We start from the raw sequence: 57,065 nt of genomic DNA, 5'->3' as shown, positions 1-57,065 counted from the left end.
ATCAGCAGCGTCGCCAACATTACCGTTAAAGACTCGCGCACCCTGCAGGTCGTAGCGTTTGAGCGCAACATGCTGGGTGCTGTCGACAAGGCCATCCAGAGCGCCGGCCTGAACCTCAACCCGACCAACCTGGGCGAGTTGCTGTTGATCTCCATGCCGGCCCTGACTGAAGAAACCCGTAAGGGCTTCACCAAGCAGGCTCGCAGCGCCGCTGAAGATGCACGTGTAGCGGTGCGTAACATCCGTCGCGATGCCCTGGGTGAGCTGAAGAAGCTGGTCAAGGACAAGGAAATCAGCGAAGACGAAGAGCGTCGTGCCGTCGCTGACATCGACAAGCTGACCAAAGATGCCGAGGCCCAGATCACCAAGGCCACGGAAGAAAAAGAAAAGGACCTGATGGCCGTATAAGGGGTCAGGACGCCTTCATGGAAAAGACCAAGCAGACTGTACCTTCTGTGGTGCCGCGTCACGTCGCGATCATCATGGATGGGAATAATCGCTGGGCGAAAAAACGCTTTATGCCGGGTGTTGCCGGGCATAAAGCGGGTGTCGATGCGGTGCGGGCTGTGATTGAGGTGTGTGCCGAGGCCAAGGTCGAGGTATTGACCCTCTTTGCCTTCTCCAGTGAAAACTGGCAGCGCCCGGCCGATGAAGTCAGTGCCCTGATGGACCTGTTCTTCAAGGCCCTGCGTCGCGAAGCCAAGCGCCTCAACGACAACAACATCAGCCTGCGAATCATTGGTGACCGCTCACGCTTCCATCCGGAGTTGCAGGCGGCCATGCGTGAGGCTGAAGCCATTACTGCCGGCTCTGGCCGGTTTGTGCTGCAGATCGCTGCCAATTACGGCGGCCAGTGGGACATCGCCCAGGCCGCGCAACGCTTGGCCCGTGAAGTACAGGCCGGTCACCTGCGCCCGGACGACATCACGCCCGAGCTGTTGCAAACCTGCCTGGTGACCGGCGACCTGCCGTTGCCGGACTTGTGCATCCGTACCGGTGGCGAGCACCGCATCAGCAATTTCCTTCTGTGGCAATTGGCCTACACCGAGCTGTACTTCTCCGACCTGTTCTGGCCGGACTTCAAACACGATGCCATGCGCAATGCGCTGGCCGATTTCGCTTCCCGTCAGCGTCGCTTTGGTAAAACGAGCGAGCAGATCGAAGCTGGAGCCCGGGTTTAAATGCTTAAACAACGAATCATCACAGCACTGATCCTGCTGCCGATTGCCTTGTGTGGGTTTTTCCTGCTCGACGGTTCCGGCTTTGCGCTGTTTATCGGCCTGGTCGTGACCCTGGGAGCCTGGGAATGGGCGCGCCTGGCGGGTTTCAATGCTCAACTGCCGCGCGTGGTGTACGCCGCTGTCGTGGCGCTGCTGCTGTTCCTGATGTACATCCTGCCGGACATCGCACCCTGGGTGCTGGGGGCGGCGGTGTTGTGGTGGGCACTGGCGACGTTCCTGGTGCTGACCTATCCGCGTACCAGCAGCCAGTGGTCCAGCGTTGCCTGCAAGCTGGTGATCGGTTTGCTGATCCTGCTGCCGGCCTGGCAGGGGTTGGTAGAGATCAAGCGTTATCCCATCGGTAACTGGCTGATTCTGGCGGTAATGGTATTGGTGTGGGGCGCCGATATTGGTGCCTACTTCTCCGGTCGGGCCTTCGGCAAGCGCAAGCTGGCGCCAGCGGTCAGTCCCGGCAAAAGCTGGGAGGGCGTGTATGGTGGCCTGGCATTGACGCTGGTCATCACGCTGGTAGTCGGCCTCGTGCGTGACTGGTCGGTGCAGGAGATTTTCCTGGGCCTGCTGGGTACGGCCATCGTCGTCTTTATCTCGGTGGTGGGTGATCTCACCGAAAGCATGTTCAAGCGTCAGGCCGGGATCAAGGACAGCAGCAACCTGCTGCCGGGTCACGGCGGTGTGCTGGATCGTATTGACAGCCTGACCGCCGCCATTCCGATCTTTGCTGTGCTGTTGTGGATGATCGCTTCGTGAGCCGCCTGCAACAGGTGACCGTGCTGGGCGCCACCGGCTCGGTCGGGCTGAGCACCCTGGATGTAATCGCTCGTCATCCTGATCGTTACCAGGTGTTTGCCCTGACCGGCTTCTCGCGTTTGGCAGAACTGCTGGCCCTGTGTGTGCGCCATGCGCCTCGCTATGCCGTGGTGCCTGCGGCCGTCGCCGCGCGAGGCTTGCAGGATGATCTGCGGGCCGCGGGCCTGGCGACCGAGGTGTTGGTCGGAGAGGAAGGGCTGTGCCAGGTCTCGGCGGATGCCGAGGTAGACACCGTTGTGGCTGCCATCGTGGGGGCCGCGGGCCTGCGCCCAACCTTGGCGGCTGTCGACGCCGGCAAGAAGATCTTGTTGGCCAATAAAGAGGCGCTGGTGATGTCCGGCACACTCTTTATGCAGGCGGTGCGCAAGAGCGGTGCTGTGTTGCTGCCACTCGACAGCGAGCACAATGCAATCTTCCAGTGCATGCCGGGTGATTTTGCCCGTGGCTTGAGCCAGGTCGGTGTGCGCCGGATTCTGCTGACTGCGTCCGGTGGTCCGTTCCGACAGACTCCGCTGGCCGAGTTGGAGCACGTCTCGCCTGACCAGGCGTGTGCCCATCCGAATTGGTCGATGGGGCGCAAGATCTCCGTTGACTCGGCGAGCATGATGAACAAGGGCCTTGAGTTGATCGAGGCGTGCTGGTTGTTCGATGCCAGGCCTGATCAGGTCGAGGTGGTGATTCACCCACAAAGTGTGATTCATTCCCTGGTCGATTATGTGGACGGTTCGGTATTGGCGCAGCTGGGTAACCCCGATATGCGCACGCCGATCGCCAACGCCCTGGCCTGGCCTGAGCGGATCGATTCCGGCGTGGCGCCGTTGGACCTGTTTGCCATTGCCCGCCTGGACTTCGAAGCACCGGACGAGCAGCGTTTCCCTTGCCTGCGCCTGGCGCGGCAAGCGGCCGAGGCAGGTAACAGCGCGCCGGCGATGCTCAATGCGGCGAATGAAGTGGCTGTGGCGGCGTTTCTTGATGGGCGCATCCGCTTTCCGCAGATCGCGAGTATCATCGAGGACGTACTGGGTCTTGAGCCTGTGGTCGCTGTAAATGATTTGGCGGCAGTGTTCGAGGCTGATGCAAAGGCGCGGGCCCTGGCCGAGCAATGGTTGAACCGCAACGCGCGTTAGTCTGCGGGCGCGTTTGAGCCTTCAGGCACTGGATTGGAATGCGGAGAAATTAGATGAGTGCGCTCTACATGATTGTCGGCACCCTGGTTGCTCTGGGCGTGCTGGTTACCTTCCACGAATTCGGCCACTTCTGGGTTGCGCGTCGTTGCGGCGTCAAGGTATTGCGCTTTTCCGTCGGTTTCGGCATGCCGTTGCTGCGCTGGCACGACCGCCAGGGCACCGAGTTCGTGATCGCGGCGATTCCGCTGGGCGGCTACGTCAAGATGCTTGATGAGCGTGAAGGCGAAGTGCCGGCCGATCAGTTGGACCAATCCTTCAATCGCAAGACCGTTCGTCAGCGTATTGCCATCGTTGCTGCCGGCCCGATCGCCAACTTCCTGCTGGCGATGTTTTTTTTCTGGGTCTTGGCCATGCTGGGCAGCGAGCAACTGCGTCCGATCATCGGTGCGGTCGAGGCGGACAGCATTGCGGCCAGGGCTGGCTTGACCAGCGGCCAGGAAATTGTTGCGATTGATGGCGAGCCAACCACGGGTTGGGGCGCGGTCAACCTGCAGTTGGTGCGTCGCCTGGGGGAGAGTGGCACCATCAATGTGGTGGTGCGTGAGCAGGACTCCACGGCCGAATCGCCACGTGAGCTCAAGCTGGACCGTTGGCTCCAGGGCGCGGATGAACCTGATCCGATCAAGTCCCTGGGGATTCGTCCGTGGCGTCCGAGCCTGCCGCCGGTCCTCGCCGAGCTGGACCCGAAAGGTCCGGCCCAGGCGGCCGGCCTGAAAACCGGCGACCGTTTGTTGGCGCTTGATGGTCAGGCGCTGGCCGATTGGCAGCAAGTGGTCGACCTGGTGCGTGTACGCCCTGATACCAAAATTGTGCTGAAAGTTGAGCGCGAGGGTGCTCAAATCGATGTCCCCGTGACCCTGTCGGTGCGTGGGGAAGCCAAGGCGGCCGGTGGTTATCTGGGCGCCGGGGTGAAGAGTCCGGAGTGGCCGCCGTCGATGCTGCGCGAGGTCAGTTACGGGCCGGTGGCGGCGATTGGCGAGGGTGCGAAACGCACCTGGACCATGAGTGTGCTGACCCTCGAATCCCTGAAGAAAATGTTGTTCGGCGAGCTCTCGGTAAAAAACTTGAGTGGACCGATAACCATTGCTAAAGTGGCGGGCGCTTCTGCCCAGTCGGGTGTCGCGGATTTCCTGAATTTCCTGGCTTATCTGAGTATTAGCCTGGGGGTTCTGAATTTGCTGCCCATCCCGGTATTGGATGGGGGGCATCTGTTGTTTTATCTGGTCGAGTGGGTGCGTGGTCGCCCCTTGTCGGATCGGGTGCAAGGTTGGGGGATACAGATCGGTATCAGTTTGGTGGTCGGGGTGATGTTGTTAGCCTTGGTCAACGATCTGGGACGTCTGTAACGCTTCGCTGAATTGCGAATCTGCCGCATTTTGCGGCAGTTTGTTTATTGCCAGTTGGAATAAGAAAGGACTTCATGAAACGTCTGCTGCTAACTGCGGTTCTCACCGTATTGATGATCGCCGAAGTTCACGCCGAGTCCTTCACCATCTCCGATATTCGCGTCAACGGCCTCCAGCGGGTATCCGCAGGTAGCGTCTTTGGTGCGTTGCCGTTGAACGTCGGGGAACAGGCTGATGACCGTCGCCTGGTGGAATCCACTCGTGCGCTGTTCAAAACCGGCTTCTTTCAAGATATCCAACTGGGTCGCGAAGGCAACGTCCTCGTTATCACCGTGGTCGAGCGACCTTCCGTCGCCAGTATCGAGATCGAGGGCAACAAGGCGATCTCCACTGAAGACCTGATGAAAGGCCTCAAGCAATCCGGCCTGGCCGAGGGCGAGATCTTCCAGCGTGCCACCCTTGAAGGTGTGCGTAACGAACTGCAACGCCAGTACGTTGCCCAGGGCCGCTACTCCGCGTCCGTGGAAACCGAAGTGATCCCGCAGCCTCGTAACCGTGTCGGCCTCAAGGTCAACATCAACGAAGGCACCGTGGCGGCCATTCAGCACATCAACGTGGTGGGCAACACCAAGTTCGCCGATGAAGACCTGATCGACCTGTTCGAACTGAAGACCACCAACTGGCTGTCGTTCTTCAAGAACGATGACAAGTACGCCCGCGAAAAACTCTCCGGTGACCTGGAGCGCCTGCGTTCCTACTACCTGGACCGTGGCTATATCAACATGGATATTGCCTCCACCCAGGTGTCCATCACCCCGGACAAGAAACACGTCTACATCACCGTCAACGTCAACGAAGGCGAGAAGTACAAGGTTCGTGACGTCAAGCTGAGCGGTGATCTGAAAGTTCCCGAAGATCAGGTCAAGGCCTTGCTGCTGGTGCAGAAGGACCAGGTGTTCTCGCGCAAGCTGATGACCACGACCTCCGAGCTGATCACCCGTCGCCTGGGCAACGAAGGCTATACCTTCGCCAACGTCAACGGCGTGCCGACCCCACATGATGATGACCACACCGTGGACATCACCTTTGTCGTCGACCCGGGCAAGCGTGCCTACGTGAACCGCATCAACTTCCGTGGCAACACCAAGTCTGCGGACGAAGTGCTGCGTCGTGAAATGCGTCAGATGGAAGGTGGCTGGGCGTCGACATACCTGATCGACCAGTCCAAGACCCGTCTTGAGCGCCTGGGCTTCTTTAAAGAGGTCAACGTCGAAACCCCGGCCGTGCCAGGTGTGGATGACCAGGTTGACGTGAACTACGCCGTAGAAGAACAAGCCTCGGGTTCGATCACCGCGAGTGTCGGCTTTGCACAGAGTGCCGGTCTGATCCTTGGTGGTTCGATTACCCAGAACAACTTCCTCGGTACCGGTAACAAGGTCTCCATCGGCCTGACCCGCAGCGAATACCAGAGCCGCTATAACTTCGGTTATGTCGACCCCTACTGGACTGCTGACGGTGTGAGCCTGGGCTACAACGCCTTCTACCGTACCACCGACTACAAAGACCTCGACGTCGACGTTGCAAGCTATGCGATCGACAGCCTGGGTGCTGGCGTGAACATCGGTTACCCGATCAGTGAGACCTCGCGTCTGACCTTCGGCCTGACCGCGCAACAGGATGAGATCAAGACCGGTGTCTACACCGTGGACGAAATCTTCGACTTCACCCGTCGTGAAGGCGACAAGTTCCTGAACTTCAAGGCGTCTGCCGGCTGGTCCGAGTCGACCCTGAACAAAGGTGTACTGGCAACCCGTGGCCACTCCCAGAGCCTGACCCTGGAAACCACCACGCCGGGCAGCGACCTGTCGTTCTTCAAACTCGACTACCGCGGCCAGTTGTTCCAGCCGTTGAGCGACAACTACACCATGCGCCTGCACACTGAGCTGGGCTACGGTGACGGTTATGGTTCCACCAATGGCCTGCCGTTCTACGAGAACTACTATGCGGGTGGCTTCAACTCCGTACGTGGTTTCAAGGACAGCACCCTGGGTCCGCGTGGTACGCCGAGTCGTGGTGCAGCGTTCACCGGTAACCAGGGCACTGTGGTCGACTCCGACAACAAGCCTCTGCCGTTCGGTGGTAACGTGTTGATTCAGGGTGGTGCGGAGATTCTGTTCCCGCTGCCGTTCGTCAAGGACCAGCGTTCGTTGCGTACTTCGGTATTCTGGGACGTGGGTAACGTATTCGATTCCAAGTGTGAGCAGATCACCAACCCAAGCGGCGTGAAATCTCAGACCCAGTGCAACGACGTGAGCCTGAGCAACCTGGCGAGCTCCGTTGGTGTGGGTGTGACTTGGGTGACTGCGCTTGGCCCATTGAGCTTTGCTCTGGCCATGCCGATCAAGAAACCGGATAACGCTGAAACCCAGATTTTCCAATTCTCCCTCGGCCAGACGTTCTAAGCGTCTGACCCAAGATAACGACAACGGATTCTGTAGGAGTACATCGTGCGTAAGTTGACTCAATTGGTTCTGCTGGCCACCGTGCTGGTAACCACCCCGGCCTTCGCCGAAATGAAAATCGCCGTCCTGAACTATCAGATGGCTCTGCTGGAATCCGATGCGGCCAAGAAGTACGCCGTGGATGCCGAGAAGAAATTCGGTCCGCAACTGACCAAGCTCAAGACCCTGGAAAGCAGTGCCAAGGGCATCCAGGATCGTCTGGTGGCTGGTGGCGACAAGATGCAGCAAGGCGAGCGCGAGCGTCTGGAGCTTGAATTCAAGCAAAAGGCCCGTGACTACCAGTTCCAATCCAAGGAGCTGAACGAAGCCAAGGCCGTTGCCGACCGTGAAATGCTCAAGCAGCTGAAGCCGAAACTCGACAGCGCCGTGGAAGAAGTCATCAAGAAAGGTGCCTTTGACCTGGTGTTCGAACGCGGCGCCGTGATCGACGTCAAGCCTCAATACGACATCACCCGCCAGGTGATCGAGCGCATGAACCAGCTGAAGTAAGCCATGACCGCGACTATCAAGCTCGGCGAGTTGGCCGAGTTCCTGGGAGCCGCCTTGCGCGGCTCCCCGGAGAAAGAAATCACTGGGCTAGCCACCTTGCAGGAGGCTGGCCCAGCTCAGTTGAGCTTCCTCGCAAATCCCCAATACCGTAAATACCTGGTCGACAGCAGAGCCGCCGCCGTGTTGCTCAAAGCCGCTGACGCCGAAGGGTTTGCCGGGGATGCGCTGGTGGTGGCTGATCCGTACCTGGCCTACGCCAAGGCTTCGCACCTGTTCGATCCAAAACCCAAGGCGGCGGGCGGTGTTCATCCGTCGGCGGTAATTGCGGATGATGCCCAGGTTGATCCTGCGGCCAGCATTGGCGCCTTTGCGGTGGTCGAGAGTGGTGCGCGCATTGCTGCCGGTGTCACGATCGGAGCCCATTGCTTTATCGGCGCGCGCTGCGTAATCGGCGCCGGTGGCTGGCTGGCCCCGCGCGTGACCCTGTACCACGATGTGCGTATTGGTGAGCGTGTAGTCATTCAGTCGGGTGCCGTGATCGGTGGCGAAGGCTTCGGTTTTGCCAACTCCAAAGGTGTCTGGCACAAGATTGCCCAGGTCGGTGGTGTATTGATCGGCGACGATGTGGAAATCGGTGTGAACACTGCTGTCGATCGCGGGGCCTTGGCCGATACCGTGATCGGCAATGGCGTGAAGCTCGACAACCAGATCCAGATCGCCCACAACGTGCAGATCGGTGATCACACCGCCATGGCGGCGTGTGTCGGCATCTCCGGCAGCACCAAGATCGGCAAGCATTGCATGCTCGCCGGTGGCGTTGGGCTGGTGGGCCATATCGATATTTGCGACAACGTCTTCATTACCGGGATGACCATGGTGACCCACTCGATTACCGAGCCAGGCGCCTATTCCTCCGGTACGGCCATGCAGCCCGCAGCTGAATGGCGCAAGAGTGCAGCACGCTTGAGGCATCTGGACGACATGGCGCGACGCCTCAAACAGCTGGAAAAGCGTGTTGGTGACGTGACCCCTGGCGGTAATGTTTCATCAGAAGGCTGATACCATTTCCATATCAAGTGTGCACAGCCGCTAGACTTGCCTCCTTGATTTGCTAGCGGGGCGTGCTTTTAGTCCGCCCGCCCCCAATCTTTATTACAGGCTTCCCCCCGAAATGATGGACATCAACGAGATTCGCGAATACCTGCCTCACCGTTACCCGTTCCTGCTGGTGGACCGCGTAGTGGACCTCAATGTTGAGGAAAAGCGCATTCGTGCCTACAAGAATGTCAGCATCAACGAACCGTTCTTCAACGGTCACTTTCCTGCGCATCCAATCATGCCGGGCGTATTGATCATTGAAGCGATGGCCCAGGCTGCCGGTATCCTTGGTTTCAAAATGCTCGACCTCAAGCCTGCCGACGGCACGCTTTACTATTTTGTCGGTTCCGACAAATTGCGTTTCCGCAATCCGGTCACTCCGGGTGACCAGTTGATCCTGGAAGCCAAGTTCATCAGCTGCAAGCGCCAGATCTGGAAGTTTGAATGCCAGGCGTCGGTAGATGGCAAGCCGGTGTGCTCCGCCGAGATCATCTGCGCGGAACGCAAACTATGAGTTTGATTGACCCTCGCGCAATCATCGATCCGTCGGCCGTTCTGGCCGCCGACGTTGAGGTCGGCCCTTGGTCGATCATCGGCGCAGGTGTTGAAATCGGCGAGGGGACTGTCATCGGGCCGCACGTGATCCTCAAGGGACCGACCCGCATTGGCAAACACAATCGCATCTACCAGTTTTCCTCGGTAGGCGAAGACACCCCGGACATGAAGTACAAGGGTGAAGAAACGCGCCTGGTAATCGGTGACCACAACATCATTCGTGAAGGTGTGACCATTCACCGTGGCACCGTTCAGGATCGTGCCGAGACCACGCTGGGTGATCACAACCTGATCATGGCCTATGCCCATATCGGCCATGACAGCGTGATCGGCAACCACTGCATCCTGGTCAACAACACCGCGTTGGCAGGCCACGTGCACGTTGATGATTGGGCGATCCTGTCCGGTTTCACTCTGGTGCATCAGTATTGCCATATCGGCGCCCACAGCTTTTCCGGCATGGGGACCGCCATCGGCAAGGACGTTCCGGCGTTCGTCACCGTGTTCGGCAACCCGGCCGAAGCCCGCAGCATGAACTTCGAGGGCATGCGCCGTCGTGGTTTCAGCGAAGAGGCGATCCACGCCCTGCGTCGCGCCTACAAGGTGGTCTACCGCCAGGGGCTCACCGTTGACCAAGCCTTGACCGAACTGGCCGAGCCGTCAGCGTTGTTCCCGGAAGTCGCGGTATTCCGTGACTCGATCCAGGCGTCGACCCGCGGCATCACCCGCTGATCATGGCCAATCTGCGTATTGCGTTGGTGGCCGGAGAAGCTTCCGGCGACATCTTGGGCGCAGGCCTGATGCGAGCCCTCAAGGCCCAGCATCCTGCGGTTGAGTTTATCGGTGTGGGTGGTCCGCTGATGCAGGCCGAAGGCCTCACTTCCTATTTCCCCATGGAGCGCTTGTCGGTCATGGGGTTGGTGGAAGTGCTGGGGCGTCTGCGTGAGCTTTTGGCTCGGCGCAAACTGCTGATTCAGACCCTCATCGAAGAAAAACCCGACGTCTTTATCGGAATCGATGCGCCGGACTTCACCCTCAACATCGAACTCAAGTTGCGTCAGGCCGGGATCAAGACGGTGCACTACGTCAGCCCGTCCGTGTGGGCGTGGCGGCAGAAGCGCGTGTTGAAGATCCGTGAAGGCTGCGACCTGATGCTGACCCTCCTGCCATTCGAGGCCCGTTTCTACGAGGAGAAGGGCGTGCCGGTGCGGTTTGTCGGGCATACCCTGGCCGACACCATTCCGCTGCACGCCGACCGCGCAGCAGCCCGTGCCGAACTGGGTTTGGCTGACGGGCCGTTGGTCGCGCTGATGCCGGGCAGCCGTGGCGGCGAAGTCGGGCGCCTGGGGGCATTGTTTTTTGATGCGGCCGAACGCCTGCTGGCCTTGAAGCCAGGCCTACGCTTCGTGCTGCCGTGCGCCAGCCCGCAACGACGGGCCCAGATCGAAACCTTGCTTGAAGGGCGCAACCTGCCGCTGACCCTGCTCGACGGCCAATCGCACCTGGCCCTGGCGGCCTGTGATGCGGTACTGATCGCCTCGGGCACCGCGACCCTGGAAGCGCTGCTGTACAAGCGCCCAATGGTCGTGGCCTATCGCTTGGCGCCGCTGACGTTCTGGATTCTCAAGCGCATGGTCAAGAGCCCCTACATCTCCTTGCCGAACCTGCTGGCTCAACGCCTGTTGGTGCCGGAGTTGTTGCAGGATGACGCAACGCCCGAAGCCCTGGCGCAAACCGTACTCCCCTTGATCGATGGCGGCGAAGAGCAGACCCGCGGTTTTGACGAGATTCACCGCACCCTGCGCCGTGATGCGTCCAACCAGGCGGCGGACGCCGTGCTGACCTTGATCGGTAAAAAACAGGAAACCCTATGACCACGCAAATGGGCCTGGACTTCAGCCTGGTTGCCGAAGCCCACGAACTGGTGGCTGGTGTCGACGAAGTCGGTCGCGGCCCGCTGTGCGGCGCGGTAGTCACGGCGGCGGTGATCCTTGATCCGAGCCGTCCGATCCTCGGTCTCAACGACTCGAAAAAACTCACCGAAGCCCGCCGCGAAAAGCTCTTCGACGAGATCTGTGAAAAAGCCTTGAGTTGGCACATTGCCCGTGCCGAAGTCGAGGAAATCGACGAGCTGAACATTCTCCACGCCACCATGCTTGCCATGCAGCGCGCGGTCGAAGGCCTGCACATCACGCCAAAAATGGCGATGATCGACGGCAACCGCTGCCCCAAACTGGCGATGCCCTCTGAAGCCGTGGTCAAGGGGGATAGCAAAGTGCCTGCGATTGCCGCAGCGTCGATCCTGGCCAAGGTCAGCCGTGACCGTGAAATGGCTGCTTTCGAATTGACCTACCCCGGCTACGGCATCGGTGGTCACAAAGGCTACCCGACGCCCGTTCATCTGGAAGCCTTGGCCCGCCTGGGTCCAACGCCGATCCATCGTCGCTCGTTCGCCCCGGTGCGCCTGGCTTACGAGGCGCGGGAGCGTCTCGCAGAGGTGTAGTCGCGAGGCTGATGTTTTTGCCAAGGCCCGGTACAATCCGGGCCTTGTTGTTTCCACGTATAAGAGATCACTATGCCGGCTTCATTCGTTCACCTGCGCCTGCACACTGAATACTCCCTGGTCGACGGCCTGGTACGGATCAAACCGCTGGTCAAAACCCTGGTCGGCATGAACATGCCTGCGGTGGCGGTGACCGATCAGAACAACATGTGTTCCCTGGTCAAGTTCTACAAAAATGCCATGGGCGCCGGCATCAAGCCGATCTGTGGTGCCGACCTGTGGTTGTCCAACAAAGATCCGGACAACGCCCTGAGCCGCATCAGCCTGCTGGCGATGAACGGCGTCGGTTATCGCAACCTCACTGAACTGATTTCCCGCGGTTTCATCGACGGCCAGCGCAATGGCTCGATCATCATCGAGCGCGAATGGGTCGCCGAGGCCAGTGAAGGCCTGATCATGCTGTCGGCCGCCAAAGAGGGTGAGATCGGTCTCGCGCTGCTCGGCGGCAACCCCCAGGAAGCCGAAGTACTGGCCCGCGAGTGGATGCAGGTCTTCCCCGACCGTTTCTACCTGGAAGTACAACGCACCAACCGCCCCAACGACGAAGAGCATCTGCACGCCGCCGTCGCCCTGGCCGACAAGCTGGGCGCGCCGTTGGTGGCGACCAACGATGTGCGCTTTATCAAGAAGGAAGATTTCGAGGCCCACGAAACCCGCGTGTGCATCGGTGAAGGCCGGGCCCTGGATGACCCGCGTCGCTCGAAGAACTACAGCGAGGAGCAATACCTCAAAAGCGCCGACGAGATGGCCGAGCTGTTCAGCGACCTGCCGGAAGCGCTGGAAAACTCGGTGGAGATCGCCAAGCGCTGCAATATCGAAGTGAAGCTGGGCAAGCACTTTTTGCCCAACTTCCCGATTCCCGATGGCATGACCATCGACGAATATTTCCGCAAAGTCTCGTTCGACGGTCTGGAAGAGCGGTTGAGCGTTCTGCTGCCCAAGGACACCACCGAGGACTACGAGGCCAAGCGCCAGGTCTACGTGGATCGGTTGAATTTCGAGCTGGATATCATCATCCAGATGGGGTTCCCCGGTTACTTCCTGATCGTGATGGACTTTATCCAGTGGGCCAAAAGCAATGGCGTACCCGTTGGGCCCGGCCGGGGGTCGGGTGCCGGTTCGTTGGTGGCCTATGTACAGAAGATCACCGACCTCGACCCGCTGGAATATGACCTGCTGTTCGAGCGATTCCTCAACCCGGAACGGGTTTCCATGCCCGACTTTGACGTCGACTTCTGCATGGACGGCCGCGACCGCGTAATCGAATACGTGGCCGAGAAATATGGCCGCAATGCGGTAAGCCAGATCATCACGTTCGGCTCCATGGCTGCCAAGGCTGTAATCCGCGACGTGGCGCGGGTGCAGGGCAAGTCCTACGGCCTGGCGGATCGTCTGTCGAAGATGATTCCGTTCGAAGTCGGCATGACCCTGGAAAAGGCTTACGAGCAGGAAGAAATCCTGCGCGACTTCATCAAGGTCGATGAAGAGGCCGCCGAAATCTGGGACATGGCGCGCAAGCTCGAAGGTGTGGTGCGTAACGTCGGTAAACACGCCGGTGGTGTGGTAATTGCACCTACCAAGCTCACCGACTTTTCGCCGATCTATTGCGACGAGGCCGGTGACGGCCTGGTAACCCAGTTCGACAAGGACGACGTGGAGGCGGCCGGCCTGGTGAAGTTCGACTTCCTCGGCCTGCGGACCCTGACGATCATCGACTGGGCGCTCAAGACCATCAACCGTGACCGCGCCAAGGTCAACGAAGCGCCACTGGATATTGCCTTTATCCCGCTGGACGACAAACCAACGTACCAGTTGCTGCAAAAAGCCGAGACCACGGCGGTGTTCCAGCTTGAGTCGCGCGGTATGAAAGAGCTGATCAAAAAGCTCAAGCCCGACTGCCTGGAAGACTTGATCGCACTGGTGGCCTTGTTCCGTCCGGGCCCGTTGCAATCGGGCATGGTGGATGACTTCATCAACCGTAAGCACGGGCGTGCCGAGCTGGCTTACCCGCACTCCGACTACCAGTACGAAGGCCTCAAGCCGGTACTGGCACCGACCTACGGCATCATCCTGTATCAGGAACAGGTGATGCAGATCGCCCAGGTCATGGCCGGTTACACCCTTGGCGGTGCGGACATGCTGCGTCGGGCCATGGGTAAGAAAAAACCCGAGGAGATGGCCAAGCAGCGCGGCGGCTTCATTGAAGGTTGCGCGACCAACAATATCGACGCCGACCTGGCGGGTAACATCTTCGACCTGGTGGAAAAGTTCGCCGGCTACGGTTTCAACAAATCCCACTCCGCCGCCTACGGCCTGGTGTCGTACCAGACCGCTTGGCTGAAGGCCCACTACCCGGCGCCATTCATGGCGGCGGTACTCTCGGCGGATATGCACAACACCGACAAGGTCGTGACCTTGATCGAGGAAGTGCGCACCATGAAGCTGCGCCTCGACGCGCCGGATGTGAACGCCTCGGAGTTCAAGTTCACGGTGAACGACGAAGGCCGCATCATTTACGGCCTGGGCGCGATCAAAGGTGTGGGCGAAGGCCCGGTGGAAGCGATTGTCGAAGCGCGTCAGGATGGGCCGTTCAAGGACCTGTTCGACTTCTGCGCGCGGGTCGACCTCAAGCGCATCAACAAACGTACCCTTGATGGCCTGATCCGCAGCGGTGCACTCGACCGTCTCGGCCCGTATTTCCACGATGAACCGAAAGCCTACCAAGCCAATATCGACCGTAACCGCGCGGTGTTGCTCGCCGCCATGGAAGAGGCGATCAAGGCCGCCGAACAGACCGCCCGCACCCACGACAGCGGCCACGCCGACTTGTTTGGCGGTTTGTTCGTCGAAGAAGATGCGGATGTGTACGCTAACCACCGCAAGGCCAAGGAGTTGACCCTCAAGGAACGTCTCAAGGGTGAAAAAGACACCCTGGGCCTTTACCTCACTGGTCATCCGATTGACGAATACGAGGGCGAAATCCGTCGTTTCGCCCGTCAACGCATCATCGACCTGAAGCCGGCGCGAGACACCCAGACCGTCGCCGGCATGATCATCGCCCTGCGGGTGATGAAAAATAAGAAAGGCGACAAGATGGGCTTTATCACCCTCGATGACCGCTCGGGGCGGATCGAAGCGTCGCTGTTTGCCGATGCCTTCCACTCGGCCCAGTCGTTGTTGCAGACCGATGCCATGGTCGTCGTGGAGGGGGAGGTCAGCAATGACGACTTTTCCGGCGGCCTGCGCCTGCGGATCAAGCGGGTGATGAGCATGGAAGATGCGCGCACCAATCTTGCCGAAAGCCTGCGCCTGAGGGTCAAGACCGAGGCGCTCAAGGGCGATCAGCTACGCCTGTTGGGCGAATTGCTCAAACGCCATCGTGGCGCGTGCCCGGTGACCATGGAGTACACCGGCAGCGATGCCAAGGCGATGTTGCAGTTCGGCGAGACCTGGCGAATTGATCCTGCGGATGGCTTGATTCAAGCTTTGCGTGACCAGTTCGGCCGTGACAACGTCTTCCTCCAATACCGTTGACGGTCAGATATGTCTGATCTCGACTAAATATTTAATCTCGACCTAAACGCGCCTCTCCCTTAAGGTAGGGCGCGAATAGACAACCGGCTGGCCAGGCACTCCCTGGCCGTCGACCCAAGACGGACGCTTATGAACCCGAATTTTCTTGATTTCGAACAGCCGATCGCTGACCTGCAAGCCAAGATCGAAGAGCTGCGCCTGGTCGGCAATGACAATTCGCTGAATATCGGCGATGAAATCTCGCGCCTGCAAGACAAGAGCAAGACGCTGACCGAAGACATCTTCGGCAAGCTGACCAGCTGGCAGATCGCGCGCCTGGCCCGCCACCCGCGCCGTCCATACACCCTGGACTACATTGACCACATCTTCACCGAGTTCGACGAGCTGCATGGCGACCGCCACTTCTCCGACGACGCGGCCATCGTGGGCGGTATCGCTCGCCTGGACGACCAGCCAGTGATGGTGATCGGTCACCAGAAAGGCCGTGAAGTGCGCGAGAAAGTACGTCGCAACTTCGGCATGCCGCGCCCGGAAGGCTACCGCAAGGCGTGCCGCCTGATGGAGATGGCTGAACGCTTCAAGATGCCGATCCTGACCTTCATCGACACCCCGGGTGCGTACCCGGGTATCGACGCTGAAGAACGCAACCAGAGCGAAGCGATTGCCTGGAACCTGCGCGTCATGTCCCGCCTGAAGACCCCGATCATCGCCACCGTGATTGGTGAAGGTGGTTCCGGCGGTGCACTGGCCATCGGTGTCTGCGATCAGCTGAACATGCTGCAATATTCGACCTACGCGGTGATCTCGCCGGAAGGTTGCGCGTCGATCCTGTGGAAAACCGCAGAAAAGGCGCCGGACGCTGCCGAAGCCATGGGCATCACTGCCGATCGTCTCAAGGGCCTGGGGATCGTGGACAAAGTGATCGCCGAGCCACTGGGCGGCGCCCACCGTGACCCGGCTGCCGCCGCTGCGACCATCCGCGCAGAATTGGGCTCGCAACTGGCGATGCTCAAGAAGCTGGATAACGAAGCGCTGCTGGCCCGTCGTTACGAGCGTTTGATGAGCTACGGTCTGTAATTCGACATAGCCCTAAAATGTGGGAGCGGGCTTGCTCGCGAAAGCGGTGGATCAGTCAACCTTTTCAGTGACTGACACTCTGCATTCGTGAGCAAGCCCGCTCCCACATTTGCTTTGTGTATGCTGGGTTATCGTATGCCAGATCAGTGGCGGTGTTTTTCATGAAATCCTCCTTGTCCGCCAAGCTCCTTCACGCCCTCTCTGCCTGGCGCAACGCCCCGGCCTGGCATATCGCTTTCTCCGGCGGGCTCGACTCCACTGTCCTGCTGCACCTGCTCGCTAACACTGAGCATCTTCCTCCCCTCAGCGCCATCCATGTCCACCACGGCCTGCAAGCTGTCGCCGACGCCTGGCCAGCTCATTGTCAGTCGATGTGTGACGCTCTGGGCGTGCCCCTGCGCGTCATGCGCGTGCAAGTCCGGCCCGGCGCCAGCCTTGAGCGTGCCGCCCGTGATGCGCGCTACCAGGTGTTTGCCGAGGTGACCGGGGCAGGGGAGGTGTTGCTCACTGGCCAGCATCGTGATGATCAGGCCGAAACCCTGCTGTTTCGCCTGTTGCGCGGGGCAGGCGTGCGGGGGTTGTCGGCAATGCCTGCGCATCGCCCCTTGGCGGGCGGTCATCTGGTGCGACCGTTGCTGGAGGTATCGCGGGCTGAGTTGCAAGCCTATGCCAGCGAGCATCAACTCACGTGGATTGAAGATCCGTCCAACACCGACCCACGGTTCTCGCGCAACTACCTGCGCCACCGAGTGTTCCCGGTACTCACGGAGCGTTGGCCGCAAGCGGTCTCCAGCCTGGCGCGCGCCGCCGAGCACCTGGGGGAGGCGCAAGGGTTGCTCGACGAGTTGGCGCAACTGGACCTGCGTGCCGCTGACCAGCCCTCAGCCTTTCCCTGGTTGCCATTGCCGTCATTGGCCCTTGCGCCGTTGCGCGAACTTTCCGATGCCCGCCAACGCAACACCCTGCGTCATTGGCTGACGCCGCTGACTCGGTTACCCGACAGTGACCACTGGGCCAGCTGGCATTCCCTGCGGGACGCCAAGGGCGACGCGCAGCCCCTGTGGCACCTTGCCGATGGCGAGTTGCACCGTTGTGGCGAGAGCATCTGGTGGCTGCCTGCCGCTTGGTCGGAATTTTCCGACGCAACGGTGAGCTGGCCCGATCCGCAAACCCCACTAGAGTTACCCGGCAATGGTCACCTGAGACTGATCGGCACGGCCCCTGACGGCCCACTGGTGATCCGCTATCGCCAGGGCGGCGAAGTCATCGAAGTGCCGGGCCGTGGCCGGCGTGACGTGAAGCGCCTGCTGAATGAATGCGGCTTGCCGGGCTTTGTCCGTGGCAGATTGCCGCTGCTGTATCGGGGTGAGCAATTGCTGGGTATCCCAACCCTCGCCGGGCTATGGCCCAACTCGGCCAGCGACTGGCAATTACATTGGATGCCACAGAACTGCGATCAAGGTTTGAGCTGATAGCGCCTTTCCGGTAGACTACGCTCCCTTCTTGATACAACTTCTGTGGATTCGCCTGAATCGCAGCAGTTGCCGATTACCAAGCAGTCTTTGCTGGGCGATTCCAAAAAATGTGTAGCGATCAACGTACCGGTGTTTCATTGCTGGTCTGTCACAACGCGGCGGTTTTTTTGAAAGGTGCACTGTGATTAATGCAGGTGATCGGGGGCTTCGGCCTCTCTTCGCTTTCCCCGGCGGCTCGGACCGCTTTAACGCAGACTTCTAGGGTTTTTCATGACGCGCTACATATTCGTCACGGGCGGTGTTGTTTCTTCATTGGGGAAAGGCATCGCATCGGCTTCATTGGCGGCCATCCTGGAGGCGCGGGGACTTAAGGTCACCATGCTCAAGCTGGACCCGTACATCAACGTTGACCCGGGCACCATGAGCCCGTTCCAGCACGGTGAAGTGTTCGTCACCCACGACGGCGCCGAGACCGACCTGGACCTGGGCCACTACGAGCGGTTCATCCGCACGACCATGACCCAGAACAACAACTTCACCACAGGCCGTGTCTACGAGCACGTGCTGCGCAAAGAGCGCCGTGGTGACTACCTGGGTGCAACCATCCAGGTGATCCCGCACATCACCGACGAAATCAAGCGCCGCATCATCAAGGGTGCAGGCGATGCCGACGTGGCGATGGTCGAGATCGGTGGCACCGTGGGTGACATCGAATCCCAACCGTTCCTCGAAGCCATCCGCCAGCTGCGTTTCGAAGTCGGTGCCAAGCGCGCGATGTTGATGCACCTGACACTGGTGCCGTACATCGCCACCGCTGGCGAAACCAAAACCAAGCCTACCCAGCACTCGGTCAAGGAACTGCGTTCCATCGGCCTGCAGCCGGACGTGCTGGTGTGCCGCTCCGATCACCCGATCGACATTTCCTCGCGTCGCAAGATCGCGCAATTCACCAACGTTGAAGAACGTGCGGTGATCGCGCTGGAAGACGCCGACACCATCTACAAGATCCCGGGCATCCTGCATTCGCAAGGCCTGGATGATTTTGTGGTCGAGCGTTTCGGCCTGCAATGCAACGGCGCGGACCTGTCCGAGTGGGAAGCCGTGGTCGACGCCAAGCTCAACCCCGAGCACGAAGTCACCATCGCCATGGTCGGCAAGTACATGGAACTGCTGGACGCCTACAAGTCGCTGATCGAAGCGATGAGCCACGCGGGCATCAGCAACCGTACCAAGGTCAACCTGCGCTATATCGATTCCGAAGACATCGAGAACCAAGGCACCGCCTTGCTCGAAGGTGTGGACGCGATCCTCGTTCCAGGCGGCTTCGGCCTGCGTGGCGTGGAAGGCAAGATCACGGCCGTGCAGTACGCTCGTGAGAACAAGGTGCCGTACCTGGGGATTTGCCTGGGCATGCAAGTGGCCGTTATCGAGTTCGCCCGTAACGTGCTGGGTTGGAAAGACGCCAACTCCACCGAGTTCGACAGCAAGAGCGGCCACCCGGTCGTGGGCCTGATCACCGAGTGGGAAGATGCCACCGGCGCGGTCGAAACCCGTACCGAAGCCTCCGACCTGGGCGGCACCATGCGTCTTGGCGCGCAAGACTGCCTGCTGGAAGCGGGCTCGCTGGTTCACGATTGCTACGGCAAGGACGTGATCGTCGAGCGTCACCGTCACCGCTACGAAGTGAACAACAAGCTGCTGCCGCAAATCAAAGAAGCCGGCCTGAAAATCTCCGGTCGTTCCGGTGATGGCGCACTGGTTGAAGTGGTTGAAGCACCGGATCATCCATGGTTCGTCGCTTGCCAGTTCCACCCGGAGTTCACCTCGACGCCGCGCGACGGTCACCCGTTGTTCAGCGGTTTCGTCAAGGCGGCACTGACGCAACACCAGAAGAAGGCGTAACCCTGATGGCCCAGAAGATCATTCGCGTCGGCGACATCGAGATTGCCAACGACAAGCCCATGGTGCTGTTTGGCGGCATGAACGTGCTGGAAAGCCGCGACATGGCGATGCAGGTCTGTGAAGAGTACGTGAAGGTCACCGAGAAACTCGGTATCCCTTACGTATTCAAGGCCAGCTTTGACAAGGCCAACCGTTCGTCCGTGACGTCCTATCGCGGCCCGGGCCTTGAAGAAGGCATGCGGATCTTCCAGGACATCAAGCAAGCCTTCGGCGTGCCGATCATCACCGACGTCCACGAGCCTGAACAGGCTGCCGTGGTCGCCGAGGTGTGCGACATCATCCAGTTGCCGGCCTTCCTGTCGCGCCAGACCGACCTGGTCGTGGCGATGGCCAAGACCGGCGCTGTGATCAATATCAAGAAAGCCCAGTTCCTCGCGCCCCAGGAGATGAAACACATCCTGAACAAGTGCGTGGAAGCGGGTAACGACCAGTTGATCCTCTGCGAGCGCGGTTCGAGCTTCGGCTACAACAACCTCGTGGTGGACATGCTCGGTTTCGGCATCATGAAACAGTTCGAATACCCGGTGTTCTTCGACGTGACCCACGCGCTGCAAATGCCCGGTGGTCGTGCCGATTCCGCCGGTGGGCGCCGTGCCCAGGTGCTGGACCTGGCCAAGGCCGGCATCAGCCAGTCCCTGGCTGGCCTGTTCCTGGAAGCCCACCCGGACCCGGACAACGCCAAATGCGACGGCCCATGCGCCCTGCGCCTGGACAAGCTGGAGCCGTTCCTGGCCCAGCTCAAGCAGTTGGACGAACTGGTCAAGAGTTTTCCGACGGTAGAGACCGCGTAAGCCGCGTTTCTCCGGTAAAGTATCCCACGCTAAAAGCTCAGGCCCCCGGGCCTGAGCCTTGTCGCCTGCAAGCCTGCCCCGTTGTTCCACCCTTGCGGTCGGTCAAAAGTTTTCCTTCAGCTGCGTCGTTTTCGTCAACTTTGGAGTGTTTACAACAATGGCAAAAATCGTCGACATCAAAGGTCGTGAAGTTCTCGACTCCCGTGGCAACCCCACCGTCGAAGCCGACGTGCTTCTCGATAACGGCATCATCGGCAGCGCCTGCGCGCCGTCCGGTGCTTCCACCGGTTCGCGCGAAGCGCTGGAACTGCGTGATGGCGACAAGAGCCGTTACCTGGGCAAGGGTGTACTGAAAGCTGTTGCCAACATCAACGGCCCGATCCGTGACCTGTTGCTGGGCAAGGACCCGCTGGACCAGAAAGCCCTGGACCACGCGATGATCAAGCTCGACGGCACCGAAAACAAAGGCAGCTTGGGCGCCAACGCCATCCTCGCCGTGTCCCTGGCTGCCGCCAAGGCCGCTGCACAGGACCAGGACCTGCCGCTGTACGCGCACATTGCCAACCTGAACGGCACCCCGGGTGTCTACTCGATGCCAGTACCGATGATGAACATCATCAACGGTGGCGAGCACGCTGATAACAACGTCGACATCCAGGAATTCATGGTGCAGCCGGTTGGCGCCAAGTCCTTCTCCGAAGGCCTGCGCATGGGCACCGAGATTTTCCACCACCTCAAGGCTGTGCTGAAGGCCCGTGGCCTGAGCACTGCGGTGGGTGACGAAGGTGGTTTCGCACCGAACCTGGCGTCCAACGAAGATGCACTCAAAGTGATCTCCGAAGCCGTGGCCAACGCTGGCTACAAGCTGGGCACCGACGTGACCCTGGCCCTGGACTGCGCGGCCAGCGAGTTCTACGAAGATGGCAAGTACAACCTGTCCGGCGAAGGCCAGGTGTTCAACTCCGAAGGTTTCGCTGAATACCTGAAGGGCCTGACCCAGCGCTACCCGATCATCTCGATCGAAGACGGCCTGGACGAGTCCGACTGGGACGGTTGGAAAATCCTCACCGACAAGATTGGCGAGAAGATCCAACTGGTGGGCGACGACCTGTTCGTGACCAACACCAAGATCCTGAAAGAAGGCATCGATAAAAAGATCGCCAACTCGATCCTGATCAAGTTCAACCAGATCGGCACCCTGACCGAAACCCTGGAAGCCATCCAGATGGCCAAGGCTGCGGGCTACACCGCCGTGATCTCGCACCGCTCCGGCGAAACCGAAGATTCGACCATTGCCGACCTGGCCGTGGGCACTTCGGCTGGCCAGATCAAGACCGGCTCCCTGTGCCGTTCGGACCGCGTTTCCAAGTACAACCAATTGCTGCGTATCGAAGAGCAACTTGCAGGCAAGGCCAAGTACAACGGTCGCGGCGAGTTTCGCGGCTGATGGTTAAATGGTAAAAGTCGTCTGATAGCGTCGCAAATTTCACGATGAAGTGAATTTCGACGCTAATCTCATGGCTACCGAGCACAAGCCTGGTTCTTCCAGGCTTCGTGCTATCAGTTGCTGCAAAAGTTTTACATGGCTGTCTTTTTTCACTGGATACCCGGATTTCGATGCGCAGTCCCAATTGGTTGTTCCTCATCTTGCTCCTGTTGCTGGCTGGCCTGCAGTACCGCCTATGGGTGGGTAATGGCAGCTTTGCGCAGGTAAAGGATCTGACCCAGCAAATTGCCGACCAGCACGCCGAAAACGAACGCCTGCTGGAGCGAAACCGCGTCCTCGACGCCGAAGTGCTTGAGCTGAAAAAAGGCACGGAGACCGTTGAAGAACGGGCTCGCCATGAGTTGGGTATGGTCAAGGAGGGCGAAACCCTCTACCAGTTGGCCCAATGAGTAATGGTTTGCCGGCCTTCTGGGCCGTGATTCCTGCCGCGGGCGTTGGTGCTCGTATGGCTGCGGACCGTCCCAAGCAATATTTGCAGCTGGGCGGGCGCACAATTCTCGAACACAGCCTCGGCTGTTTTCTCGACCACCCCTCGCTCAAGGGCCTGGTGGTCAGCCTTGCTGGCGATGATCCTTACTGGCCTGGCCTGGCCTGTGCAGCCGACCCGCGCATCGAGCGTGCGGACGGTGGCACGGAGCGTTCGGGCTCGGTGCTCAATGCGCTGCTGCATTTGCATGCCCTTGGCGCCAGCGATGAAGATTGGGTGTTGGTGCACGATGCTGCGCGGCCGAATCTGAGCCGCGATGATCTCGACAAGCTACTGAGCGAACTGGCGGATGACCCGGTCGGCGGCCTGCTGGCCGTGCCGGCCCGCGACACCCTCAAGCGCGTGGACAAGCATGGGCGGGTGGTGGAAACCGTCGACCGCAGTCTGATCTGGCAAGCCTACACGCCACAGATGTTTCGCCTGGGCGCCTTGCACCGTGCGTTGGCCGATAGCTTGGTGGCGGATGCGGTGATCACTGATGAGGCCTCGGCCATGGAATGGGCCGGCCAGGCGCCGCGCTTGATCGAGGGGCGTTCGGACAACATCAAGGTGACCCGGCCGGAGGATTTGGAGTGGTTGCGGTTGCGGTGGGCTAACCGCGGGTAGTCAGCTGCACCGAGTCGACTTCATCGCAGGCAAGCCAGCTCCCACATTTGACCGTGTTCCTACACGTTAAACGCGGTCCAATGTGGGAGCTGGCTTGCCTGCGAAGAGGCCGGCACAAACAGCCAATATTCACCGGCTGTACTCCGGCCTTTCAGCCAACCCCTCCTTCAAGAAATCCACCAACTTGCGCACCTTCGGCGACAAATGCCGCTGCTGTGGATACAGCGCCCACACCGCCGTATTCGGTGGTTGGTGTGCCTCCAGCAACGACACCAGCGCACCACTGTGCAGATGCTCCAGCACGTAATAATCCGGCAACTGGCACAACCCGACGCCTTGCAGCGCCGCATCCAGCACTGCCTGCCCGCTGTTACAGCGCCAGTTTCCCTGCACACGTTGGGAAAATTCCCGCCCGTCCTGGGCCAGTTGCCAAATGTCCGAGCTACCGATCAGGCAGTTGTGCCGAGTCAATTCCGACAAACTATGTGGCCGACCATACCGCGCCAGGTAGGACGGTGATGCGCACAGGTACATGCGTCGCGGTGCCAGGCGGCTGGCAACCATGCGCGAATCCTGCAGGCGCCCGAGGCGAATCGCGAGGTCGAGGCCTTCGTGCACCAAGTCCAGTTGACGGTTGCTCAGCTCAATATCCACGCGCAACTGCGGGTACAACGCCATGAACCGCGTCACCAGCGGCACGATGAATCGCTCGCCGTACGCCACGGCGCAGGTCATGCGCAACATACCCTTGGGTTCGCTGGTGAGGTCGCCGACCGCGCGCAGGGCCTCTTCGCGCCCGTCCTGCAAACGTTGGCAATGTTGCAGAAAGGTCTGGCCGGCCTCGGTCAGCGTGACCTTGCGCGTACTGCGATAGAGCAAGCGCGTCTGCAAGCGTTCTTCCAGGCGTGCCACCTGCCGGCTGATGTGGGATGAGGACACGCCCAGGCGTTCGGCTGCCGCGGTGAATTGGCTGCATTCGGCCACCGCGACGAATTCATCGATGCCTTCCCAGCGGTTTTCCAACATGATGATTATCCCTGTACAGCAATAAAGTTTTGCTTTTGGCTGGATTATTCATCAGTCAGCCATGTTTTACACTCTGTGCCTTAGTTTTTAACCCGATGGAGAAACCCGGATGATCAAGTCCCGCGCCGCCGTAGCCTTCGAAGCCAAGAAGCCTCTTGAGATCGTTGAAGTGGATGTCGCCATGCCCAAGGCGGGTGAAGTGCTGTTGCGCGTAGTTGCGTCCGGCGTTTGCCACACCGACGCGTACACCCTCTCCGGTGCCGATCCGGAAGGCATCTTCCCGTCGATCCTCGGCCACGAAGGCGGTGCGGTGGTTGAAGCGATTGGCGAGGGCGTGACGTCGGTGGCGGTTGGCGACCATGTGATCCCGCTGTACACCCCGGAATGCGGCAAGTGCAAATTCTGCCTGTCGGGCAAGACCAACCTGTGCCAGGCCATCCGCTCGACCCAGGGCAAGGGCCTGATGCCGGACGGCACCACGCGCTTCTCCTACAAAGGCCAGCCGATTTTCCACTACATGGGGACCTCGACCTTCTCCGAGTACACCGTGCTGCCGGAAATTTCCGTGGCCAAGATTCCCAAAGAAGCCCCGCTGGAGAAAGTCTGCCTGCTGGGTTGCGGCGTCACCACAGGCATCGGCGCGGTAATCAACACCGCCAAGGTCAAGCCGGGCGATACCGTGGCCATCTTCGGCCTCGGCGGTATCGGCCTGTCGGCGGTGATCGGTGCGGTCAAGGCCAAGGCCGGGCGCATCATCGCCATCGACATCAACCCGGCCAAGTTCGAGATCGCCAAGCAACTGGGGGCTACCGACTGCATCAACCCGAAAGACTACGACCGCCCAATTCAGGACGTGATTGTCGATTTGACCGACGGCGGCGTGGACTTTTCCTTCGAATGCATCGGCAACGTGCAACTGATGCGCGCCGCCCTTGAGTGCTGTCACAAAGGCTGGGGCGAGTCGGTGATCATTGGTGTTGCCGGCGCCGGCCAGGAAATTTCCACCCGTCCATTCCAGTTGGTGACCGGTCGCGTCTGGCGCGGTTCGGCATTCGGCGGCGTGCGCGGTCGGACCGAGCTGCCAAGCTACGTGGAAATGGCCCAGACCGGCGAGATCCCGTTGGACACCTTCATCACCCACACCATGGGTCTGGAAGACATCAACAAAGCGTTTGACCTGATGCATGAAGGCAAGAGCATCCGCACCGTCATTCATTTCTGAAGCAGCGGCAAGCTATAAGCGGCAAGCGGCAAGTGGGTGTACGCCTTACTTGTCGCTTGAAGCTTGCACCTTGCAGCTGGGAGCCTCCCATGACCTTGGAAAATATCTCCTGCCAGAAAAGTTTTGGCGGTTGGCACAAACGTTACAAACACAGCTCCCACGTACTCGGTTGCGACATGACCTTCGCCGTCTACCTGCCGCCGCAAGCGGAGCAGGGCGGCAAGTTGCCGGTGCTGTACTGGCTGTCCGGCTTGACCTGCACCGATGAGAATTTCATGCAGAAGGCCGGTGCCCAGCGCATGGCCGCCGAGCTGGGGCTGATCATCGTCGCGCCGGACACCAGTCCGCGCGGCCCTGGTGTGCCGGGTGATCCGGACAACGCGTGGGATTTCGGCCTTGGTGCGGGCTTTTACCTGAACGCTACCCAGGAACCCTGGGCCAAGCACTATCGGATGCATGACTACGTGGTGCAGGAGTTGCCGGCTTTGGTCGAAGCGCATTTCCCGGCTTCGGATAAACGCGGTATCAGCGGCCACTCCATGGGCGGCCACGGTGCGCTGGTGTGTGCTTTGCGCAACCCTGGGCGTTACCTGTCGGTGTCGGCGTTTTCGCCGATCAACAACCCGATGGATTGCCCGTGGGGCCAGAAAGCCTTCTCCCGCTACCTCGGCGAAGAACGTTCCAAATGGCGCGAATGGGATGCCTGCGTGTTGCTCGGCGAAGCCTCGGAAAAGCTGCCGTTGCTGGTGGATCAGGGGGACCGCGACGACTTCCTCGCGGTGCAGCTCAAGCCCGAAGCCTTGCAGCAAGCCGCGAAAGCGGCCAACCATCCGCTCGAACTGCGCCTGCAGCCTGGCTACGATCACAGCTACTTCTTTATCGCCAGCTTCATCGAAGAGCATTTGCGACATCATGGCCGTGCTTTGCTCGGTTAATGTGAGGCAAAAGTAGGTAGAATCACGCCCTGAATTAAATCGGGGCGTTTTTTTATGCGTATTGGCCACGGCTACGATGTGCACCGTTTCGCTGAAGGCGATTTCATCACCCTGGGCGGCGTGCGCATTGCGCATCACCACGGGTTGCTGGCTCATTCCGACGGCGATGTCGTGCTGCATGCCTTGAGCGATGCCTTGCTCGGCGCGGCGGCATTGGGTGACATCGGCAAACACTTTCCAGACACCGACCCGACCTTCAAGGGGGCGGACAGTCGCGTGCTGCTGCGGCATGTGGTCGGCCTGATCCACGCCAAGGGCTGGAAGGTCGCCAACGTCGACAACACGATCGTGGCCCAGGCGCCGAAAATGGCCCCCCATATCGAATCGATGCGCGCGCTGATCGCCGCGGATCTGCAAATAGAATTGGATCAAGTGAACGTGAAAGCCACCACCACCGAAAAGCTCGGGTTTACCGGTCGTGAAGAGGGCATCGCCGTGCACTCCGTCGCCTTGTTGCTGCGCGCATGAACGACCTGCAACTGTTGGGCCCGCGGGCCTATGGCGAGGCCTTGGGCAGCGCGGTGCTGAAGGCGACGGCGGAAGATTTTCAAGTCGATGAGGTACTCGACATCCCGCTGACCGGCGAGGGCGAGCACCTGTGGTTGTGGGTGGAAAAGCGCGGCCTGAACACTGAGGAAGCGGCGCGACGTATCGCCAAGGCCGCCGGTGTGCCGTTGCGCACCGTCAGTTATGCCGGGCTCAAGGATCGCCAGGCACTGACCCGCCAATGGTTCAGCGTGCAGCTGCCAGGCAAGGCCGACCCGGACATGAGCGCCGCAGAAAACGACACCCTCAAGATCCTCAAGACTGCACGGCACAAGCGCAAACTGCAGCGCGGTGCGCATTCGGCCAATGGCTTCACCTTGCGCCTGACCCAGTTGGCTGGCGACACCGCCGCCATCGATGCGCGCTTGCAATTGATCGCCCAGCACGGCATTCCCAATTATTTTGGCGCCCAGCGCTTTGGCCACAACGGCGGCAATGTCGTCGACGCCCGCGAGTGGGCTGCGCGCAAAGCCTTGCCGGAGCAGCGCAATGTGCGTTCGCGGCTGTTGTCCACCGCCCGCAGTTTCCTGTTCAACAAGGTGCTGGCGGCGCGTGTTGCCGATGGCTCCTGGCAGCGCGCCCAAGTCGGCGACCTGTTGGCGTTTACCGACAGCCGCAGCTTTTTCCCGGCGGGCGAAGCTGAATGCAGCGACCCGCGCCTGGCGATTCTGGACCTGCACCCCACCGGGCCGCAGTGGGGCGAGGGCGACTCGCCCGCCTCAGGCGCAACCCATGCGCTGGAACAGGCCATTGCCGCCGGCGAAGCCGACCTGCGCGATTGGCTGGTGAATGCCGGCATGAGCCAGGAGCGTCGCATTCTGCGACTGCCCATTGGCGGGTTGACGTGGCATTATCCCGGTCCTGACATTCTGCAATTGGAATTCGTCCTGCCGGCCGGATGCTTCGCCACTGTCTTGGTGCGCGAGCTTGTTGATCTGGTGCCGGTGGGGCAGACGGACAGCCCATGCGTATTCTGATATCAAACGATGACGGTGCCACCGCACCCGGTCTTGCCGCGCTCTATGCTGCGCTGGAAGATTATGCCGAGTGCATGGTGGTTGCCCCCGACCAGGACAAGAGCGGCGCCAGCAGTTCGCTGACGCTCGACCGTCCGCTGCACCCGCAGGTTCTGGCCAACGGCTTTATCAGCGTGAACGGCACCCCCACCGACTGTGTCCACCTGGCGATCAACAGCCTTTTGGAGCACGAGCCGGACCTGGTGGTGTCGGGCATCAACCTCGGCGCCAACCTGGGTGACGACGTGCTGTATTCCGGCACGGTGGCGGCGGCCCTTGAAGGGCGCTTCCTGGGGCGGACCTCGTTTGCCTTCTCGTTGGCTTCGCGCCAATTGGACAACCTGCCTACTGCCGCCTATTTCGCGCGCAAGCTGGTGGAGGCCCATGGTTCCCTGGACCTGCCGCCGCGAACGGTGCTCAACGTCAATATCCCCAATTTGCCCCTCGACCATATCCGCGGCATCCAGCTGACGCGCCTGGGCCATCGTGCCCGTGCGGCGGCGCCGTTGAAGGTGGTCGATCCGCGCGGCAAGGAAGGTTATTGGATCGCCGCCGCCGGCGATGCCGAAGATGGCGGCCCGGGCACGGACTTTCACGCGGTGATGCAAGGTTATGTATCGATTACCCCGTTGCAACTTGATCGCACCTTCAGTGATGCCTTCAGTAGTCTCGATGGCTGGCTGGAGGCGCTGAACTGATGGGCCGTGAACAAGACGACCTACTGCGCCGCGGCATCGGGATGACCTCCCAACGCACCCGTGAGCGTTTGATCCAGCGCCTGTACGAGGAGGGCTTGTCCAACGCCCAGGTGCTGGAAGTGATCCGCCGTACACCACGGCATCTGTTTGTCGATGAAGCCCTGGCGCACCGTGCCTATGAAGACACCGCGCTGCCCATCGGCCACAACCAGACCATCTCCCAGCCGTACATGGTCGCGCGCATGAGCGAGCTGCTGCTGGCGGCCGGGCCGTTGGACAAGGTGCTGGAGATCGGCACCGGCTCGGGCTACCAGACCGCGGTGCTGTCGCAGTTGGTGGAACGGGTGTTCTCGGTGGAGCGCATCAAGGTCCTGCAGGACCGCGCCAAGGAGCGCCTGGCAGAGTTGAACCTGCGCAACGTGGTGTTCCGCTGGGGCGACGGCTGGGAAGGCTGGCCGGCGCTGGCGCCTTACAACGGCATCATCGTCACCGCCGTGGCCACCGATGTGCCGCAAGCCTTGCTCGATCAATTGGCCCCTGGTGGGCGGTTGGTCATCCCGGTGGGCTCCGGCGAAGTGCAACAATTGATGCTCATTATCCGTGAGGACGAAGGGTTTTCACGGCATGTGCTGGGCGCCGTACGCTTCGTGCCGTTGCTCAATGGTCCGCTGGCCTGATCATTTGTCTACCGGCAGTGAATTCTGTTGGCTGGGATGTGTCTTACGCCGGGGCCTGTTGAGTCAACATGATTGGCCATCCGGGTTAAACATGATGAATGTTTCGTTTCAGTCGTGTGCCGGAAAAAAGCCAATGCCCAGTTATACTTGCGTCATATTTCAAGCCTGATACAGGCGTTCATGTTCAGCCACCACAAAGGGAGCGGCGGGTGAGTCTCACAGGTCTTGCGCAGCGTATGAGTAAAACAAGCTTTCAGCGACTGGTGCTTGGCCTTGTCTTGAGTTCCTCCCTGGTGGCGTGCTCCAGCTCGCCAAGCAGCGGCGCACGGGTGGTCGACCGCAATAGTGCGGCCCCGCAAAAGCCGACGGTGACCACCGGGCAATATGTGGTACGCAAGGGCGACACGATGTTCTCGATCGCCTTCCGTTATGGCTGGGATTACAAGGCGCTTGCAGCACGTAACAATATTCCGGTGCCCTACACGATACATCCGGGTCAGACGATTCGCTTTGACGGGCGCACCGGCTCAACGCCTGCTGCGGTTGTCACAAACAGCACTTCGTCGCCGTCGTCTTCGAGCAAAACCACGATCATCACCCGGCCTGCAGGCACCGCTGCGCCTGCGGTTGCGAGCAAGCCGACCTCTGCGCCGCTGCCTCCGGCAGGGCCTGCACCGACCGGTTGGGGATGGCCCTCAAACGGAGTGCTTATTGGAAAATTCTCTTCAAACGGCAGTTTGAATAAAGGCATTGATATTGCCGGGGATTTGGGACAGCCTGTTTTAGCTGCGTCTGATGGGACAGTGGTGTACGCCGGGAGTGGTTTACGGGGCTACGGCGAGCTGGTCATCATCAAACACAGCGATACCTACGTCAGTGCTTACGGTCACAACCGCAGGCTGTTGGTTCGGGAGGGGCAGCAAGTCAAAGTCGGACAAACAATTGCCGAAATGGGGTCAACTGGTACAGACCGGGTGAAACTGCACTTTGAGATTCGCCGCCAAGGGAAGCCTGTAGATCCACTGCAATTCCTACCCCGTCGTTGATGTGTTGCCAGCCTGTTCCCTCACGTAGAAGGAACAGGCTCCAGCGTTGCCAAGGATAAAGGCGATGCTTGAGCTTGAGGTCGAACTCACCAAAGGACTATAACAATGGCTCTCAGTAAAGAAGCGCCGGAGTTTGACATCGACGATGAGGTCCTCCTTATGGAGACCGGTATCGCTGAGGATTCGATGTCGAATGAGGGACCTGCAACACCTTCAGTTCGCACCAAATCCAAGAACTCCACTGCGTTAAAGCAACACAAGTACATTGACTACACCCGGGCGCTCGACGCGACCCAGTTGTACCTCAATGAAATCGGCTTTTCCCCTCTGCTCACTCCCGAAGAAGAAGTCCATTTTGCGCGCTTGTCGCAAAAAGGCGATCCGGCCGGGCGCAAGCGCATGATTGAAAGCAACCTGCGGCTGGTGGTGAAAATCGCCCGACGCTATGTCAATCGTGGGCTATCCCTGTTGGACCTGATCGAGGAGGGCAACCTCGGCTTGATCCGAGCGGTGGAGAAGTTTGACCCGGAGCGGGGCTTCCGCTTTTCGACCTACGCTACCTGGTGGATTCGCCAGACCATCGAACGGGCGATCATGAATCAGACCCGCACGATCCGGTTGCCGATCCATGTGGTCAAGGAGCTCAACGTCTACCTGCGGGCGGCACGTGAGCTTACGCAAAAACTCGATCACGAACCCTCGCCTGAAGAGATCGCCAACCTGCTGGAGAAGCCGGTAGGTGAGGTCAAGCGCATGCTCGGCTTGAACGAGCGCGTGTCTTCGGTCGACGTCTCGCTGGGTCCGGATTCGGATAAAACCCTGCTGGATACCCTGACCGACGATCGTCCGACAGATCCTTGCGAGCTGTTGCAGGACGATGATCTGTCCCAAAGCATTGACCAGTGGTTATCCGAGCTTACGGACAAGCAGCGTGAGGTGGTGATTCGCCGCTTCGGCCTGCGCGGCCATGAGAGCAGTACCCTGGAGGATGTCGGCCTGGAAATCGGCTTGACCCGTGAGCGGGTGCGGCAGATCCAGGTGGAGGGCCTCAAGCGCTTGCGTGAGATCCTGGAGAAGAATGGCTTGTCGAGTGAGTCGTTGTTCCAATAACGGCGCACGTTGAAAGTGTGGGAGCCAGGCTTGTGTGGGAGCTGGCTTGCCTGCGATAGCACTACCTCGGTTTGTCAGTGACACCAAGGTGATGCTAGTGCAGGCAAGCCAGCTCCCACATAGGTTTGGCTCCCACATTTTTTTGCCTGGCCATTACATCGGCGACAATGCCAAATCCCAGGCATAAAAAAACCCCGCTTTTAAGGGCGGGGTCTTTTCGACTAAGTCAGTACAAGTTAGATAACTTGAACTTCTTCAGCTTGCATGCCTTTCTGACCGCGGGTAGCGATGAAAGAAACCTGTTGGCCTTCTTTCAGGCTTTTGAAGCCGTCGGATTGGATAGCTTTGAAGTGAACGAACAGGTCGTCACCGGATTGTGGAGTGATGAAGCCGAAGCCTTTTTCATCGTTGAACCACTTAACGGTACCAGTTTGGCGATTAGACATGGTGTATCTCCTTGGACAAAGTTAACTGCGACTCAGGAAAAGCCCTGGCCGAGACTGAGTGCAAAGAGCAGGAAAAATTCTTGGAGATGGTTGGATCGAAATTCAACATATCGTGTAGAGATTCTCAGTGACACAAGCAGCACAGTGGCGCCACCTTAACCCTTTTTCCGGAACGTGCCAATGGTATTTCCGAAGGTTTCTCTAATTTCGTGACTGGCGGTGGTATTTACTGCCATCGGTCACCCTGAGCCGGGTCCCGGCCCCGCTGGCTGCGGCCTCCGGCAGGCAGGCCTATCGTCAAGAAAAGCCCGGCGCCCTTTGAACCCCAACGCCGGCCCCGGTAAGATGCCCAACAGAATTTTTCCACCTCGCTATTCAGGACACCCGCCATGAGCATCAAATCGGACAAGTGGATTCGCCGCATGGCGCAAGAGCACGGCATGATCGAACCGTTCGTCGAGCGCCAGATCCGTGGTCAAGGCGATGCCCCGGTGATTTCCTACGGTGTTTCCAGCTACGGCTACGATGTGCGCTGCGCCGATGAGTTCAAGGTGTTCACCAACATCAACTCGGCGATTGTCGATCCGAAGAACTTTGACGAAAAGAGCTTCGTCGACGTCAAGAGCGACGTGTGCATCATTCCGCCAAACTCCTTCGCCCTGGCGCGCACCGTGGAGTTCTTCCGCATTCCCCGCGACGTGCTGACCATCTGCCTGGGCAAGAGCACCTACGCGCGCTGCGGCATCATCGTCAACGTGACGCCGCTTGAGCCCGAGTGGGAAGGTCACGTGACCCTGGAGTTCTCCAACACCACCACGTTGCCGGCGAAGATCTATGCCAACGAAGGTGTGGCACAGATGCTGTTCCTGCAGTCCGACGAGGCTTGTGAAGTGTCCTATAAAGACCGTGCAGGCAAGTACCAGGGCCAGCGCGGCGTTACCCTCCCACGCGCTTGATCGAAAGGTCTTACACGTAAAGGGAATTTGTCAGCGGGTAGGTACTCTATTGGGTGTACTGCCTCGGCGCGTGCACAGCGCGCCGGGCCACGCTTGAGGAGTACCTTATGAAGATCGACCCGCGAATCAGCGCCGAACTTGCCCGGCTTGAACCCAACCAGATTGGTGTCATGGCTTGGTCCCTGATGGCAAATCCAGCCTTCGACGGGGGAGTGCCGGGACAGCCGGATCCTGACCCCGCCCCAGGTCAACCCGAGCAGCCCGATGAAACCGGTGTTCCAACCCTGCCGGACGAGCCGCCTCCCGCTCCCGTTGCCTGACATCTAGCCCAGTGGCCAGACTTCATGATCGCCAATCACATAGATTCGGCGATCATTGTCCTGCTCCACCCCATGCCCCCCGGTGAATGCACCGAACGCTGGCAACAGACTGATCCGCCCACCGATCTGGAAGCAGGGCAGCCGCAGGCTCTGCCGCCCTTTGCCCCGCAGCCGATACACCGGATGCACATGCCCCGCCAGCACGTGGTGAACGGGGTGGGCGTGCGGTTCGTGTTGCAAGGCGAAAGGCCCCATCAGCAGTGGCTCAGTCACCACGTCGACCCTCAAGTCGGCCGGTGGGTCGCCTGCGCGTTTATCGTGATTGCCACGAATCAAGGTCATCTTCAGGGCAGCATTGCGCTCACGCCAGGCCCTCAGTGCGTTCAGGGTGCCACTGGCCTGTGACCCGGGGCCGTGCAAGAAGTCGCCAAGGAAGATCAGTTGCTCACAGGCATACGCCGACAACAGTCGATCCAGGCGTACAAGATTCGCTGTAGTCGTCCCCTGGGGCACCGGCTGCCCCAGGCTGCGATAGGCCGAGGCTTTGCCAAAATGTGCATCGGCAATCAACAGGCACCGCCGCGCGGGCCAGTAAACCGCCTTGTCCGCCAGCAGCCATAGCCATTCACCTTCCAGCAGCACCTTGCAAACCATCAACGCTTCCCGTTATCCGCGACCTTTTCCAGGTCCTTGACCATCCGTGCGATGCGCGCCGAGAGCTTTTCCGAGCTCATGCTTTCGCGCATTCGCTCCACCAGTAATGGGAACGCCAGTGGCGTCGGGCGTTCGATCAAGTGTAAATCCAGCTTCAGTGTCGACAGATGGCGCAAGGTCTCTTCCAGTCGCCGCATATCCAGCTCGTCACGCAGGACTTCTTCCCCCGCCTGGGTCAGCAACAGGTTCTGTGGGTCATATTGCTTGAACACCTCGAAGAACAGCCCGCTGGACGCCTGCACCTGCCGCGTGCTTTTCGGTGCGCCGGGGTAACCGGCAAACACCAGCCCGGCGATGCGCGCGATCTCACGAAAACGGCGCAAGGCCAACTCACCGGCATTCAGGCTGGCGGCCACGTCGTGGAGCAGGTTCTCGGGGCTCAGCAATGCGCTGTTCAACAATGCAGGCCAATCCACCTCGGTAGCACTCAGTAGCTCCAACCCGTAGTCATTCACCGCAATCGAGAAGGTCACGGGTTGCCCCTGGCTGACCCGCCACGCCAGCAAACCGGCCAACCCCTGGTGCACCTGGCGCCCGCCGAACGGGTAGAGGAACAGGTGCCAGCCCTCGCGGGATTTGAGTACTTCGGCCAGTAAGCATGTGCGCGTCGGCAGGCCGGACCAGTGCAACTGCGTCAGTAGCAAAGGTTGCACCGCGCGCATTTCAGGGCCGTCAAAGTGCCCCTGGGCCGCCGCGTCAAAGCGTGCCACCACGGCCTGTGCCAGCTCGTTGGAGAGTGGCATGCGCCCACCGTTCCAGCGCGGTACGGCGGCTTTTTTCGCGCTGCTGCGGCGTACATAGGCGGTCATGTTTTCCACGCGGACCAGCTCGAGAAAGCGTCCGGCAAACAGGAAGCCATCACCTGGCTTGAGCCGCGCAATAAAACCTTCCTCGACACTGCCCAGGTTCTTGCCCCCGCCGCCTTTGCTCCAGAATTTCAGCTGGATGCTGGCGTCGCTGACGATTGTGCCCACACTCATGCGGTGATGCCGCGCCAGTCGTGCATCAGGGACACGCCAGATGCCCTGTTCATCGGGTTCCACCCGGCGGTAATCGGGGTAGGCAGTCAGGGACAGACCGCCATGCCGCACAAATCCCAGCGCCCAGGCCCAGTCCTCTTTATCGAGGTCGCGATAAGCCCAGGTGCCGCGTACCTCTTCCAGCAGCGCATCCGGCGTAAAGCCGCCGCCCAACGCCATGCTCACCAAATGTTGTACGAGCACGTCCAATGGCTTGTAGGGCGATTCCCGCGCTTCAATACGCCGTTGGGCAATTGCATCCTGGGCCGCCGCCGCTTCCACCAGTTCCAGGCTGTGGGTCGGCACCAGCGTCACTCGCGACGGCCGACCCGGCGCATGCCCCGAGCGCCCGGCGCGCTGCATCAGGCGTGCGACGCCTTTGGCCGAGCCAATCTGCAGCACACGCTCTACCGGCAAAAAATCCACCCCCAGGTCCAGGCTGGAGGTGCAGACCACCGCCTTGAGCTGACCGTCTTTCAACGCCCGCTCTACCCAGTCTCGGGTTTCCCGCGACAATGAACCATGGTGCAGCGCAATCACCCCGGCCCAATCGGGACGCGCATCCAGCAATGCCTGGAACCAGATTTCCGACTGCGCCCGCGTATTGGTAAACACCAGGCAACTGCTGCTGGCGTCTATTTCCGCCAGCACCTGGGGCAACATCTTCAGGCCGATATGCCCGGCCCAGGGAAAGCGTTCGGCGTGCGCTGGCAGCAAGGTGTCGACCTTCAGCTGCTTGGCTGTTTGCCCCTGCACATTGATCCCGCCGCCCTGTGGGACCAACGCCTCCAAGGCGTGGGATTGATTGCCCAGCGTGGCGGAAATCCCCCACACCATCAGTTCGGGATGCCAGCGTCGCAGCCGTGCCAGCGCCAGTTGCAACTGGACGCCGCGCTTGTTGCCGATCAATTCATGCCATTCATCCACTATGACCATGCGCAGGTGCGCCAGGCTCGTTTCGCTGTCGGCACGGGCGAGCATCAGGGTCAGGCTTTCCGGGGTGGTGACCAGTGCGGTGGGCGGGCGCCGGGTCTGGCGTGCGCGTTCGCTGCTGCTGGTGTCGCCGGTGCGCAGGCCGACGCTCCACGGAATCTGTAGTGACTCCAGCGGCGCTTCGAGGGCGCGGGCTGTGTCGGCGGCCAGGGCGCGCATCGGCGTGATCCACAGCACGCTCAGCGGTTCGGCAGGGGGGGTACGCTTGCCGGTCGCGGGCGGGCGCGAGATGGCAAAGCGGTTGAGGGCAGCAAACCACAGGGCGTAGGTCTTACCGGCGCCAGTGCTGGCGTGCAGCAGTCCCGACTGGCCGCTCCTGACCGCCGCCCACACATCTTTTTGAAAAGCGAACGGCTTCCAACCCTTGGCGGCAAACCAATGCTTGGCGTAGTCGGTAGGTTTTGCCATGGGCGCGCTGACACTCTGGAAGGTCTATTGCACAGACCTTCCAGGGCGCGCAAAGGTTTACTTCAAGTTGCCACTCAAGAACTGCTGCAAGCGCTCGCTCTGCGGATTGCCCAGCACATCCGCCGGCGCGCCTTGCTCTTCCACCAGGCCCTTGTGCAGGAACAGCACCTGGCTCGACACCTTGCGTGCAAAGCTCATCTCGTGGGTCACCATGATCATGGTGCGGCCTTCCTCGGCCAGGCCCTGGATCACTTTCAACACTTCGCCCACCAGCTCCGGGTCGAGGGCCGAAGTGGGTTCGTCGAACAGCATCACCTCAGGTTCCATCGCCAGGGCGCGGGCGATGGCGACCCGTTGCTGCTGGCCGCCGGAGAGGAACGCCGGGTATTGATCGGCCACCCGTGCCGGCAGGCCGACCTTGTCCAGATAACGACGGGCGCGCTCCTCGGCGTCCTTCTTGCTGCAGCCCAGCACCCGGCGCGGGGCCATGGTGATGTTTTCCAGCACGCTCATGTGGCTCCACAGGTTGAAGTGCTGGAACACCATCGCCAGGCGCGTGCGCAGGCGCTGCAACTCGGCGTCGTCGGCCACGCGCATGCCGTGGCGGTCGCTGACCATGCGGATGGGCTTGCCATCCAGGGTCATGGCGCCGTCGTTGGGGGTCTCCAGGAAGTTGATGCAGCGCAGAAAGGTACTCTTCCCCGAGCCGCTGGCGCCGATCAGGCTGATCACGTCACCGGTCTTGGCCTTGAGCGAAACACCTTTGAGCACCTCATTGTCGCCATAGCTTTTATGCAGGCCTTCAACGGTCAATTTGTACATGGGACGTGCATCCTCAAGGCGAAAGTAGATAGCCGCTGCGGTAGGCCTCGGTGCCTGCGACATGGCCGATGACCATCCCGGCAGTGGCCATGCGGCGTAGCGAACGGGCGTAAAGCAGGCCGGCCTTCTGGCAGTGCACGGGCGTTACGCGGTCGGTAATAGGGTCGATGATTTCGGCGATCAGTTGCCCGGCCTCCAGGTATTCGCCGGGCAGGGCGCTGAACACCAGCAGGCCGCCAACCGGCGTAGCCACCGGCTCGACACCGGCCAGCGGCGTGGCCGGGTAGGGCAGGTCGGGCAGCGGGGCGACATCGCCGGCAATGGCGCCGAAGTGGATCAGGTAGTCGATGATCGCCTGGCAGTCGAGGCTGGCCAGACCGTGGTTCACATCGCCCTGGCCGCGCAGTTCGACGGTCACCGAAAAGCTGCCCATGGGTATCGGGAAGCGCTCGCCGAAGCGTTGCTGCAACTGCCACCAGACCAGGGTGAAACATTCATCGAAGGATTGCCCACCGGAGTCGGTGGCGAGCAAGTTGGCCTCCGAGCCGATATAGCGCGCCAGCGGCTCCACCTGCGGCCACGCTTCGGGCGTGGTGTACAGGTGCGCCACGGCTTCGAAGTCGCAATGCAGGTCCAGCACCATGTCGGCATCGCAAGCCAGGCGCTGCAATGCCAGGCGTTGGGATTGCAACTGGGTCGCAGCAGTCTGCGCCGCCAACGCGTCGCACAGGGCAGCACGGATCACCCGCACGTTGTGCTGCGGGTCGTCGCTGAGCAACGCCTCGACCTGAGTACCGACGGCTTCACTGAGGTCGACGAACAGGCGATTGAAGTTCTGCCCGCTCTCCAGCTCGTAGCGGCCCAATGGAATATCCATCAGCACCTGTTCCAGGCCCACCGGATTGGCCACCGGTACCAGCACAATCTCACTGCGCAGACGCCCGGCCGCGGCCAACTCGGCCAGGCGCACCTTCAGGTGCCAGGCCACCAGCATGCCCGGCAGTTCGTCGGCATGCAGCGACGCCTGGATATAGATTTTGCCCTCGGCCTCTGCGGGCCCGAAGTGGAAACTGTGAATCTGCCGCGCCGTACCTGGCACCGGCGCAATCAGTTGATGAATCTGATGACGCATTGCGACTCCTTAGTGGCTCGGCCCGAGAAAGGCCAGCCAGCGGCGCTCTGCCAGGCGAAACAGACCAACCAGGGCGAAGGTCACGGTCAGGTAGATCAGCGCAGCGATGCCGAATGATTGAAAGGTCATGTAGGTGGCCGAATTGGCGTCCCGGGCCACCTTGAGAATGTCCGGCACCGTCGCGGTAAATGCCACCGTGGTCGAATGCAGCATCAGGATCACTTCGTTGCTGTAGTACGGCAGCGAACGGCGTAGGGCCGAGGGCATGATCACGTAGGCATACAGCTTCCAACCGCTCAGACCGTAGGCCTTGGCCGCTTCGACTTCGCCGTGGGCCATGCTGCGGATCGCCCCGGCAAAGATCTCGGTGGTGTAGGCACAGGTGTTGAGGGCGAAGGCGAGGATGGTGCAGTTCATCGCATCGCGAAAGAACGCATCCAGCAACGGTTGTTCGCGCACCGCCGCGATGCTGTAGATGCCGGTGTAGCAGATCAACAACTGAATATAGAGCGGCGTGCCACGAAACAGGTAGGTGTAGAACTGCACCGGCCAGCGCACCAGGCGCTTGCGCGAGACGCGTGCGATGGACAGCGGGATCGACACGAGGAAACCAATCACCAGCGAGGCGCTGAGCAACCACATGGTCATTGCCAGGCCGGTGATGTGCTGGCCGTCGCTGTACAGGAACGGCCGCCAGTATTGCTGCAGGAGTTCGATCATCGCACGGCCTCCCGGGCCCCGGCGGAGTAGCGCCGCTCAAGCCTGCGCAACACGAAGTTGGAGGCGCTGGTAATCAACAGGTAGATCAGCGCGGCGACCACCAGGAAATAGAACAGTTGATAGGTGCTCTTGCCCGCATCCTGGGCCGCCTTGACCAGGTCTGCCAGGCCGATGATCGACACCAGCGCGGTGGCCTTGAGCATCACCATCCAGTTGTTGCCGATGCCCGGCAGGGCAAAGCGCATCATCTGCGGGAAGGTGACATAGCGGAACCGCTGCCCGCGCTTGAGCCCGTAGGCCGTCGCCGCCTCCAGCTGGCCGCGGGGCACGGCGAGGATCGCACCGCGAAAGGTTTCGGTGAAGTAAGCACCGTAGATAAAGCCCAGGGTGATGACCCCGGCGCTGAATGGGTCGATCTCGATGTAGTCCCATTCCATAAAGTCGGTAAAACCGGTCAGCCAGATTTGCAGGCTGTAGAAAATCAGCAGCATCAGCACCAGGTCGGGTACGCCGCGGATCAAGGTGGTGTAGAGCTGGGCGGGGATACGCAGCAGGCGCAGGCTGGACAGCTTCGCGCTTGCGCCGAGCAGGCCAAGCAGGACGCTGACGGCCAGGGAAGCGACCGACAACTTCACGGTCATCCACGTGCCTTGCAGCAACAGCGGGCCGAACCCCTTCAAGCTGAAGGCACCCAGCCCCAGGGTTTGTAAAAGATCTTCAAACATGACTTCAGGACCTATGGCGATAAAAAAGCGCCCACCGCAAAGGGGTGGGCGCCAGGGTGTTATTTACCGCTGTACAGGTTCAGGTCGCCGAAGTGTTTCTTCTGGATGGTGGCGTAGGTGCCATCATCGTGTAACGCTTTGATACCTTTATCGAGCAAGGCCTTGAGGTCTTTGTTACCTTTTTTGATACCGATCGCAGTTTTGGACGGCAGCAGTGGGTCATCGATAGCCGCGCTGACTTCATAACCGGCACCGGCCGGCGACTTCAGGAAGCCCAGTTCGGCTTGCAGCATGTCCTGCACCGAGGCGTCGAGGCGGCCGGAGGTCAGGTCCGCGTACACCTGGTCCTGGTTGGCGTAGGCCTTGGTGGTCACACCGGCCTTGTCCAGCACGGCCTTGGCGTAGGCCTCCTGAATGGTGCCTTGCTCATAGCCCACGGATTTACCCTTGAGCGACTCCGGGGTGGAGAAACCGGCGCCTTTCTTGAACACCAGGGACGTCGGGCCGGAGAACAGCTCGCTGGAGAAGTCGATCGCCTTTTCACGGGCGGTGGTCACGGTCATCGACGAAATCACACCGTCGAATTTGTTGGCGTTGAGGCCCGGAATCATGCCGTCAAAATCACTTTCGACCCACTTACACTTGACCTTCAGCTCCGCGCAGATCGCATTGCCCAGGTCGATGTCGAAGCCCACCAGGCTGCCGTCGGCGGCTTTGGACTCGAACGGCGCGTAGGACGGATCGACACCAAAACGCAATTCCTTGTATTCCTTGGCCAAGGCGGAACCTGCGGCCATGCACAGAGCCAGTGCAGAAAGGGTCAGCAATGCTTTTTTCATTATGTAATCCCTTGAAACCAAGATAAGCGCTTGTGGCGCGTTTAGGACTGTTACTGAACGGTGTCAGACCCAACACCCGTAGCAATTTCTGAACCATAGTTCCGAATAGTCGTTTTAAAAGGTACGAAGGAATACTTCTGAGTGTAGGAGATGCCCGAAATTGGGCATTGGAAAATCAGCGCACCGTTTTGGGTCGTGCGCATCTGAAAATCTCGGAGGGCTGTTGTAGTGAGCGGGCTTGCCCCGCGCTGGGTGGCGAAGCCGCCCCAAATCCAGGCGCCTGGGTCTCTCTGAAACACCGCGGCGTCCGGTTTGGGGCGGCTTCGCCACCCGGCGCGGGGCGAGCCCGCTCACTACAGGGGCTGCCCTTCGTAGGGGGGCGGGGTTATTTGCCTGGGGTCAGGGTTAGCCGCGTCTTCCCGTACACCTTGTCAAAGTTCTGCGGCTGCATCGGGAAGCTCAGGTATTGCGCCTTGAGCGATGGGTCGATGCCGTTGGCATAGTTCGGGCTGGCGGGGTTGCCGGATTGGCCGATGCCACCCTGGCCTGTCATCGGTTCCACTTGGCCGAAGTCGACGATCATGCGCAGCGCCGGCACCTGGGTGGTAGTGAAGTCCTGCCCCCAGTTGTACGGTGCCGGGTTCAGGGTGTTGTGGTCGCCACCGGATGCCAATGGGCCTCGAATCACCTGGCCCCCGGCGTTTTTCCAGGTGGTGCTGTGCAACTTGCCCCACTGCCAGGCCTTGTGATCGCTGCCCAGTTGGCTGTCGCCGGCGCTGATCGCCGCGGCCAGGCTACGGGCGAGGATCGCCGGTTTGTCTTCTTTCTGCGGGGTCCGGATGTCGTCCCAGAACGGGCTGTCTTCACGGCCCAACAGGTGGTCGGCCTGGGCGGCGTAGGACAGGCTGGCGTTGCTGACAAATGCCTTCCAGCTGGCGCTGTTTTCCGGGCCGAGTTCATCGAGGAAGATCTGCTTGGTGCTTTCTTGCAGGAACAGTTCGTAGAGCGCCGCGTCGGCGGAGGTGGACACCAGGCGCCCATCGAACCCCATCAAGCGGCTCAACGCCTCGCGGGCCTTGGCCTGCTCGGCTGCCGGCAGGGCGTCAATCGCCTGTTTCAGCGGCTGGGCCATGCCCGGCGCCTGGAACATGCTCTTGAGCTTGGCGGCGAAGGTGGTGGTCTGGTCGTACTGCATGGCGATCATGCTGCGGGTGTCATGCTTGCCCGCATTGGCCAGTTGGGCCAGGCGCTCGCTGCGCTCGGGCGCGTCCCAGGAGTTGGACAGCTGCATGCCATAACCGCGCGGTGCGGTGCGCTGGTTGGCGGTGCCGATCCAGCCTTGGGCCGGGTCCTGGTCGTAAGGGTGCAGCATTGCGTCGGCGTAACCGTCCCAGTCAAAGCGCGTGTCCCAGCCCGGTGAGGGCAGCAGGCCTTCACCTTCGCGGCGGTTGGGGAAGCGGCCGGTGACTTGCCAGCCGATGTTGCTGGCGTCGGCAAACACCAGATTCAACGCGATGGCGCGAATCTCGCGGGTCGCGTCCGAGGCCTTGCCGGCGTTTTGTGCGCGGGACAGGTCGAAGAACGCGTCCAGGCTCTTGTCGTCCTTGAAGTCGGCGGTTTGCAAGGCCAGGCCCAGGCCGCTGGTCAGTGCCTGGCTGCTGTTGAGCAGGGCGCCATGGCGGGTTTCGTACACCACTTCGCGAATCGAGCGTTGGCCTTTGATGAAGAAGGTTTCGTTACGCACAGCGGCCGGTAGCCATTTGCCGTTGTTCTCGTAGTACAACGCGCTGCCTTGGCGTTTGACCTTCTCCAGGAACAGGTCCTGGGTGTCGCCCTTGACCGTGCTCATGCTCCACGCGACTTTGCCGTTGAAGCCGGACAACAGGGTCGGCAGACCGGCAATCGAGGCACCGACCGCCTGGTATTTCGGCGCGCGGATCTGCACGTAGCTCCACGGCGACGGCGCTTGCGGCTGGGCGGCAAGGTCGTTGGCCAGCAGGCTTTTGCCGCTGCGGCTGCGTTGCGGGCCAATCGCCCAGTTGCTCGAGGTGGTCACGGCCAGGGCGTTGAGGCGGCTCAGTTGCTGGCTGACCGTGTCCAGCCCGGCGAGGCCGCTGATCTGGCCCAGGTTGACCCCTTTGAGTTTCTCGGCTTCGGCCAGCGGGATCGCTTCATCCGGCGCGCTCGGGGTGAGCCAGGCGAGTTTGTCGACACCGACTTTCTGCGCCAGCACCAGGGAAGCGATTTCTTCCTGCAGGTTGGCCGACTCGCTGAAATTCAACAGGCAGAACAACAGCGCCGAATCTTCCGGTTTCCAGTACTCGGGCTTGTAGCCGGTCTGGGCGAGGTCCGGCGGCAGCTTGTCGCGGTAGCGGAACAGGTAGGCGTTGACGCCGCGCGCGTACACCTCGAAGAACCGCTTGAGGCGTGGCGAGGAGGCGTTATACAGCTCGCCGGCGCTTTTTTTCAGGTTGACCGCACGCATGAACCGGTCGGCATCCAGCACATCGGGACCGGACATCTCCGCCAGACGGCCCTGGGCCAGCAGGCGCAACGTGACCATCTGGGTGATGCGGTCACTGGCATGTACATAACCGAGGCTGAACAGCGCGTCATGGAAGGTGTTGCTTTCGATCAACGGCATGCCCTGGGCATTGCGACGCACCGACACATTCTGTGCCAGGCCTTTGATCGGTTGCACGCCGGCGACCGGCGGCAGGGTGTCCTGGATGCTCTGGAGTTGGCAGCCGGCCAGGCTTAATGCACTGGCCACTGCCGCGGCAACGCCGAACCGGGGAAGAAAATGTGAGAGGGCTGGCGAGGCCATGGCAAAGCTCCTGCGGGGGGTAGCGTCAGTAAAGGCGCTACGTTAGTGAGCGCGGTGAAACGACGCAAGCAGGAGTTTGGGGAAAGCATCAGATCTTGAGACGGGCTCAAATCGAATGCTTTGGGGTCAGGCCTTGGGCGGATTCACTTTCTGCACCAGTTCGTAGGCCCGCACTGTCGCCGGCCGCTCCTTGATGCTGTTGAACCAACGCTGCACATGGGGGAAATCTTCCAACCGCTGGCTCTGCCACTTGTGGGAAACGATCCACGGATAGATGGCCATGTCGGCAATGCTGTAGTCCTCGCCTGCGACGAACGCGCGGTCTGCCAGGCGCCGGTCCAATACGCCGTACAGGCGCGCGGTTTCATCCACGTAACGCTTGATCGCGTAGGGAATCTTTTCCGGTGCGAACTGGCTGAAGTGATGGTTCTGGCCGGCCATCGGCCCCAATCCACCCATCTGCCAGAACAGCCATTGCAGGGTTTCCTGACGACCGCGTAGGTCCTTGGCAATGAACTGGCCGGTTTTTTCTGCGAGGTAGAGCAGGATTGCGCCGGATTCGAACAACGAAATCGGCGCGCCACCATCGCTCGGTTGATGATCGACGATGGCCGGAATGCGGTTGTTGGGAGCGATCTTCAGGAAGTCCGGCTTGAACTGGTCGCCCTGGCCGATATTGATCGGATGCACCTCATAGGGCAGGCCGGCTTCTTCCAGGAACAGTGATACTTTGTGACCGTTGGGGGTAGTCCAGTAGTACAAGTCGATCATGACGCTCTCCAAGTGCGCGAATGGCTGTAGGAATAGGTGATGCTGGGAGCGCGAAAATTCAATGAAACATTTAGGTCTATCGTTATGGCATTTCGACAGGACGCGGCGCTGATCGTGATTGATCAGCAAAAAGGCATTCATCACCCTAAGCTGGGGCGGCGTAATAACCCGCAGGCCGAAGAACGCATCCAGGCGCTGTTGCGGCATTGGCGCAGTACCGGGCGCCCGGTGATCCATGTGCAGCATTTGTCCCATCTGCCGGACTCGGTGTTCTGGCCTGGGCAGTCCGGCGTCGAGTTCCAGGACAATTGCGTGCCTGCGCCCGGCGAGCAATTGATTCAAAAACGCGTACCGGATGCGTTCAGCGGTACGCCGCTGCAAGCGCAGTTGCGCGCGGCCGGCATCGTGCAATTGGTGCTGGTGGGCGTGGCCACCCACAACTCGGTGGAAGCCACCGCCCGCACTGGCGGCAACCTCGGGTTTGATACCTGGGTGATTGAGGACGCGTGCTACACCTTCGACAAACCGGACTTTTTCGGTGCGCCGCACCCCGCCGAGCTGGTGCACGCCATGTCCCTGGGTAACCTGCACGGCGAATACGCCACGGTGATCAACTCCCGTGATGTGCTGGGCTAAGCCTGGGCGCATGAAGGGCGGTTGAGCTTGAGGAATCGAGACGGTGGCGGGCGAGAGGTTGAGCTGTTGTTTCAGCGCAGATCCTGATTTGAGATGCAATCCAATGTGTGTGCGGGCTTGCTCGCGAAGGCGGTGGGTCAGTTGAAATACCTGTGACTGACACACCACCTTCGCGAGCAAGCCCGCTCCCACACAAGCGCGCTTACAGATTCAAGTGGCGTATTACGCCCCGTGGCACTTCTTGAATTTTTTTGCGCTGCCGCACGGGCACGGATCGTTGCGACCCACGTCCTTCAAGGCGTTGCGCACCGGCTCCTGGTGAGCGTGGCCGCAGTTCGGGCCGTGGACATGGCCGTGGTCGTGATCATGGTGATCGTGATCGTGGTTGCAGTCAGGACCATGGACATGGGGTTGCTGAGTCATTGATGTCGCTCCGGAATAAAATCGCCGGGGATTATCTCGCCATTGTGGGCCACCTGCACGTCATAACCGATGAATAATCCGGTTTTCAGCTCGCCTTCGAGGCGATAGGGCACTGGCTTGCTCGGGTTTTTCAGCATCTGCACCACATCGCGGATCTGTGGCCAGAGGTTGGTGCGTACCGAAACCTTGAAAAAAGCATGGCCTCTGGGCGGCACGGTGAGCCACTCGTTGGATTCCCCTTCGGTCAGCACAAAGTTGTCCAGGCTGACCTTGTAGACCAGGCCGCGTACGGTCAGGTCGGCGTCGTCGCGGTTGTCCACGCGAAAGTACAGCTTGAATTTCTGCTCCAACAGCTTGGCCCGCACCACTTCGACTTTCACCAGGGACACGTGGGGCGGTGGCGCGTCGTCTTCGAACCACGACGCGCAGCCGCTCAGGCCGAGGGTTAACGCCAGCATCAAGCTGTAGATCCGAAGCATGGCGGTTGTCCTGTGTTGGTTAGAGATAGCTGGAACAACACTTCTTGAATTTCTGCCCGCTGCCACACAGACAGGCATCGTTGCGCCCGGTCTTCACCTCCACGGTCGGATCGATGAAGTACCAGCGCCCGTCATTCTGTACGAAAGAAGACTGTTCGCGGTGGCTGTGTTCGCCAGTGCTGTCATGCCAGCGGGCGGTGAAGGTCACGAACGCGTGCTCCGGCTGGCCGCCGAACACCTCGGAGCTTTCCACCTCCAGGCCCAGCCAGGTGCTTTGGGCGCTCCACGCGCCGATGGCGTCACGGTCCAGGCCGGCCTGTTGCGCGGGCAGGGTGGTTGCCACCAGATAGTCCACCAGGCCCAGCACATAGGCGCTGTAACGCGAACGCATCAGCGCGCTGGCGCAGGGCGCCGGGTGGCCGGCGTGATAATGGCCGCAGCAGGCATCCAGCAGGTTGCCACTGCCGCAGGGGCAAATGGATGTACTCATCGGGTTACCACCAATACTTTCCGAAGTTTTCCGGGTTGGCCCAGAACCGGGCGTTGAGCCAGTCCGGCACCTGTTTATAGTCAAGCAGATCGTAGGTAAACAGCGTCAGAACCTGCTCATCGCGCTGGAAACGCTCGCCGGCCTGCAAGGCCAGGGAGAAGAAGTCGGTGTCCTGCCATTCGCATGCGCCGAGGTCCACCAGCACCGCAATGCGGCTGGCATTGAGGTTGCGGATGCCGCCGAGCAGGGTCAGGCCTTGTGCCTTTGACAGGTGCTCCAGGCAGTCGACCACCAGCGCCAGGTCAAAACGCTGCGCGGCCAGCTCGGCGGGCAGGGGGCCGGGCGGGGCGATGGACACCCGGGTGTCCGGGTGTTCGGCTTCAAAAGCCTCCAGCGCCGGGAACTGGCTGGCCCCCAACAGCAACAGGCGCTTGGGCTGGTGCAGGTCGAGCAGGGCAGCCAAGGCTTGTTGGGGTGTACGAGCGGAAATACCAGCGGTCATCACAGATCCTCACATCAGGACCGTAGAGACTAGCGCGGCTGAGCGTGCTGGCCTAGAGCGGGCGACTGCGAAAAGCCAGGCACTGGCGGCGATCCTCAATGAAACCGGGGGTGCGGCCTACTGGCGCAGATGAAAAGAGCGGTCTTTACTCCACCCATCGGCCCCCGCCGATCCCCTCAGGAGAAATCAGATGAGCATCATGCGGACAGCTCTGCCCTTGATTCTGCTAACCGGCGTATTGACAGGTTGCGCAGGCTTGCAAAAAACCGATTGGCCCACCTGCGCCGCCGTTGGCGGTGTGACCGGCGCGGCGATCGGTGCAACGGAAAGCTCGGCCTACGCGGGCTATGGCGCGCTGTTGGTCGGCGGCATGGCCGGCGCCTATTGCTGGGTGCATGGCGATGGCGACGAGGACGGCGATGGCGTACCGGACAGCCGCGACAAGTGCCCGGGCACGCCGAAGGGCGTGCATGTAGATGCCAACGGTTGCCCGCCGGTGCCGGTCGCGGCAGTGGTTGAGGAAGTGGTCGTGGTCAAGGAAGAAACCATCGTGATCCGCGATGTGTTGTTCCAGTTCGATTCGGCCAAGTTGACGGCAGCGGATAAAGCCAAGCTCGATACCATCGCCACCCGCCTGAAAAAAGAAGCACCGGGCGCGCAACTGCGGGTCAGTGGTCATACGGACAGCGTCGGCAAAGACGCCTACAACCAGAAACTCTCGGAAAAACGTGCGCATTCGGTCACCGAGTACCTCATCCAATCGGGTGTGCCGCGCGGCAGCTTTGTCTCGGTAACGGGGGCTGGCGAAAGCCATCCGGTCGCCGACAACAAAACCGCTGAAGGCCGTGCGTTGAACCGCCGCGTGGAAATCCAGATCAACCGCTGACAGCCCTTGCCCCTGTGGGATCCACAGGGGCATTGCCGGCAATCTTTACCGAAACCGACCTTTCCCAACTTTTTTGAACCTTCACTGGCAAATCGCCGGTAGAAGTCGTTACTGTGCGTCCAAAGAAAAAACTAGAACAAACTCGGGAGCCCCAAGATGCGTAAGGTTTTACTGTTGGCCCTGTTGGTCAGCCCCATTGCCCTGGCCCAGAGCGTCAGTGTTGAAACCAACTCGTTGATGCGCCTGCCCAACAGCACCAGCGTGCTGCAATTGGAGCGCCTGGATGTGGCGGACTACGGCACGTTGCTGATTCCGGCCAGTATCAGCCAGGTCACGGTGGATGAGTTGCACCTGGGGCGCGACGCGCGTATCGCCATCGTCCCGGGTAATACCGCGCTGCAATTGCAGGTGCGCCATGCGCAACTTGACCACGGCAGCCAATTCACCTCGCGCGGTGCGCCCGGCACCCATGAAAAACCGGCCAAGGCCGGGCGTGACCTGACCTTGCGCATTCAATCATTGGCGGCCGATGAGTTGTCGGTGGATGCCCGTGGTGGTGCTGGTGCCAAAGGTTATGCCGGTTTGGACGGTGCCAACGGCGTGGACCCGGGCTGCACCTGGGGCGCGGCCGGGCGTGGCGCCAATGGCGACAACGGTGGTGATGGCCTGCCGGGTGCGGCGGGTGCGCAAGTGCGGGTTGAATTGCCAAAGGACTTCCCGGCGCAGCAGATCAAGGTCTGGGTCGACGGTGGCGCGGGTGGTTTGGCGGGCACGGCGGGCAAGCCAGGCAAAGGCGGGCAGTCCAAGGGGTGCCTGGTGTATCAGGCCGATGGCGGCGAGAAGGGCCGTCCTGGGTTGGAAGGCCAACCAGGACCAGCGGGGCCCGCAGGTTCCGTCACCATCCAACGCCTGTAACTTGTAGTGAGCGGGCTTGCCCCGCGCTGGGGGGCGAAGCCGCCCCAACCGTTACACCGCGGTGTTTCAGAAAGACCGAGGTGTCTGGATTTGGGGCGGCTTCGCCACCCAGCGCGGGGCAAGCCCGCTCACTACAAGCTCAGAGCATTGGTCGGGCTGAGGCGATTGCCACTGTTACCAATCCCACAATCAAATTGATGCCTACCAACCGCCGAATCTGCCCCAGCACCGCCGCGCCCACCGGCCAATCCTGCGCCGCCACCGCTGCGCGCAGTTCCGGGAACTTCAACGCCTGGATGCGGATAAACAACGCCGTCATCACCAGATACAGGCCCATCATCACCTGCACATAACGCGGCGCAGTCTCAAACCCGCTGAAGCGCAGGTGCAGCAAGCCAATGCCGCTGATCGGCAAAATCGCCACCGCGACCCATACCCACACAAAAAAACGTTGAAACACATTTGCCCACAGCGTGAGCCGGGCAGGGCCCTCAAGTGCCACCCCGGCGGCGGGGCGCAGGATCATCCAGGCGAAAAACATGCCGCCGACCCAGATCAGGGCGGCCAATACATGCAGGGTGTAGGCGAGGCTAAACACGGTCATTGCGGTACTCCGTTCTGCGCGGGATTCATTAGCGGGGTATGATAGCGGCCGATCCGAACCACTGAAAATTTATCCAGCGTTTTTTGCGCCCGACTATCCATGATCAGCACTGAACTCAAAACCACGATCCAGGGCGCCTACTCGCGTTTTCTCGAAGCCAAGAGCTTGAAACCGCGCTATGGCCAACGCCTGATGATCGCCGAAGTGGCCAAGGTCCTCGGGGATATCGACACCGACGACGAAGGTCGCCGCGAAGGTGAGCCCGCGGTCGTGGCCGTCGAAGCCGGCACCGGTACGGGCAAGACCGTGGCCTACAGCCTGGCCGCGATCCCGACCGCCAAGGCCGCCGGCAAGCGCCTGGTGATTGCCACCGCCACCGTGGCCCTGCAAGAGCAGATCGTCTACAAAGACCTGCCCGACCTGATGCGCAACAGCGGCCTGAACTTCACCTTCGCCCTGGCCAAGGGCCGTGGCCGCTACATGTGCCTGTCCAAGCTCGACGTGTTGTTGCAGGAAGGCCATGCGCAAACCGCCACCGCGTCGTTGTTCGAAGAAGAAGGCTTCAAGATCGAGGTGGATGAGGTCAGCCAGAAGCTGTTCACCAGCATGATCGAGAAACTGGCCGGCAACAAATGGGACGGCGACCGCGACAGCTGGCCCACCGCCCTGGAAGACTCCGACTGGGCGCGCCTGACCACCGACCACAGCCAATGCACCAACCGCCATTGCCCCAACTTCGGCCAGTGCGCCTTCTACAAGGCCCGCGAGGGCATGGGCAAGGTCGATGTGATCGTTACCAACCACGACATGGTGCTGGCTGACCTGGCCCTGGGCGGCGGTGCCGTATTGCCCGATCCGCGTGACACGCTCTACGTCTTCGACGAAGGCCATCACCTGCCGGACAAGGCCATCGGACACTTCGCCCATTACACGCGCCTGCGATCCACCGCCGATTGGCTGGAAAGCACCGCGAAGAACCTCACCAAGTTGCTGGCCCAGCACCCACTGCCCGGCGATCTCGGCAAGCTGATCGAACAAGTGCCGGAGCTGGCGCGGGAGATCAAGACCCAGCAGCAATTCATGTTCAGCGCCTGCGAGCAGGTCGCCGACTTCAAGCCCGGCGAAGATGTGGAAGGCCGTGAGCGCCCACGCCACCGTTTCGTCGGCGGCTTGATCCCCGAACATATGCGCGAAATGGGCATCGAGTTGAAGAAGGGCTTTTCGCGCCTGACCGACCTTTTTACCCGTCTCACCGATTTGCTCAAGGAAGGCATGGACGGCGAGGTCAACATCGGCATCGCCAGCAACCAGGCCGAGGAATGGTATCCGCTGTTCGGCAGCCTGCTGTCCCGCGCCCAAGGCAACTGGGAATTGTGGACCGCCTTCACCGTCGAAGACCCGGAAGACAACCCGCCCATGGCCCGCTGGCTGACCCTGTCGGAAAGCGGTGCGCTGTTTGACATCGAGGTCAACGCCAGCCCGATCCTCGCCGCCGAAATGCTGCGTCGCAATCTGTGGAACGTGGCCTACGGCTGCCTGGTGACCTCCGCCACGCTGACGGCCCTGGGCACCTTCGACCGCTTCCGCATGCGCGCCGGCCTGCCGAAAAAAGCCGTCACCGCCGTGGTGCCCAGCCCGTTCCATCATGCCGACGCCGGTGTGCTGCGAGTGCCCGACCTCAAGGCCGACCCGCGGGACGCCGCAGCGCACACCGCGGCGATCATCCGCGACCTGCCGGAGCTGGTGGAAGGTTCGCGCGGCACCCTGGTGCTGTTCTCGTCACGCAAACAGATGCAGGACGTGTTCGACGGTCTCGACCGCGACTGGCGCAAGCAGGTGTTTATCCAGGGCAACCTGTCCAAGCAGGAAACCCTGAACAAGCACAAGGCGCGGGTGGATGGCGGCGACTCCAGCGTGCTGTTCGGCCTGGCCAGCTTTGCCGAAGGCGTGGACTTGCCGGGCGCCTACTGCGAACACGTGGTGATCGCCAAGATCCCGTTCTCGGTGCCGGATGATCCGGTCGAGGCGGCGTTGGCCGAATGGATCGAAGCGCGGGGCGGTAACCCGTTCATGGAAATCTCGGTGCCGGACGCTTCCTTGAAGCTGGTCCAGGCCTGCGGGCGCTTGCTGCGTACCGAACAGGACCGGGGCACCATCACCTTGCTCGACCGCCGTTTGGTCACCCAGCGCTATGGCAAGGCTATCCTGAATGCCTTGCCGCCATTCAGGCGCGAAATTTCTTAAGCCGCCGTGGGCGATTTCGCCCACTCCGTGGTCTATCTCACTGTATTTCATCAGGCCATTCATCGGCCGTCTGGGAGAACCTTGTCTGTATGATTCGCACGCTGCCCGCTCTATTTGCCCTGTTGTTCGCCGCGCCCTTGATGGCCGCGCCTGCCGGGCAACAGACCCTGTTCAATTTCGTCCGGCCTGCCGATGTGGTCAAGGTGGCGACCCAGGACGCCAGCCTGCCGCAATACAACGCCGAACAAACCCCTGAAGGCGAGGTGTTGCGCCGCATCACCTTCAACCCGGCCGCCGAACCGAGCCTGGTGCTCAGCCCGCAGAGCGGCGTCTGGGACTGGTCGCAGTCCGGCGCCATGAGCCTGCGCATCCAGAGTGCGATGGACTGGGCGCTGACCCTATACGTCAAAGTGCAGAGCGCGGACGGCAAGATCTTGCGCAGCCGCATCGACCTGCCGGCGGGTCCGGCGCAGACCTTGCTGATCCCGTTGCAAGCCAACTCACCGTTGAGCCAGGGCATGAAGGCTGGCCCGCCGATGCCGATCACCGTGGACGGCCAACGCGTGTTGCTCGGCGGCAGTTTTGGCGAAGTCGACCGCAGCCAGGTGGTTTCGGTGACCTTGTCGATGCTCAAGCCCAGCGCGGCCCAGAGCATCCTGTTGGAGCGCTTTGGCGTGCAGGACAGCGAGCCGGTGATCAAGGCTGCCTACAGCGAGCTGGTGGATGCGTATGGTCAGTCCACCCGTGCGCGCTGGCCGGAGAAGGTTGGCAGCGACGAACAACTCAAGGCCGCTGCCGCCAGGGAACAGCAACAGCTCCAGGGCTGGCTGGCCTCGCGGGATAAATCCGCACTGGACCCGTACGGCGGCTGGAACAAAGGCCCGGCGTTCGAGGCCAGCGGTTTTTTCCGCACCGAGAAGCGCGATGGCCGCTGGTATCTGGTGACGCCGCAAGGCCATCCGTTCTACTCGTTGGGCGTCAATACCGTGGCCCCGGACAACAGCCAGACCTACGTATCCGGCCGTGAATGGATGTTCGCGGCGTTACCCAAGGCCGGCGAGCCGTTGGATAACTACTACGGCAGCGGCGATAACCGCACCGGCAATGGGGCCGGCGAAGGACGCAGCTATGGTGCCGGGCGCTGGTACGACTTCTACCGCGCCAACCTGCAACGAACCTATGGCGGTGAGGGGTTCGACCACAAGCGTTGGGTCAGCCACACCCTCGATCGCCTGCAAGCCTGGGGTTTCAACACTGTGGGCAACTGGAGTGACGAAGCGCTGGCCCGCGCCGACCGCGTGCCGTACACCTTGCCGCTATCAATTGTCGGCGACTACGCCAGCATCAGCACCGGCACCGATTGGTGGGGCGGCATGCCCGACCCGTTTGATCCGCGCTTCGCCATGGCCACCGAACGCGCCGTGGCCATTGCCGCCCGCGATCACCGTGATGACCCATGGTTGATCGGCTTTTTCGCCGACAATGAATTGGCCTGGGCCGGTCCTGGCGATGATCCGAAGTCCCGTTACGCCCTGGCCTACGGCACTTTGCGCATGACCACCGATGTGCCGGCCAAACGCGCGTTCCTCAAGCAATTGCGCGACAAGTATCGTAACGAGGACGGCCTGTCGAAAGCCTGGGGCGTTCATGTGGCGGGTTGGGAGTTGATGGAAGACCCGGGTTTCGAAGCACCGATGCCGAATGCCGAGCACCCGGAAATCGAGGCCGACTTCAAGTATTTCCAGAAGACCTTCGCCGACGCCTACTTCAAGACCATCTCCGATGCGCTGAAATGGCACGCGCCGAACCAGTTGCTACTGGGCGGCCGCTACGCGGTGAGCACTCCGGAAGCGGTGGCGTCGTGCGCCCAGTATTGCGATGTGCTGAGTTTCAACATGTACACCCTCAAACCCCAGGACGGTTATGACTTCGCGGCTCTGCGCGCGTTGGACAAACCCGTGCTGATCACCGAATTCAACTTCGGCTCGGCGGACCGTGGGCCGTTCTGGGGCGGCGTGACCCAATTGGCCAGGGAGGAAGATCGCGGCGCGGCGTACGCCAACTTCCTCAAACAGGCCATGGCCGAGCCGTCGATTATTGGCGTGCACTGGTTCCAGTACCTGGATCAGCCGGTGACCGGGCGTCTGCTGGACGCTGAAAACGGCCACTTCGGGCTGGTCGGCATCACCGATGTGCCGTTCCAGGGCTTTGTCGAAAGCGTGCGCAAGAGCAACCTGGCGGCCGTCGAGCAGTTGGGCAAGGAGGCGGAAAAAGCCAAGGCGGCCAGCGCGGCGCATGAGCATGCAAGCGGTCGTTCGAGCGCTGACGGCAAAGGCGCCGGACATGCCGGCGGGCATGCTGGAAATGGTCATTGATTCAGCGTTGACGGGTTCCCAAATCCTGGAATGACTGGAACAATGTCGGCCACTTTTTACGGCGTTTTCCGAGGGGGCTTAGGTGCAGATTCAGGGTCATTACGAGCTCCAGTTCGAAGCGGTACGTGAAGCGTTCGCCGCGTTGTTCGATGACCCCCAGGAGCGTGGCGCCGGGCTGTGCATCCAGGTCGGCGGCGAAACCGTCGTCGACCTGTGGGCCGGCACCGCCGACAAGGACGGTGCCGAGGCATGGCACAGCGACACCATCGTCAACCTGTTCTCCTGCACCAAGACCTTCACCGCCGTCACTGCCCTGCAATTGGTGGCCGAGGGCAAGCTGAAGCTGGATGCGCCCGTGGCCGACTACTGGCCGGAATTTGCGGCGGCGGGCAAAGAAGCCATCACCTTGCGGCAGTTGCTCTGCCATCAGGCCGGGTTGCCTGCGATCCGCGAGATGCTACCCACCGAGGCGCTGTACGACTGGCAATTGATGGTCGACACCCTGGCGGCCGAGGCCCCGTGGTGGACACCGGGCCAAGGGCATGGCTACGAGGCGATCACCTATGGCTGGCTGGTCGGCGAGCTGTTGCGGCGTGCCGACGGGCGCGGGCCAGGGGAGTCCATCTTGGCGCGGGTTGCACGGCCACTGGGCTTGGACTTCCACGTAGGCCTGGCGGATGAAGAGTTTTATCGTGTTGCGCATATAGCGCGCAGCAAAGGCAATATGGGCGATGCCGCCGCGCAACGGTTACTGCAAGTAATGATGCGTGAACCGACTGCAATGACTACGCGGGCATTTGCCAATCCTCCGTCTATTCTGACCAGCACTAATAAACCTGAATGGCGACGCATGCAGCAGCCGGCGGCAAATGGTCACGGTAATGCGCGCAGCCTGGCGGGTTTTTATAGCGGTTTGTTGGACGGTAGTTTGCTCGAAAGCGACATGCTTGAAGAGTTGACCCGTGAACACAGTATCGGGCCGGATAAAACATTATTGACACAAACCCGTTTCGGCCTGGGCTGCATGTTGGATCAACCGCAACTGCCGAATGCCACCTTCGGCCTTGGCCCGCGTGCGTTCGGGCATCCTGGCGCGGGTGGTTCGGTGGGCTTCGCCGATCCGGAGCATGATGTAGCGTTTGGTTTCGTGACTAATACATTGGGGCCCTATGTACTTATGGACCCACGTGCACAGAAGTTGGTCGGAATATTGGCCGGTTGTCTGTAAACCCCTTGCTGTTTCACGTTTTTTTGTTACAAAGGCAACTATAAGAAGACGCTGACGGAAAGTATGTAACTTTATTCTTATCCTGGCGTCTGTTTAACGGGTCCTCGAGACCCCTGGTTTTTTCTCATTTTGTGGATACCTCATGTTATCGAACAAGTCCTTGGCACTCGCGCTTTGCCTCACTATTACCGGCTGTGCACAAACTCCACAAAATGATGCCGACGGTGGGCATTGGTGGTCATTTGGATCGGATAAGACGGCTGCCAAGGACGCAGTGACCAAGGTCGACGCCAAGCCGGATGCCAAGCCGGACGCCAAGGCTGCCGCCGACGCCAAGGCCGCTGACTTGAAAGCCGACCTCAAGGCTGCTAACCCTGCACCTGCCGCCGCGCCAGCTGTCGCCAAGGCAGAGAGCGAAACCCATTGGTGGTGGCCGTTCGAAAGCAAGCCAAAGCCCCTGGCCAAGGTCGACGTGACCAATATCCCAATGCCTGACCCGAAAATCACCCAGGCCTGGTTGGACGACTATGAGCCGCGCCTGCGTGCTGCGATCAAGGACAGCAACCTGCAACTGGAACGTCGTGACAACGTACTGGTCGTGATCGCCCCGGTGGATGGTTCCTACAACCCGAAACGTCCGTCGATGTTGCTGCCGGTCACCCTGGGCCCGTTCACCCGCGTCGCCAAGGCTGTTGAAGCCGATCCAAAGACCGCCGTACTGGTCCTGGGCCACGTCGACGCCACCGGCACTGCACCGGCGAGCCAGGCGTTGAGCAAGGAACGTGCACAGTCGATCGCATCGATCTTCAGCCTCAGCGGCCTGAAGCAGGACCGCCTGATGCTGCGCGGCATGGGTGACCTGATGCCACGTGCCGCCAACGACAGCACCCAGGGCCGTGCGCTGAACCGTCGCATGGAAATTATGTTCACTCAGCGTACAACTATGTTGGCCTTGCTGAGCAAGTACAACTCGGGCAAGACCCCGCCAGTGGCTGAGATGGTTGCGGTGCAGGACGTTCCAGCACCTGCTCCGGCCGCCAAGACCCCGGCGAAAAAGGCGCCTGCCGCGAAGAAAGCCGCTGCTAAGCCCGCCGCCAAGAAAGCCCCGGCCAAGCCTGCTGCCAAGAAAGCGGCTCCGGCCAAAGCCAAGGCGGCTGCACCGGCTAACGACCAGGCGAAAAACTGATCTGTTGAAAGAAGGATAAAGCCGCATGACCCAGGCACTGGCCGATATGCGCCGTGACTACACACGGGATGGTTTGAGCGAGGCCCAGGCCCCGAGCGAGCCGTTTGCGTTGTTCCACCAGTGGTTCGGCGACGCGGTGAAAACCGAGCAGCCGCCGGTGGAAGCCAATGCCATGACCCTGGCCACGGTTGACAGCGATGGTCGCCCGCACTGTCGCATCCTGCTGCTCAAGGGCCTGGATGCACAGGGCTTTACCTTCTTCACCAACTATCAGAGCGCCAAGGGTGAACAGCTCGCGGCGCGGCCGTTTGCGGCGATGACCTTCTTCTGGCCGACTCTGGAGCGCCAGGTGCGGATCGAGGGGCGGGTGGTCAAGGTCACGCCTGAGGAGTCGGACGCTTATTATCAGGTCCGCCCATTGGGCAGCCGCTTGGGCGCGTGGGCGTCGCCGCAGAGCAAGGTCATTCGTGACCGTGAAGAACTGCAGGACTTGCTCAAGGCCACCGAGCAGCGTTTCAGCGATACCCAGCCCGACTGCCCCGAGCACTGGGGCGGTTATCGCCTGCTGCCCGAGCGCATCGAGTTCTGGCAGGGCCGCGCCAGCCGCCTGCACGACCGCCTGAACTATCGCCTGCAAGGGACCGACTGGACCCGCGAGCGCCTGGCGCCCTGAGCGTCACCTTTCGTCACCTCACCTGAATATTGTCCGTTGCGCCGAAGTCTGTATTGCACAGACTTCGGCTGCTTCCGGCTGTGTGACTACAATGTTGAAACAGTCGTGACATCTATTGGCACAAGAGCTGGGCTACCGTTTGTCGAGTT

At 60.8% G+C, this 57,065-nt stretch carries 54 protein-coding genes (1 of these 54 only partly in view); 38 read left to right on the top strand and 16 right to left on the bottom strand.

Annotated elements, in window-relative coordinates; all coding sequences use genetic code 11:
* The 20 genes from frr to ispD all read left to right on the top strand — a co-directional run.
* A protein-coding gene (gene frr, locus IB241_RS16595; RefSeq protein WP_192299353.1) for a ribosome recycling factor crosses the window boundary here: on the top strand, positions 1-408 show its 3' portion. 150 nt of this gene lie to the left of the window's left edge; 408 of the gene's 558 nt are visible here — the last part of the coding sequence; its start codon lies beyond the left edge, outside the window; it ends in the stop codon at positions 406-408.
* Between the two features lie 17 nt (positions 409-425).
* On the top strand, positions 426-1,181 hold the full coding sequence (gene uppS / locus IB241_RS16590; protein ID WP_192299352.1) for a polyprenyl diphosphate synthase: 756 nt from the start codon (positions 426-428) through the stop codon (positions 1,179-1,181).
* Entirely contained in the window at positions 1,182-1,988 is an 807-nt protein-coding gene (locus IB241_RS16585) for a phosphatidate cytidylyltransferase (protein ID WP_192299351.1), read from the top strand. It begins immediately after the preceding gene.
* Positions 1,985-3,175, top strand: coding sequence for a 1-deoxy-D-xylulose-5-phosphate reductoisomerase (ispC, locus tag IB241_RS16580; RefSeq protein WP_192299350.1), 1,191 nt, complete (start codon positions 1,985-1,987; stop codon positions 3,173-3,175). The genes IB241_RS16585 and ispC overlap by 4 nt, the downstream gene beginning before the upstream one ends.
* A 53-nt stretch (positions 3,176-3,228) precedes the next feature.
* Positions 3,229-4,581: a sigma E protease regulator RseP gene (rseP, locus tag IB241_RS16575; RefSeq protein ID WP_192299349.1), complete on the top strand. Its 1,353-nt coding sequence runs from the start codon at positions 3,229-3,231 to the stop codon at positions 4,579-4,581.
* A gap of 74 nt (positions 4,582-4,655) precedes the next feature.
* Complete coding sequence (gene bamA / locus IB241_RS16570; protein WP_192299348.1) at positions 4,656-7,043, top strand: outer membrane protein assembly factor BamA; 2,388 nt, start codon at positions 4,656-4,658, stop codon at positions 7,041-7,043.
* Positions 7,044-7,088: 45 nt separating this feature from the next.
* Positions 7,089-7,592 carry an OmpH family outer membrane protein gene (locus IB241_RS16565; RefSeq protein WP_003172279.1) on the top strand — a complete coding sequence of 168 codons (504 nt, stop codon included), beginning with the start codon at positions 7,089-7,091 and terminating at the stop codon, positions 7,590-7,592.
* Positions 7,593-7,595: 3 nt separating this feature from the next.
* Positions 7,596-8,651 carry a UDP-3-O-(3-hydroxymyristoyl)glucosamine N-acyltransferase gene (gene lpxD / locus IB241_RS16560; RefSeq protein ID WP_192299347.1) on the top strand — a complete coding sequence of 352 codons (1,056 nt, stop codon included), beginning with the start codon at positions 7,596-7,598 and terminating at the stop codon, positions 8,649-8,651.
* Positions 8,652-8,763: 112 nt separating this feature from the next.
* Positions 8,764-9,204, top strand: coding sequence for a 3-hydroxyacyl-ACP dehydratase FabZ (fabZ, locus tag IB241_RS16555; RefSeq protein WP_003172281.1), 441 nt, complete (start codon positions 8,764-8,766; stop codon positions 9,202-9,204).
* Positions 9,201-9,977 carry an acyl-ACP--UDP-N-acetylglucosamine O-acyltransferase gene (gene lpxA, locus IB241_RS16550; RefSeq protein ID WP_192299346.1) on the top strand — a complete coding sequence of 259 codons (777 nt, stop codon included), beginning with the start codon at positions 9,201-9,203 and terminating at the stop codon, positions 9,975-9,977. Before fabZ ends, lpxA begins: the two co-directional genes overlap by 4 nt.
* 2 nt (positions 9,978-9,979) lie before the next feature.
* Complete coding sequence (gene lpxB / locus IB241_RS16545) at positions 9,980-11,119, top strand: lipid-A-disaccharide synthase (protein ID WP_192299345.1); 1,140 nt, start codon at positions 9,980-9,982, stop codon at positions 11,117-11,119.
* Positions 11,116-11,748 carry a ribonuclease HII gene (gene rnhB / locus IB241_RS16540; RefSeq protein WP_192299344.1) on the top strand — a complete coding sequence of 211 codons (633 nt, stop codon included), beginning with the start codon at positions 11,116-11,118 and terminating at the stop codon, positions 11,746-11,748. Before lpxB ends, rnhB begins: the two co-directional genes overlap by 4 nt.
* A gap of 72 nt (positions 11,749-11,820) precedes the next feature.
* Complete coding sequence (dnaE, locus tag IB241_RS16535) at positions 11,821-15,342, top strand: DNA polymerase III subunit alpha (RefSeq protein ID WP_192299343.1); 3,522 nt, start codon at positions 11,821-11,823, stop codon at positions 15,340-15,342.
* Positions 15,343-15,471: 129 nt separating this feature from the next.
* A complete protein-coding gene (locus tag IB241_RS16530) occupies positions 15,472-16,419 on the top strand; it encodes an acetyl-CoA carboxylase carboxyltransferase subunit alpha (protein ID WP_192299342.1) in 948 nt (315 codons plus the stop codon).
* A gap of 161 nt (positions 16,420-16,580) precedes the next feature.
* Entirely contained in the window at positions 16,581-17,891 is a 1,311-nt protein-coding gene (gene tilS, locus IB241_RS16525) for a tRNA lysidine(34) synthetase TilS (protein WP_192299341.1), read from the top strand.
* A gap of 273 nt (positions 17,892-18,164) precedes the next feature.
* Positions 18,165-19,796, top strand: a complete 1,632-nt coding sequence (locus tag IB241_RS16520) for a CTP synthase (RefSeq protein WP_192299340.1) — start codon at positions 18,165-18,167, stop codon at positions 19,794-19,796.
* Positions 19,797-19,801: 5 nt separating this feature from the next.
* On the top strand, positions 19,802-20,647 hold the full coding sequence (gene kdsA, locus IB241_RS16515; protein ID WP_010212442.1) for a 3-deoxy-8-phosphooctulonate synthase: 846 nt from the start codon (positions 19,802-19,804) through the stop codon (positions 20,645-20,647).
* Positions 20,648-20,804: 157 nt separating this feature from the next.
* Complete coding sequence (gene eno / locus IB241_RS16510) at positions 20,805-22,094, top strand: phosphopyruvate hydratase (RefSeq protein ID WP_003189193.1); 1,290 nt, start codon at positions 20,805-20,807, stop codon at positions 22,092-22,094.
* Positions 22,095-22,264: 170 nt separating this feature from the next.
* On the top strand, positions 22,265-22,543 hold the full coding sequence (gene ftsB / locus IB241_RS16505; RefSeq protein ID WP_192299339.1) for a cell division protein FtsB: 279 nt from the start codon (positions 22,265-22,267) through the stop codon (positions 22,541-22,543).
* Positions 22,540-23,247 (top strand): 2-C-methyl-D-erythritol 4-phosphate cytidylyltransferase, encoded by a 708-nt coding sequence (gene ispD, locus IB241_RS16500; RefSeq protein ID WP_192299338.1) that lies wholly within the window; start codon positions 22,540-22,542, stop codon positions 23,245-23,247. Before ftsB ends, ispD begins: the two co-directional genes overlap by 4 nt.
* A gap of 129 nt (positions 23,248-23,376) precedes the next feature.
* On the opposite strand, the gene IB241_RS16495 is transcribed toward ispD, so the two are convergent.
* A complete protein-coding gene (locus tag IB241_RS16495; RefSeq protein ID WP_192299337.1) occupies positions 23,377-24,273 on the bottom strand; it encodes a LysR substrate-binding domain-containing protein in 897 nt (298 codons plus the stop codon).
* A gap of 109 nt (positions 24,274-24,382) precedes the next feature.
* Here IB241_RS16495 and IB241_RS16490 point away from each other — a divergent pair, with 109 nt between their 5' ends.
* From IB241_RS16490 to rpoS, 8 genes are all read left to right on the top strand, one after another.
* Positions 24,383-25,495, top strand: coding sequence for an S-(hydroxymethyl)glutathione dehydrogenase/class III alcohol dehydrogenase (locus IB241_RS16490; RefSeq protein WP_017137160.1), 1,113 nt, complete (start codon positions 24,383-24,385; stop codon positions 25,493-25,495).
* 89 nt (positions 25,496-25,584) lie between these two features.
* Complete coding sequence (gene fghA / locus IB241_RS16485; RefSeq protein WP_192299336.1) at positions 25,585-26,430, top strand: S-formylglutathione hydrolase; 846 nt, start codon at positions 25,585-25,587, stop codon at positions 26,428-26,430.
* 54 nt (positions 26,431-26,484) lie between these two features.
* Positions 26,485-26,958, top strand: a complete 474-nt coding sequence (gene ispF, locus IB241_RS16480; protein WP_058412401.1) for a 2-C-methyl-D-erythritol 2,4-cyclodiphosphate synthase — start codon at positions 26,485-26,487, stop codon at positions 26,956-26,958.
* Positions 26,955-28,013, top strand: a complete 1,059-nt coding sequence (truD, locus tag IB241_RS16475; RefSeq protein ID WP_192299335.1) for a tRNA pseudouridine(13) synthase TruD — start codon at positions 26,955-26,957, stop codon at positions 28,011-28,013. Before ispF ends, truD begins: the two co-directional genes overlap by 4 nt.
* Positions 28,001-28,750: a 5'/3'-nucleotidase SurE gene (gene surE, locus IB241_RS16470; protein WP_192299334.1), complete on the top strand. Its 750-nt coding sequence runs from the start codon at positions 28,001-28,003 to the stop codon at positions 28,748-28,750. The genes truD and surE overlap by 13 nt, the downstream gene beginning before the upstream one ends.
* 41 nt (positions 28,751-28,791) lie before the next feature.
* Positions 28,792-29,427 carry a protein-L-isoaspartate(D-aspartate) O-methyltransferase gene (locus IB241_RS16465; protein WP_177325361.1) on the top strand — a complete coding sequence of 212 codons (636 nt, stop codon included), beginning with the start codon at positions 28,792-28,794 and terminating at the stop codon, positions 29,425-29,427.
* Positions 29,428-29,636: 209 nt separating this feature from the next.
* Positions 29,637-30,473, top strand: a complete 837-nt coding sequence (locus tag IB241_RS16460; protein ID WP_192299333.1) for a peptidoglycan DD-metalloendopeptidase family protein — start codon at positions 29,637-29,639, stop codon at positions 30,471-30,473.
* A gap of 105 nt (positions 30,474-30,578) precedes the next feature.
* Positions 30,579-31,583 (top strand): RNA polymerase sigma factor RpoS, encoded by a 1,005-nt coding sequence (gene rpoS, locus IB241_RS16455; RefSeq protein WP_192299332.1) that lies wholly within the window; start codon positions 30,579-30,581, stop codon positions 31,581-31,583.
* 236 nt (positions 31,584-31,819) lie between these two features.
* On the opposite strand, the gene IB241_RS16450 is transcribed toward rpoS, so the two are convergent.
* Positions 31,820-32,029 carry a cold-shock protein gene (locus IB241_RS16450; RefSeq protein ID WP_002554837.1) on the bottom strand — a complete coding sequence of 70 codons (210 nt, stop codon included), beginning with the start codon at positions 32,027-32,029 and terminating at the stop codon, positions 31,820-31,822.
* Positions 32,030-32,418: 389 nt separating this feature from the next.
* On the opposite strand from IB241_RS16450, the gene dcd reads away from it, so the two are divergent.
* Together dcd and IB241_RS16440 are read left to right on the top strand one after the other, a co-directional pair.
* The gene (gene dcd, locus IB241_RS16445; RefSeq protein ID WP_010212421.1) at positions 32,419-32,985 is read left to right on the top strand and encodes a dCTP deaminase; all 567 of its coding nucleotides are present in this window, start codon (positions 32,419-32,421) and stop codon (positions 32,983-32,985) included.
* Positions 32,986-33,092: 107 nt separating this feature from the next.
* Complete coding sequence (locus IB241_RS16440) at positions 33,093-33,305, top strand: hypothetical protein (protein ID WP_192299331.1); 213 nt, start codon at positions 33,093-33,095, stop codon at positions 33,303-33,305.
* Between the two features lie 3 nt (positions 33,306-33,308).
* Here the strand turns inward: IB241_RS16440 and pdeM are convergent, their stop codons facing one another.
* From pdeM to IB241_RS16395, 9 genes are all read right to left on the bottom strand, one after another.
* Positions 33,309-33,959: a ligase-associated DNA damage response endonuclease PdeM gene (pdeM, locus tag IB241_RS16435; RefSeq protein ID WP_192299330.1), complete on the bottom strand. Its 651-nt coding sequence runs from the start codon at positions 33,957-33,959 to the stop codon at positions 33,309-33,311.
* Positions 33,959-36,439: a ligase-associated DNA damage response DEXH box helicase gene (locus IB241_RS16430; protein WP_192299329.1), complete on the bottom strand. Its 2,481-nt coding sequence runs from the start codon at positions 36,437-36,439 to the stop codon at positions 33,959-33,961. Before IB241_RS16430 ends, pdeM begins: the two co-directional genes overlap by 1 nt.
* Before the next feature lie 57 nt (positions 36,440-36,496).
* Positions 36,497-37,261: an ABC transporter ATP-binding protein gene (locus tag IB241_RS16425; RefSeq protein ID WP_192299328.1), complete on the bottom strand. Its 765-nt coding sequence runs from the start codon at positions 37,259-37,261 to the stop codon at positions 36,497-36,499.
* 13 nt (positions 37,262-37,274) lie between these two features.
* Positions 37,275-38,393 carry a succinylglutamate desuccinylase/aspartoacylase family protein gene (locus tag IB241_RS16420; protein WP_192299327.1) on the bottom strand — a complete coding sequence of 373 codons (1,119 nt, stop codon included), beginning with the start codon at positions 38,391-38,393 and terminating at the stop codon, positions 37,275-37,277.
* Between the two features lie 9 nt (positions 38,394-38,402).
* Entirely contained in the window at positions 38,403-39,113 is a 711-nt protein-coding gene (locus IB241_RS16415; protein ID WP_192299326.1) for an ABC transporter permease, read from the bottom strand.
* A complete protein-coding gene (locus tag IB241_RS16410; protein ID WP_192299325.1) occupies positions 39,110-39,838 on the bottom strand; it encodes an ABC transporter permease in 729 nt (242 codons plus the stop codon). The genes IB241_RS16415 and IB241_RS16410 overlap by 4 nt, the downstream gene beginning before the upstream one ends.
* 59 nt (positions 39,839-39,897) lie before the next feature.
* Positions 39,898-40,677 carry a transporter substrate-binding domain-containing protein gene (locus tag IB241_RS16405; protein ID WP_017739082.1) on the bottom strand — a complete coding sequence of 260 codons (780 nt, stop codon included), beginning with the start codon at positions 40,675-40,677 and terminating at the stop codon, positions 39,898-39,900.
* A gap of 385 nt (positions 40,678-41,062) precedes the next feature.
* Complete coding sequence (locus IB241_RS16400) at positions 41,063-43,504, bottom strand: penicillin acylase family protein (protein ID WP_192299324.1); 2,442 nt, start codon at positions 43,502-43,504, stop codon at positions 41,063-41,065.
* Between the two features lie 126 nt (positions 43,505-43,630).
* Positions 43,631-44,275 carry a glutathione S-transferase N-terminal domain-containing protein gene (locus IB241_RS16395; RefSeq protein ID WP_192299323.1) on the bottom strand — a complete coding sequence of 215 codons (645 nt, stop codon included), beginning with the start codon at positions 44,273-44,275 and terminating at the stop codon, positions 43,631-43,633.
* A gap of 84 nt (positions 44,276-44,359) precedes the next feature.
* Here IB241_RS16395 and IB241_RS16390 point away from each other — a divergent pair, with 84 nt between their 5' ends.
* Positions 44,360-44,911: a cysteine hydrolase family protein gene (locus IB241_RS16390; RefSeq protein WP_192299322.1), complete on the top strand. Its 552-nt coding sequence runs from the start codon at positions 44,360-44,362 to the stop codon at positions 44,909-44,911.
* Positions 44,912-45,133: 222 nt separating this feature from the next.
* On the opposite strand, the gene IB241_RS16385 is transcribed toward IB241_RS16390, so the two are convergent.
* From IB241_RS16385 to IB241_RS16370, 4 genes are read right to left on the bottom strand one after another with little or no spacing between them, the layout of a single operon-like run.
* Entirely contained in the window at positions 45,134-45,334 is a 201-nt protein-coding gene (locus tag IB241_RS16385; RefSeq protein ID WP_026136698.1) for an SEC-C metal-binding domain-containing protein, read from the bottom strand.
* Entirely contained in the window at positions 45,331-45,813 is a 483-nt protein-coding gene (locus tag IB241_RS16380; protein WP_192299321.1) for an LEA type 2 family protein, read from the bottom strand. The genes IB241_RS16385 and IB241_RS16380 overlap by 4 nt, the downstream gene beginning before the upstream one ends.
* 19 nt (positions 45,814-45,832) lie before the next feature.
* Complete coding sequence (locus IB241_RS16375; protein ID WP_192299320.1) at positions 45,833-46,303, bottom strand: YchJ family protein; 471 nt, start codon at positions 46,301-46,303, stop codon at positions 45,833-45,835.
* 4 nt (positions 46,304-46,307) lie between these two features.
* Positions 46,308-46,805, bottom strand: a complete 498-nt coding sequence (locus tag IB241_RS16370; protein ID WP_192299319.1) for a DUF6231 family protein — start codon at positions 46,803-46,805, stop codon at positions 46,308-46,310.
* Positions 46,806-46,995: 190 nt separating this feature from the next.
* Here IB241_RS16370 and IB241_RS16365 point away from each other — a divergent pair, with 190 nt between their 5' ends.
* Both IB241_RS16365 and IB241_RS16360 read left to right on the top strand, forming a co-directional pair.
* Entirely contained in the window at positions 46,996-47,691 is a 696-nt protein-coding gene (locus tag IB241_RS16365) for an OmpA family protein (protein ID WP_192299318.1), read from the top strand.
* Positions 47,692-47,847: 156 nt separating this feature from the next.
* A complete protein-coding gene (locus IB241_RS16360) occupies positions 47,848-48,606 on the top strand; it encodes a collagen-like protein (protein ID WP_192299317.1) in 759 nt (252 codons plus the stop codon).
* A gap of 139 nt (positions 48,607-48,745) precedes the next feature.
* Here the strand turns inward: IB241_RS16360 and IB241_RS16355 are convergent, their stop codons facing one another.
* A complete protein-coding gene (locus IB241_RS16355) occupies positions 48,746-49,210 on the bottom strand; it encodes a CopD family protein (RefSeq protein ID WP_192299316.1) in 465 nt (154 codons plus the stop codon).
* Positions 49,211-49,309: 99 nt separating this feature from the next.
* Here IB241_RS16355 and dinG point away from each other — a divergent pair, with 99 nt between their 5' ends.
* The 5 genes from dinG (at position 49,310) to pdxH (ending at position 56,916) form a co-directional block, all read left to right on the top strand.
* Complete coding sequence (dinG, locus tag IB241_RS16350) at positions 49,310-51,454, top strand: ATP-dependent DNA helicase DinG (RefSeq protein ID WP_135288038.1); 2,145 nt, start codon at positions 49,310-49,312, stop codon at positions 51,452-51,454.
* A gap of 89 nt (positions 51,455-51,543) precedes the next feature.
* A complete protein-coding gene (locus IB241_RS16345; RefSeq protein WP_192299315.1) occupies positions 51,544-53,829 on the top strand; it encodes a beta-galactosidase in 2,286 nt (761 codons plus the stop codon).
* Positions 53,830-53,911: 82 nt separating this feature from the next.
* The gene (locus tag IB241_RS16340; protein ID WP_192299314.1) at positions 53,912-55,057 is read left to right on the top strand and encodes a serine hydrolase domain-containing protein; all 1,146 of its coding nucleotides are present in this window, start codon (positions 53,912-53,914) and stop codon (positions 55,055-55,057) included.
* Positions 55,058-55,199: 142 nt separating this feature from the next.
* Positions 55,200-56,243 (top strand): OmpA family protein, encoded by a 1,044-nt coding sequence (locus tag IB241_RS16335; protein ID WP_192299313.1) that lies wholly within the window; start codon positions 55,200-55,202, stop codon positions 56,241-56,243.
* Between the two features lie 25 nt (positions 56,244-56,268).
* Positions 56,269-56,916 (top strand): pyridoxamine 5'-phosphate oxidase, encoded by a 648-nt coding sequence (gene pdxH, locus IB241_RS16330; RefSeq protein WP_192299312.1) that lies wholly within the window; start codon positions 56,269-56,271, stop codon positions 56,914-56,916.
* Positions 56,917-57,065 lie beyond the last annotated feature (149 nt).

The sequence above is a fragment of the Pseudomonas sp. PDM05 genome (assembly GCF_014851685.1).
In the GTDB taxonomy this organism is placed as follows: Bacteria; Pseudomonadota; Gammaproteobacteria; order Pseudomonadales; family Pseudomonadaceae; genus Aquipseudomonas.
The sequence above is the reverse complement of the archived record's forward strand: the minus strand, read 5'-3'. Positions and strand labels throughout refer to the sequence as shown.

Bases quoted from the DNA above. Each gene is read 5' to 3' on its own strand.
- IB241_RS16415 (WP_192299326.1), bottom strand. From the start codon at position 39,113: ATGATCGAACTCCTGCAGCAATACTGGCGGCCGTTCCTGTACAGCGAC.
- ftsB (WP_192299339.1), top strand. From the start codon at position 22,265: ATGCGCAGTCCCAATTGGTTGTTCCTCATCTTGCTCCTGTTGCTGGCT.
- lpxA (WP_192299346.1), top strand. From the start codon at position 9,201: ATGAGTTTGATTGACCCTCGCGCAATCATCGATCCGTCGGCCGTTCTG.
- IB241_RS16530 (WP_192299342.1), top strand. From the start codon at position 15,472: ATGAACCCGAATTTTCTTGATTTCGAACAGCCGATCGCTGACCTGCAA.
- truD (WP_192299335.1), top strand. From the start codon at position 26,955: ATGAACGACCTGCAACTGTTGGGCCCGCGGGCCTATGGCGAGGCCTTG.
- ispD (WP_192299338.1), top strand. From the start codon at position 22,540: ATGAGTAATGGTTTGCCGGCCTTCTGGGCCGTGATTCCTGCCGCGGGC.
- IB241_RS16380 (WP_192299321.1), bottom strand. From the start codon at position 45,813: ATGCTTCGGATCTACAGCTTGATGCTGGCGTTAACCCTCGGCCTGAGC.
- IB241_RS16355 (WP_192299316.1), bottom strand. From the start codon at position 49,210: ATGACCGTGTTTAGCCTCGCCTACACCCTGCATGTATTGGCCGCCCTG.
- IB241_RS16370 (WP_192299319.1), bottom strand. From the start codon at position 46,805: ATGACCGCTGGTATTTCCGCTCGTACACCCCAACAAGCCTTGGCTGCC.
- IB241_RS16410 (WP_192299325.1), bottom strand. From the start codon at position 39,838: ATGTTTGAAGATCTTTTACAAACCCTGGGGCTGGGTGCCTTCAGCTTG.
- eno (WP_003189193.1), top strand. From the start codon at position 20,805: ATGGCAAAAATCGTCGACATCAAAGGTCGTGAAGTTCTCGACTCCCGT.
- lpxD (WP_192299347.1), top strand. From the start codon at position 7,596: ATGACCGCGACTATCAAGCTCGGCGAGTTGGCCGAGTTCCTGGGAGCC.
- IB241_RS16440 (WP_192299331.1), top strand. From the start codon at position 33,093: ATGAAGATCGACCCGCGAATCAGCGCCGAACTTGCCCGGCTTGAACCC.
- pdeM (WP_192299330.1), bottom strand. From the start codon at position 33,959: ATGGTTTGCAAGGTGCTGCTGGAAGGTGAATGGCTATGGCTGCTGGCG.
- kdsA (WP_010212442.1), top strand. From the start codon at position 19,802: ATGGCCCAGAAGATCATTCGCGTCGGCGACATCGAGATTGCCAACGAC.
- IB241_RS16335 (WP_192299313.1), top strand. From the start codon at position 55,200: ATGTTATCGAACAAGTCCTTGGCACTCGCGCTTTGCCTCACTATTACC.
- IB241_RS16345 (WP_192299315.1), top strand. From the start codon at position 51,544: ATGATTCGCACGCTGCCCGCTCTATTTGCCCTGTTGTTCGCCGCGCCC.
- rnhB (WP_192299344.1), top strand. From the start codon at position 11,116: ATGACCACGCAAATGGGCCTGGACTTCAGCCTGGTTGCCGAAGCCCAC.
- IB241_RS16520 (WP_192299340.1), top strand. From the start codon at position 18,165: ATGACGCGCTACATATTCGTCACGGGCGGTGTTGTTTCTTCATTGGGG.
- pdxH (WP_192299312.1), top strand. From the start codon at position 56,269: ATGACCCAGGCACTGGCCGATATGCGCCGTGACTACACACGGGATGGT.
- surE (WP_192299334.1), top strand. From the start codon at position 28,001: ATGCGTATTCTGATATCAAACGATGACGGTGCCACCGCACCCGGTCTT.
- IB241_RS16490 (WP_017137160.1), top strand. From the start codon at position 24,383: ATGATCAAGTCCCGCGCCGCCGTAGCCTTCGAAGCCAAGAAGCCTCTT.
- IB241_RS16420 (WP_192299327.1), bottom strand. From the start codon at position 38,393: ATGCGTCATCAGATTCATCAACTGATTGCGCCGGTGCCAGGTACGGCG.
- tilS (WP_192299341.1), top strand. From the start codon at position 16,581: ATGAAATCCTCCTTGTCCGCCAAGCTCCTTCACGCCCTCTCTGCCTGG.
- ispF (WP_058412401.1), top strand. From the start codon at position 26,485: ATGCGTATTGGCCACGGCTACGATGTGCACCGTTTCGCTGAAGGCGAT.
- IB241_RS16495 (WP_192299337.1), bottom strand. From the start codon at position 24,273: ATGTTGGAAAACCGCTGGGAAGGCATCGATGAATTCGTCGCGGTGGCC.
- IB241_RS16425 (WP_192299328.1), bottom strand. From the start codon at position 37,261: ATGTACAAATTGACCGTTGAAGGCCTGCATAAAAGCTATGGCGACAAT.
- IB241_RS16365 (WP_192299318.1), top strand. From the start codon at position 46,996: ATGAGCATCATGCGGACAGCTCTGCCCTTGATTCTGCTAACCGGCGTA.
- IB241_RS16430 (WP_192299329.1), bottom strand. From the start codon at position 36,439: ATGGCAAAACCTACCGACTACGCCAAGCATTGGTTTGCCGCCAAGGGT.
- rseP (WP_192299349.1), top strand. From the start codon at position 3,229: ATGAGTGCGCTCTACATGATTGTCGGCACCCTGGTTGCTCTGGGCGTG.
- IB241_RS16385 (WP_026136698.1), bottom strand. From the start codon at position 45,334: ATGACTCAGCAACCCCATGTCCATGGTCCTGACTGCAACCACGATCAC.
- fghA (WP_192299336.1), top strand. From the start codon at position 25,585: ATGACCTTGGAAAATATCTCCTGCCAGAAAAGTTTTGGCGGTTGGCAC.
- fabZ (WP_003172281.1), top strand. From the start codon at position 8,764: ATGATGGACATCAACGAGATTCGCGAATACCTGCCTCACCGTTACCCG.
- lpxB (WP_192299345.1), top strand. From the start codon at position 9,980: ATGGCCAATCTGCGTATTGCGTTGGTGGCCGGAGAAGCTTCCGGCGAC.
- IB241_RS16465 (WP_177325361.1), top strand. From the start codon at position 28,792: ATGACCTCCCAACGCACCCGTGAGCGTTTGATCCAGCGCCTGTACGAG.
- dnaE (WP_192299343.1), top strand. From the start codon at position 11,821: ATGCCGGCTTCATTCGTTCACCTGCGCCTGCACACTGAATACTCCCTG.
- dinG (WP_135288038.1), top strand. From the start codon at position 49,310: ATGATCAGCACTGAACTCAAAACCACGATCCAGGGCGCCTACTCGCGT.
- IB241_RS16390 (WP_192299322.1), top strand. From the start codon at position 44,360: ATGGCATTTCGACAGGACGCGGCGCTGATCGTGATTGATCAGCAAAAA.
- IB241_RS16400 (WP_192299324.1), bottom strand. From the start codon at position 43,504: ATGGCCTCGCCAGCCCTCTCACATTTTCTTCCCCGGTTCGGCGTTGCC.
- dcd (WP_010212421.1), top strand. From the start codon at position 32,419: ATGAGCATCAAATCGGACAAGTGGATTCGCCGCATGGCGCAAGAGCAC.
- rpoS (WP_192299332.1), top strand. From the start codon at position 30,579: ATGGCTCTCAGTAAAGAAGCGCCGGAGTTTGACATCGACGATGAGGTC.
- IB241_RS16395 (WP_192299323.1), bottom strand. From the start codon at position 44,275: ATGATCGACTTGTACTACTGGACTACCCCCAACGGTCACAAAGTATCA.
- IB241_RS16405 (WP_017739082.1), bottom strand. From the start codon at position 40,677: ATGAAAAAAGCATTGCTGACCCTTTCTGCACTGGCTCTGTGCATGGCC.
- IB241_RS16450 (WP_002554837.1), bottom strand. From the start codon at position 32,029: ATGTCTAATCGCCAAACTGGTACCGTTAAGTGGTTCAACGATGAAAAA.
- IB241_RS16585 (WP_192299351.1), top strand. From the start codon at position 1,182: ATGCTTAAACAACGAATCATCACAGCACTGATCCTGCTGCCGATTGCC.
- IB241_RS16375 (WP_192299320.1), bottom strand. From the start codon at position 46,303: ATGAGTACATCCATTTGCCCCTGCGGCAGTGGCAACCTGCTGGATGCC.
- bamA (WP_192299348.1), top strand. From the start codon at position 4,656: ATGAAACGTCTGCTGCTAACTGCGGTTCTCACCGTATTGATGATCGCC.
- uppS (WP_192299352.1), top strand. From the start codon at position 426: ATGGAAAAGACCAAGCAGACTGTACCTTCTGTGGTGCCGCGTCACGTC.
- IB241_RS16360 (WP_192299317.1), top strand. From the start codon at position 47,848: ATGCGTAAGGTTTTACTGTTGGCCCTGTTGGTCAGCCCCATTGCCCTG.